The 57671-nt window shown below is 37.8% G+C and carries 66 protein-coding genes, 1 riboswitch and 1 other annotated feature (1 of these 68 running past the window's edge); of the genes, 47 read left to right on the forward strand and 19 right to left on the reverse strand.

Annotated elements, in window-relative coordinates; translation table 11 throughout:
- The first annotated feature begins 971 nt into the window (after positions 1-971).
- Positions 972-1721, forward strand: a complete 750-nt coding sequence (locus tag AC3II9_RS14955; RefSeq protein ID WP_489156691.1) for a hypothetical protein — start codon at positions 972-974, stop codon at positions 1719-1721.
- A 9-nt stretch (positions 1722-1730) separates the two neighbouring features.
- On the opposite strand, the gene AC3II9_RS14960 is transcribed toward AC3II9_RS14955, so the two are convergent.
- Entirely contained in the window at positions 1731-2162 is a 432-nt protein-coding gene (locus tag AC3II9_RS14960) for a YiaA/YiaB family inner membrane protein (RefSeq protein ID WP_489156693.1), read from the reverse strand.
- Between the two features lie 179 nt (positions 2163-2341).
- Between AC3II9_RS14960 and AC3II9_RS14965 the strand changes: the two genes are divergently transcribed.
- Positions 2342-2998: a hypothetical protein gene (locus AC3II9_RS14965; RefSeq protein WP_489156695.1), complete on the forward strand. Its 657-nt coding sequence runs from the start codon at positions 2342-2344 to the stop codon at positions 2996-2998.
- Between the two features lie 49 nt (positions 2999-3047).
- Here the strand turns inward: AC3II9_RS14965 and AC3II9_RS14970 are convergent, their stop codons facing one another.
- Together AC3II9_RS14970 and AC3II9_RS14975 are read right to left on the reverse strand one after the other, a co-directional pair.
- Positions 3048-3704, reverse strand: coding sequence for a hypothetical protein (locus tag AC3II9_RS14970; RefSeq protein WP_489156697.1), 657 nt, complete (start codon positions 3702-3704; stop codon positions 3048-3050).
- 189 nt (positions 3705-3893) lie between these two features.
- Positions 3894-4202, reverse strand: a complete 309-nt coding sequence (locus tag AC3II9_RS14975; RefSeq protein ID WP_489156698.1) for a hypothetical protein — start codon at positions 4200-4202, stop codon at positions 3894-3896.
- Positions 4203-4358: 156 nt separating this feature from the next.
- On the opposite strand from AC3II9_RS14975, the gene AC3II9_RS14980 reads away from it, so the two are divergent.
- The 4 genes from AC3II9_RS14980 to AC3II9_RS14995 are packed head-to-tail and all read left to right on the forward strand — an operon-like array spanning position 4359 to position 9379.
- Positions 4359-4550: a hypothetical protein gene (locus AC3II9_RS14980; protein ID WP_489156700.1), complete on the forward strand. Its 192-nt coding sequence runs from the start codon at positions 4359-4361 to the stop codon at positions 4548-4550.
- Positions 4516-6147, forward strand: coding sequence for a GGDEF domain-containing response regulator (locus AC3II9_RS14985; RefSeq protein WP_489156702.1), 1632 nt, complete (start codon positions 4516-4518; stop codon positions 6145-6147). Before AC3II9_RS14980 ends, AC3II9_RS14985 begins: the two co-directional genes overlap by 35 nt.
- A gap of 24 nt (positions 6148-6171) precedes the next feature.
- Positions 6172-6534: a response regulator transcription factor gene (locus AC3II9_RS14990; RefSeq protein ID WP_489156705.1), complete on the forward strand. Its 363-nt coding sequence runs from the start codon at positions 6172-6174 to the stop codon at positions 6532-6534.
- A complete protein-coding gene (locus tag AC3II9_RS14995) occupies positions 6527-9379 on the forward strand; it encodes an ATP-binding protein (RefSeq protein ID WP_489156707.1) in 2853 nt (950 codons plus the stop codon). The genes AC3II9_RS14990 and AC3II9_RS14995 overlap by 8 nt, the downstream gene beginning before the upstream one ends.
- A 92-nt stretch (positions 9380-9471) precedes the next feature.
- On the opposite strand, the gene AC3II9_RS15000 is transcribed toward AC3II9_RS14995, so the two are convergent.
- Together AC3II9_RS15000 and AC3II9_RS15005 are read right to left on the reverse strand one after the other, a co-directional pair.
- On the reverse strand, positions 9472-10329 hold the full coding sequence (locus AC3II9_RS15000) for a M15 family metallopeptidase (RefSeq protein ID WP_489156709.1): 858 nt from the start codon (positions 10327-10329) through the stop codon (positions 9472-9474).
- Positions 10330-10404: 75 nt separating this feature from the next.
- Positions 10405-11043 (reverse strand): NAD(P)-dependent oxidoreductase, encoded by a 639-nt coding sequence (locus tag AC3II9_RS15005; RefSeq protein WP_489156710.1) that lies wholly within the window; start codon positions 11041-11043, stop codon positions 10405-10407.
- Between the two features lie 293 nt (positions 11044-11336).
- Here AC3II9_RS15005 and AC3II9_RS15010 point away from each other — a divergent pair, with 293 nt between their 5' ends.
- The 8 genes from AC3II9_RS15010 to AC3II9_RS15045 all read left to right on the forward strand — a co-directional run bounded on the left by AC3II9_RS15010 (position 11337) and on the right by AC3II9_RS15045 (position 16287).
- Positions 11337-11924, forward strand: coding sequence for a dienelactone hydrolase family protein (locus AC3II9_RS15010; RefSeq protein WP_489156712.1), 588 nt, complete (start codon positions 11337-11339; stop codon positions 11922-11924).
- A 44-nt stretch (positions 11925-11968) separates the two neighbouring features.
- Positions 11969-12370 (forward strand): hypothetical protein, encoded by a 402-nt coding sequence (locus AC3II9_RS15015; RefSeq protein ID WP_489156714.1) that lies wholly within the window; start codon positions 11969-11971, stop codon positions 12368-12370.
- A gap of 37 nt (positions 12371-12407) precedes the next feature.
- Positions 12408-12692, forward strand: a complete 285-nt coding sequence (locus tag AC3II9_RS15020) for a hypothetical protein (protein WP_489156716.1) — start codon at positions 12408-12410, stop codon at positions 12690-12692.
- Positions 12693-12898: 206 nt separating this feature from the next.
- A complete protein-coding gene (locus AC3II9_RS15025) occupies positions 12899-13216 on the forward strand; it encodes a DUF3784 domain-containing protein (RefSeq protein WP_489156718.1) in 318 nt (105 codons plus the stop codon).
- 42 nt (positions 13217-13258) lie between these two features.
- Positions 13259-13591 carry a DUF2500 domain-containing protein gene (locus AC3II9_RS15030; protein ID WP_489156720.1) on the forward strand — a complete coding sequence of 111 codons (333 nt, stop codon included), beginning with the start codon at positions 13259-13261 and terminating at the stop codon, positions 13589-13591.
- 107 nt (positions 13592-13698) lie between these two features.
- The gene (locus AC3II9_RS15035) at positions 13699-14589 is read left to right on the forward strand and encodes an ABC transporter ATP-binding protein (protein WP_489156721.1); all 891 of its coding nucleotides are present in this window, start codon (positions 13699-13701) and stop codon (positions 14587-14589) included.
- A gap of 10 nt (positions 14590-14599) precedes the next feature.
- Positions 14600-15481: an ABC transporter ATP-binding protein gene (locus tag AC3II9_RS15040; protein ID WP_489156723.1), complete on the forward strand. Its 882-nt coding sequence runs from the start codon at positions 14600-14602 to the stop codon at positions 15479-15481.
- A complete protein-coding gene (locus AC3II9_RS15045) occupies positions 15478-16287 on the forward strand; it encodes an ABC transporter permease subunit (protein ID WP_489156724.1) in 810 nt (269 codons plus the stop codon). Before AC3II9_RS15040 ends, AC3II9_RS15045 begins: the two co-directional genes overlap by 4 nt.
- Before the next feature lie 50 nt (positions 16288-16337).
- Here AC3II9_RS15045 and AC3II9_RS15050 read toward each other — a convergent pair whose 3' ends face one another.
- Positions 16338-16892, reverse strand: a complete 555-nt coding sequence (locus AC3II9_RS15050; RefSeq protein WP_391369829.1) for a GNAT family N-acetyltransferase — start codon at positions 16890-16892, stop codon at positions 16338-16340.
- 161 nt (positions 16893-17053) lie between these two features.
- On the opposite strand from AC3II9_RS15050, the gene AC3II9_RS15055 reads away from it, so the two are divergent.
- On the forward strand, positions 17054-17596 hold the full coding sequence (locus AC3II9_RS15055) for a hypothetical protein (protein WP_489156726.1): 543 nt from the start codon (positions 17054-17056) through the stop codon (positions 17594-17596).
- A 352-nt stretch (positions 17597-17948) separates the two neighbouring features.
- Here the strand turns inward: AC3II9_RS15055 and AC3II9_RS15060 are convergent, their stop codons facing one another.
- From AC3II9_RS15060 to cydD, 3 genes are read right to left on the reverse strand one after another with little or no spacing between them, the layout of a single operon-like run.
- A complete protein-coding gene (locus AC3II9_RS15060; RefSeq protein ID WP_489156728.1) occupies positions 17949-18542 on the reverse strand; it encodes a class I SAM-dependent methyltransferase in 594 nt (197 codons plus the stop codon).
- A complete protein-coding gene (gene cydC, locus AC3II9_RS15065; RefSeq protein ID WP_489156730.1) occupies positions 18539-20224 on the reverse strand; it encodes a thiol reductant ABC exporter subunit CydC in 1686 nt (561 codons plus the stop codon). Before cydC ends, AC3II9_RS15060 begins: the two co-directional genes overlap by 4 nt.
- On the reverse strand, positions 20193-21923 hold the full coding sequence (cydD, locus tag AC3II9_RS15070; RefSeq protein WP_489156732.1) for a thiol reductant ABC exporter subunit CydD: 1731 nt from the start codon (positions 21921-21923) through the stop codon (positions 20193-20195). The genes cydC and cydD overlap by 32 nt, the downstream gene beginning before the upstream one ends.
- Positions 21924-22101: 178 nt before the next feature.
- Between cydD and AC3II9_RS15075 the strand changes: the two genes are divergently transcribed.
- The 24 genes from AC3II9_RS15075 to AC3II9_RS15190 all read left to right on the forward strand — a co-directional run bounded on the left by AC3II9_RS15075 (position 22102) and on the right by AC3II9_RS15190 (position 42455).
- A complete protein-coding gene (locus AC3II9_RS15075; protein WP_489156734.1) occupies positions 22102-23295 on the forward strand; it encodes an NAD(P)/FAD-dependent oxidoreductase in 1194 nt (397 codons plus the stop codon).
- A gap of 16 nt (positions 23296-23311) precedes the next feature.
- Positions 23312-23851: a helical membrane plugin domain-containing protein gene (locus AC3II9_RS15080; protein WP_489156735.1), complete on the forward strand. Its 540-nt coding sequence runs from the start codon at positions 23312-23314 to the stop codon at positions 23849-23851.
- 14 nt (positions 23852-23865) lie between these two features.
- A complete protein-coding gene (locus AC3II9_RS15085; protein ID WP_489156737.1) occupies positions 23866-25260 on the forward strand; it encodes an MBL fold metallo-hydrolase in 1395 nt (464 codons plus the stop codon).
- 54 nt (positions 25261-25314) lie between these two features.
- On the forward strand, positions 25315-25680 hold the full coding sequence (locus AC3II9_RS15090) for a sulfurtransferase (protein WP_489156739.1): 366 nt from the start codon (positions 25315-25317) through the stop codon (positions 25678-25680).
- Between the two features lie 3 nt (positions 25681-25683).
- Entirely contained in the window at positions 25684-26718 is a 1035-nt protein-coding gene (locus AC3II9_RS15095; protein WP_489156741.1) for an ATP-binding protein, read from the forward strand.
- A complete protein-coding gene (locus tag AC3II9_RS15100) occupies positions 26711-27346 on the forward strand; it encodes a response regulator (RefSeq protein ID WP_489156743.1) in 636 nt (211 codons plus the stop codon). The genes AC3II9_RS15095 and AC3II9_RS15100 overlap by 8 nt, the downstream gene beginning before the upstream one ends.
- A 995-nt stretch (positions 27347-28341) precedes the next feature.
- Positions 28342-29118 (forward strand): sulfite exporter TauE/SafE family protein, encoded by a 777-nt coding sequence (locus AC3II9_RS15105; RefSeq protein ID WP_489156745.1) that lies wholly within the window; start codon positions 28342-28344, stop codon positions 29116-29118.
- A gap of 115 nt (positions 29119-29233) precedes the next feature.
- Positions 29234-30574, forward strand: coding sequence for a cytochrome ubiquinol oxidase subunit I (locus AC3II9_RS15110; RefSeq protein ID WP_489156746.1), 1341 nt, complete (start codon positions 29234-29236; stop codon positions 30572-30574).
- Positions 30565-31593 carry a cytochrome d ubiquinol oxidase subunit II gene (locus tag AC3II9_RS15115; RefSeq protein ID WP_489156748.1) on the forward strand — a complete coding sequence of 343 codons (1029 nt, stop codon included), beginning with the start codon at positions 30565-30567 and terminating at the stop codon, positions 31591-31593. Before AC3II9_RS15110 ends, AC3II9_RS15115 begins: the two co-directional genes overlap by 10 nt.
- Before the next feature lie 13 nt (positions 31594-31606).
- A complete protein-coding gene (gene cydS / locus AC3II9_RS15120) occupies positions 31607-31702 on the forward strand; it encodes a cytochrome bd oxidase small subunit CydS family protein (protein ID WP_489156750.1) in 96 nt (31 codons plus the stop codon).
- Between the two features lie 208 nt (positions 31703-31910).
- Complete coding sequence (locus tag AC3II9_RS15125) at positions 31911-32627, forward strand: ATP-binding cassette domain-containing protein (protein WP_489156751.1); 717 nt, start codon at positions 31911-31913, stop codon at positions 32625-32627.
- Positions 32624-33379: an ABC transporter permease gene (locus tag AC3II9_RS15130; protein WP_489156753.1), complete on the forward strand. Its 756-nt coding sequence runs from the start codon at positions 32624-32626 to the stop codon at positions 33377-33379. The genes AC3II9_RS15125 and AC3II9_RS15130 overlap by 4 nt, the downstream gene beginning before the upstream one ends.
- Positions 33380-33769, forward strand: coding sequence for a group-specific protein (locus tag AC3II9_RS15135; protein ID WP_489156755.1), 390 nt, complete (start codon positions 33380-33382; stop codon positions 33767-33769).
- On the forward strand, positions 33747-34286 hold the full coding sequence (locus AC3II9_RS15140; protein ID WP_391369791.1) for an RNA polymerase sigma factor: 540 nt from the start codon (positions 33747-33749) through the stop codon (positions 34284-34286). Before AC3II9_RS15135 ends, AC3II9_RS15140 begins: the two co-directional genes overlap by 23 nt.
- The gene (locus AC3II9_RS15145; protein WP_489156757.1) at positions 34273-34521 is read left to right on the forward strand and encodes a hypothetical protein; all 249 of its coding nucleotides are present in this window, start codon (positions 34273-34275) and stop codon (positions 34519-34521) included. Before AC3II9_RS15140 ends, AC3II9_RS15145 begins: the two co-directional genes overlap by 14 nt.
- A 134-nt stretch (positions 34522-34655) precedes the next feature.
- Positions 34656-34702, forward strand: a riboswitch (PreQ1 riboswitch).
- Positions 34703-34823: 121 nt separating this feature from the next.
- Positions 34824-35324: a preQ(1) synthase gene (gene queF / locus AC3II9_RS15150; protein WP_489156759.1), complete on the forward strand. Its 501-nt coding sequence runs from the start codon at positions 34824-34826 to the stop codon at positions 35322-35324.
- A gap of 55 nt (positions 35325-35379) precedes the next feature.
- The gene (queC, locus tag AC3II9_RS15155; protein ID WP_489156835.1) at positions 35380-36093 is read left to right on the forward strand and encodes a 7-cyano-7-deazaguanine synthase QueC; all 714 of its coding nucleotides are present in this window, start codon (positions 35380-35382) and stop codon (positions 36091-36093) included.
- Between the two features lie 25 nt (positions 36094-36118).
- Positions 36119-36658 (forward strand): VUT family protein, encoded by a 540-nt coding sequence (locus tag AC3II9_RS15160; RefSeq protein ID WP_489156760.1) that lies wholly within the window; start codon positions 36119-36121, stop codon positions 36656-36658.
- 96 nt (positions 36659-36754) lie between these two features.
- Complete coding sequence (locus AC3II9_RS15165; protein WP_489156761.1) at positions 36755-37192, forward strand: hypothetical protein; 438 nt, start codon at positions 36755-36757, stop codon at positions 37190-37192.
- A gap of 167 nt (positions 37193-37359) precedes the next feature.
- Positions 37360-39276 (forward strand): GTP-binding protein, encoded by a 1917-nt coding sequence (locus AC3II9_RS15170; RefSeq protein ID WP_489156763.1) that lies wholly within the window; start codon positions 37360-37362, stop codon positions 39274-39276.
- Between the two features lie 142 nt (positions 39277-39418).
- Positions 39419-40282 (forward strand): AraC family transcriptional regulator, encoded by an 864-nt coding sequence (locus AC3II9_RS15175; protein WP_489156765.1) that lies wholly within the window; start codon positions 39419-39421, stop codon positions 40280-40282.
- Positions 40283-40576: 294 nt separating this feature from the next.
- Entirely contained in the window at positions 40577-41164 is a 588-nt protein-coding gene (locus tag AC3II9_RS15180) for a TetR/AcrR family transcriptional regulator (RefSeq protein ID WP_489156767.1), read from the forward strand.
- Positions 41164-41568, forward strand: coding sequence for a DUF5367 family protein (locus AC3II9_RS15185; protein ID WP_489156768.1), 405 nt, complete (start codon positions 41164-41166; stop codon positions 41566-41568). The genes AC3II9_RS15180 and AC3II9_RS15185 overlap by 1 nt, the downstream gene beginning before the upstream one ends.
- A gap of 110 nt (positions 41569-41678) precedes the next feature.
- Entirely contained in the window at positions 41679-42455 is a 777-nt protein-coding gene (locus AC3II9_RS15190; protein ID WP_489156770.1) for an SDR family NAD(P)-dependent oxidoreductase, read from the forward strand.
- Between the two features lie 113 nt (positions 42456-42568).
- On the opposite strand, the gene pdxT is transcribed toward AC3II9_RS15190, so the two are convergent.
- Together pdxT and pdxS are read right to left on the reverse strand one after the other, a co-directional pair.
- Positions 42569-43126 carry a pyridoxal 5'-phosphate synthase glutaminase subunit PdxT gene (gene pdxT, locus AC3II9_RS15195; RefSeq protein WP_489156771.1) on the reverse strand — a complete coding sequence of 186 codons (558 nt, stop codon included), beginning with the start codon at positions 43124-43126 and terminating at the stop codon, positions 42569-42571.
- Positions 43126-44013 carry a pyridoxal 5'-phosphate synthase lyase subunit PdxS gene (gene pdxS / locus AC3II9_RS15200; RefSeq protein ID WP_489156773.1) on the reverse strand — a complete coding sequence of 296 codons (888 nt, stop codon included), beginning with the start codon at positions 44011-44013 and terminating at the stop codon, positions 43126-43128. The genes pdxT and pdxS overlap by 1 nt, the downstream gene beginning before the upstream one ends.
- A gap of 869 nt (positions 44014-44882) precedes the next feature.
- On the opposite strand from pdxS, the gene AC3II9_RS15205 reads away from it, so the two are divergent.
- The 5 genes from AC3II9_RS15205 to AC3II9_RS15225 all read left to right on the forward strand — a co-directional run bounded on the left by AC3II9_RS15205 (position 44883) and on the right by AC3II9_RS15225 (position 49910).
- A complete protein-coding gene (locus AC3II9_RS15205; RefSeq protein ID WP_489156775.1) occupies positions 44883-46082 on the forward strand; it encodes a quaternary amine ABC transporter ATP-binding protein in 1200 nt (399 codons plus the stop codon).
- Positions 46075-46920: an ABC transporter permease gene (locus AC3II9_RS15210; RefSeq protein WP_489156777.1), complete on the forward strand. Its 846-nt coding sequence runs from the start codon at positions 46075-46077 to the stop codon at positions 46918-46920. The genes AC3II9_RS15205 and AC3II9_RS15210 overlap by 8 nt, the downstream gene beginning before the upstream one ends.
- A 14-nt stretch (positions 46921-46934) precedes the next feature.
- Entirely contained in the window at positions 46935-47801 is an 867-nt protein-coding gene (locus tag AC3II9_RS15215; protein WP_489156779.1) for a glycine betaine ABC transporter substrate-binding protein, read from the forward strand.
- A gap of 188 nt (positions 47802-47989) precedes the next feature.
- Positions 47990-48874, forward strand: coding sequence for a patatin-like phospholipase family protein (locus AC3II9_RS15220; RefSeq protein WP_489156781.1), 885 nt, complete (start codon positions 47990-47992; stop codon positions 48872-48874).
- 214 nt (positions 48875-49088) lie between these two features.
- Positions 49089-49910 carry a methyl-accepting chemotaxis protein gene (locus AC3II9_RS15225; protein ID WP_489156783.1) on the forward strand — a complete coding sequence of 274 codons (822 nt, stop codon included), beginning with the start codon at positions 49089-49091 and terminating at the stop codon, positions 49908-49910.
- Positions 49911-50273: 363 nt separating this feature from the next.
- Here AC3II9_RS15225 and AC3II9_RS15230 read toward each other — a convergent pair whose 3' ends face one another.
- From AC3II9_RS15230 to AC3II9_RS15260, 7 genes are all read right to left on the reverse strand, one after another.
- Positions 50274-50744: a DMP19 family protein gene (locus AC3II9_RS15230; protein WP_489156784.1), complete on the reverse strand. Its 471-nt coding sequence runs from the start codon at positions 50742-50744 to the stop codon at positions 50274-50276.
- 117 nt (positions 50745-50861) lie between these two features.
- Entirely contained in the window at positions 50862-51224 is a 363-nt protein-coding gene (locus tag AC3II9_RS15235; RefSeq protein WP_489156785.1) for a hypothetical protein, read from the reverse strand.
- Between the two features lie 374 nt (positions 51225-51598).
- Entirely contained in the window at positions 51599-52117 is a 519-nt protein-coding gene (locus AC3II9_RS15240; protein WP_489156787.1) for a hypothetical protein, read from the reverse strand.
- Positions 52114-52380, reverse strand: coding sequence for a hypothetical protein (locus tag AC3II9_RS15245; protein WP_489156789.1), 267 nt, complete (start codon positions 52378-52380; stop codon positions 52114-52116). Before AC3II9_RS15245 ends, AC3II9_RS15240 begins: the two co-directional genes overlap by 4 nt.
- Positions 52381-52686: 306 nt before the next feature.
- The gene (locus tag AC3II9_RS15250; RefSeq protein WP_489156791.1) at positions 52687-52959 is read right to left on the reverse strand and encodes a YesK family protein; all 273 of its coding nucleotides are present in this window, start codon (positions 52957-52959) and stop codon (positions 52687-52689) included.
- Between the two features lie 110 nt (positions 52960-53069).
- On the reverse strand, positions 53070-54059 hold the full coding sequence (locus AC3II9_RS15255; protein WP_489156793.1) for a DUF4179 domain-containing protein: 990 nt from the start codon (positions 54057-54059) through the stop codon (positions 53070-53072).
- The gene (locus tag AC3II9_RS15260; RefSeq protein WP_489156795.1) at positions 54056-54607 is read right to left on the reverse strand and encodes a sigma-70 family RNA polymerase sigma factor; all 552 of its coding nucleotides are present in this window, start codon (positions 54605-54607) and stop codon (positions 54056-54058) included. Before AC3II9_RS15260 ends, AC3II9_RS15255 begins: the two co-directional genes overlap by 4 nt.
- A 91-nt stretch (positions 54608-54698) precedes the next feature.
- Here AC3II9_RS15260 and AC3II9_RS15265 point away from each other — a divergent pair, with 91 nt between their 5' ends.
- The 3 genes from AC3II9_RS15265 to serS all read left to right on the forward strand — a co-directional run bounded on the left by AC3II9_RS15265 (position 54699) and on the right by serS (position 57162).
- Entirely contained in the window at positions 54699-55010 is a 312-nt protein-coding gene (locus AC3II9_RS15265) for an NUDIX hydrolase (protein ID WP_489156796.1), read from the forward strand.
- A 258-nt stretch (positions 55011-55268) separates the two neighbouring features.
- On the forward strand, positions 55269-55514 hold the full coding sequence (locus AC3II9_RS15270; protein WP_489156798.1) for a hypothetical protein: 246 nt from the start codon (positions 55269-55271) through the stop codon (positions 55512-55514).
- A 25-nt stretch (positions 55515-55539) separates the two neighbouring features.
- Positions 55540-55755, forward strand: a binding site (T-box leader).
- Between the two features lie 126 nt (positions 55756-55881).
- Complete coding sequence (serS, locus tag AC3II9_RS15275; RefSeq protein ID WP_489156800.1) at positions 55882-57162, forward strand: serine--tRNA ligase; 1281 nt, start codon at positions 55882-55884, stop codon at positions 57160-57162.
- 391 nt (positions 57163-57553) lie between these two features.
- Here the strand turns inward: serS and AC3II9_RS15280 are convergent, their stop codons facing one another.
- On the reverse strand, positions 57554-57671 hold the 3' portion of the coding sequence (locus AC3II9_RS15280; RefSeq protein WP_489156802.1) for an aminotransferase-like domain-containing protein. It continues 1319 nt past the right edge of the window; 118 of the gene's 1437 nt are visible here — the last part of the coding sequence; the start codon falls outside the window, past its right edge; the stop codon is at positions 57554-57556.

Here is a 57671-nt window from a genome sequence, read left to right on the forward strand (position 1 = left end):
TACCTCAACTAAAGCAGTGAAAACAGGTGATGCCGTCTACTGTGGAACGGTTGAAAAAGCTTAAGTTTACAGCTATGTGGCTTCAGCCTCCTCGTCGCTCGTACCTCACTCCTACGGGGTCTTCAGCTCATGCGATTCCCGTAGGAGTCTCGCCGATTCCGCTTCAATCAACTGGCAAGTCATTTTTGATCGCGTTTTTCTAAGAAATACTCCTATAAAAGGGATTTTTTTTACTGTAAATACACTTGATTGAGTACAATAATCAGTTGTTAAAAATAAAGAGAGATGCTAATCCATTTCGGTAGAGGCTAGGCAATTATACATGCAAACGGAAAGAAAATGATTTCTTTTAAAGAAGAGAAATGTTTTTCTAGTATATCGAGAAGTATTCACTTTTTGCCGTAGCGCGCCATCGCCACAGGAGCCAAGCGCTTTACTTTGCGACGAAAGCTTAGCGTCAGGAGCAGGAACAGGAGATCCAAACAAGCCACGCCTGTTTTAGCTCCTGTGTAGGCTGTGGCAAAGCGCGGAGGCTATGATATATGTCTTTTGCTATTCAATTGGTATTTTTGGGATTTATTTTTGCTCATTCAGAGTTGAAAGCTAAATGTATAATCGGCAGGGTGCACCATTTCTACTTTAGCATTTCCCCAATCAATGTCTCCTAAGATATTTTGTGCTTTTTGCACTTGTTTCATGTCAGTAATCTCTTTGAAGTCTTCATATTTAGTTTCATTCCCAATGCGTTTTTCACTTTTATAGTTTGTTCCTCATTGCCTATTGAATCCGAGTAACTTGCAATCAAAATTGAAATAATACCAATAAAAATAATGAAGTATTTAGAATGTTTCAACGTTCCTCCCCCTTAATAGAATAAGACGTTTTTTTACTGAGAGAAGTCATGAATATTGGGCATATTAGTTAATGTAGGGTTGTGTGCAATTCGGGCATTCTATAAAAGAGGTGACACAATGGCAATTACACAAACGGCAATGTTCCCGCAGTTTAAAGATCACATTAAAGCTTTACCAATTGATTATACGGATGACATGTTACTAAATGAAACGTTTTTGTTGGACAAAGATCAGGAGAAAGGGTTGGAAATTTACTATGCGCCATTTGAATATGTGAATCAACGAGCGAAAGTCATCATTGTTGGCATCACACCCGGTTTCCATCAAATGAAACGTTCCTACTCGACGGTGATTAAAACGACAGGAACAGACGAAGAAATCTTGAAGAAAGTAAAAGAAGAATCCAGTTTTCATGGATCGATGCGAAAAAACTTAGTGGAGATGCTAGACGAGCTGAAGCTAGCTCATTATTTAGGGATTGGGACGACTGAGCAACTATTTAACGTATATCATCATTATTTGCAAAGTACATCCGTTTTACCACATGCGGTCTTTTATAAACGAAAAAATTATAACGGTGCTACACCTAAAATTAGCTCAAACGAGTTGCTACGAAAATATGTACACACTTATTTTCCAAAGAATATCGAAGGAATAGAACATGCGCTACTTATCCCATTAGGTGTTAATGTACAGGCTGTTGTAGAAGAATTGATGAGGGCAGGGCATATAAAGCCGTATCCATTATTAAGGGGATTTCCTCATCCATCAGGCGGAAACGGCCACCGCTTGAAACAATTTACAACAAACAAAGAGCAAATGGCCGAAGTGATAAAGCGATTTTTCGAAACAGTTAAATATAGATAAAATGAAGTGCTATTCAGCAGAAGATGGAGATTCTTCTATATATTCTTCTTTATACGGCTTAGTATTGGATTGGCGATCTCGAATCTCTTTTGCTAATGTAAGTGTTGTGAACGTACAGAACAGTAGCCCCATCCAATAATATCCTTTTTCTAAAAGTACCCATGTTGTGTTATAGACGGCAATCATACCGATTAAAAACGCTGCAATGAAGGAAATCCACGTTAGAAAAACAAATTCGGTCCCAGTTTTTCCTCCTTCTCGTCTATTACGTAAGACGTTTACAAGTGCAAAGGATGAATAAGTAAGCCAGCCTAAGCAAATGGTATAAAATCCACGCTCTACAAGCATCCAATCATCATTATTCCAAATACTAATTAAGACAAAGCAAAACGAAACAAGAAACCCAGCCCAACTAAGAAAGAAAAATTCTTTTTGTTGCATCATGTACACTCCTTTGTTTTACAATATGTGGCCTTTGATTATGTAGTACCTTAACGAAACTAGTAGCTTTACTTCTAAAATAATGAATGAGAGATTACCGGTTGCAGCGAATCGTGCGTTCTATTCAAATAACTAAATCCGTAATATAAGGTAACATATTCGATGAAGGGGAGTAGCGAGTGAAGAGAAGATTACTAACTACATTCGGCACGTTCATTGTGCTAATAATTGTGTTCTTCTGGCTATTTGGAAATGATGAAACCAATCAACATACAGCGTCTAATCAACTAGAAGAATATGCACCGGGGGAAGATGAACAGCTAGGGGAGCTTGCTTTTACTGCTGCAAGTGAGGTGCTAAATAGGGAAGACTTTGGCAGGCTCGTGATGTTAATGAATCCCCGAAGTCCAGAGCCGTATCTTGAAATCATCTTGGCTGATCTAGATGAAATATCAAATGAAAAGGCACGGCAATTGCAGCAACTTGTAGCAGAAGCGGTTTATGCAGAAACGAATAAGGATTTTTCGATTACGATTCGCACGGAAAGTGGCGAAGAACGGCTAGACAAAGAATGGCAACCAATTTTTTCGATCATCGGAAACGAGACAGAGAAAAAATTTGAGGCCTATCGAGGTTTTGCACATTCCTTCTCCCCAGCACCACTCGAAATTATTATTAAAACGCATTTATCCAATTCATCACAACAGCAAGCAAAGGAAATAAAAGCATTTGTCGCTGCATTAATCGAAGAACATCGGCAAGCGCTATCGGTAGAAGATATTCCTTACGAAATTATTATCCGAGACAAAGATAATCAACCATTTCACGATATATAAAGAACGTTTTCGCCATTGCTCTCCTACAAGGTGCAATGGCTTTTAAACACTAGTAAACAGCTTCATATGTTTTCACAAACTTCGCTAGCTCGTTTTTGTCCGTAATGAGCGGAATTTGCTCCTCGAATACTTGAATCGCCACATCATAAAATCCCATATAAAACTCCGCCAATTTAAAGCCCTCTTGTTGCAAAGCTTGCAATATCGAAAATGCCTTTTCTATATCATTCTCCGTAAGCTCTTGTGCGATATGAATATTTACGTCCCACCATGTATAAGCTTTATGCTTCTCTAAAGGAAGGTTCACTGGTAATGTCTCATCAAATCGTAGTCCAATCGATAGACCATCAAACCCTTTGTAATATCGTTTAATAATAGGCGAGATAAGCTGGTCTCCGTGATGAGTCCAATATTCATCACCATACATATCTTCTACTATTCCATCACTAGATGTTTCCACATAAAAGGAAACCCCTGTTGTTTTAGCTGTCGCTGTTGTAAAATAACTGCCTCCATATAGCCAGTCAAAACGAATAGAACTAAGCTCAAATTCATCCTTATACCGCTCTTCTAAATAATGATCCATATGTTGTTTCATTTCATTATGTTTCCAAGGTAGCCCATATGCTAGATAGATATAACCGACAACACTTAACATAAAAAATAGTGAAATACCGATTCCTACGATACGAGAAAACCAATGCATGGTCATTACCTCCCGCTACTAAGAACGAGCTTGAAATAATGTATTTGAATTAGCTCTCTTCATCAATATATCATCATTGCTAATAAATGTAAAAATAATTCTAATTATTCGCTCATCTCGAAAGTGAACCCATAGAGATATACATATATTTGTAATGTTTTAGTGATAAGGCATACATACCGTATAAAATTATTCAGTCGTTGCTTTATGGATTCTTTTTAAAACAACCCATAGCAAAAGTAAATAGATAGGATATAAAGTAATGACCGAAATAATATTTAATAAAAGGGGTGTAGTTCCCATATCCGCAATTTTTGCCACCGTAGAGAACCAATCAACGATAAGAAATAGGAATAATCCACTCGCTACTAATGAAATGAAGAAGCCATATCCAAGATCTTTCGATTTTTTCGTAATAATATAGCCGATTATGGTAGAAAGAATGATGGAAACTAGAACCGAGATAGGGTATAACGTTGTAATTGTTTGAATAGGCATATGCTTTTCCTCCTCTTACGATTATTTCTAAATAATTTAAGTATATGAGACGACACCCCTTAATTATTATAATGAAATAAAAAAATACAAATATTAGAAAAAGGCGTCTTTGAGTTTAATGCTAACTTCTATTTACATTATGAGGAGAATAACATTATGACACACTATGGACGTTACCTATTCCATAAAAAACAAACTACTTTTCTATATAAAGTTGAACAGAATGTTGTTTTGACTAGTTTTATTCTAGATTTATTAGTGATTCAAGTTATACTAGATAGAGTGAAGAAAATTGTAACTGGAGAGATAAATAATGGAAATGGAAAAATATCAACGAATGATTTATAAGCGTATATATGATACCTTTCAATCATGGAATAAATCAGACTTTATAAGTGAACGGGAAATCTATAGCTTTCTTCATAGTTTAAAAGGAACGGCTGGGTCAATTGGATTACATGAATTATCGAGCATGGGTAGTGAAAAGCTAGAATCTTTAACAGAAATTAGCGAAAAGCAATGGAGTAGGAAGGAATGGAAAAACTATCTTTCACCCATCATTGAAGCAATATGCTTTTATCAAACTAATTATCCTATACAACCGTTAGACAATACACTCGTACAAGTGACGAGTTATGCTGCTAATCGAGAATTTATTTTAGTAGTTGACGATGATGTTATCTTTATTTCGTATATTAAAACAGTGTTAGAGGAACAAGGATATGCTGTGATTGTGGCCCATAATGGCAAGCGGGGGTTAGAGTTAATTTACGAGTTACGACCTTCCATTGTGTTTTTAGATATTATGCTACCGGATATCAATGGTTTTTCGATTTTACAAAATATAAAAAAAATAAATAAAGATCGTATGTTTGTCGCTGTGATGAGTGTAAATGATAACAAAGAAAATCGACTACGGGCATATGAGATGGGTGCTTTAGATTTTATCGCCAAGCCAATTGATCAAGAAATATTAATTGCTTATGTAAAAAATCGCTTAGCTTATAAAAAGGAATTAGAGCATTCGATTGTCATAGATGAATTAACACAAGTGTATAATCGTAAATTTATGGATTCCCAGCTTCAAAAGTTAATTCAGCTGTCTACTCGAAACAATGAGCCCTTTTCAGCTGTGATTGCTGATTTAGATTATTTTAAAAAAGTAAACGATACATATGGACATTTAGTAGGCGATGAAGTGTTAAAAGGGTTTGCCGCGTTAGTGAAGGACGCAAAGCGTGAGCAGGATATTTTTTGTCGCTACGGTGGTGAAGAATTTGTCTTTTTAATGCCACAAACATCTGGTGAAGAGGCATATCGGGTAATGGAAAGAATTCGAACACTGATGGAACAAAAATACTTTGATGGCAACGGTACAACCTTTCAGGTGACATTTTCAGCTGGAGTAGTAGAAGCGACTGCTGCTAATTTACATCCAAAAAAGTTGCTGGAAGAGGCCGATCAGGCGCTGTATCATGCCAAGCAATCTGGAAGAAACCAGACAATCGTGTTTAATCATATGACAAAAGGCATCAAGAAGAAAGTGAACATAAAAGTGATTGTCATTGATGATGTGTCCGTCATTCGAAGTCTCATCGTCAACTACTTCAAAAATTGGGAAGTAAGTGAGCAGTATGAGATTGAAGTCATGGATTTTAGTGATGGAGTCAGCTTCTTAAATGCCGATTGGTATAAAGAAAATAGTAAATATATTATTTTACTAGATGGGATCATGCCAAAAATGGATGGTATTGAAGTCCTGAAAAAAATAAGAGAAAAACATTCATCAAGTGATGTGATCGTTTCGATGTTAACAGGTCGAAAAGGTGAAGAGTATGTCCTACAGGCGCTAGAAAACGGTGCGGATGATTATATTGTCAAACCATTTAATATAGCCGATGTATCCAATCGAATCATCAGTTTAATTAATCGCTTATTTATGTAATGTAGAACAAAAGGGGATTTAGTAATGAAAAGAATATTAGTAGTGGATGATGAAGAAATTTTGCGTATGCTTATTTGCGATACGCTGGAAGATTTAGATTGTGAAATTGATGAAGCAGAAGACGGGTTAGAGGCACTGCAGAAAATCAATCAACAAACATATGATTTAATTGTGCTAGATTATATGATGCCAAATTTAACTGGGGTCGAAGTGATAGAGCGGCTGCCTCATCATATAAAAGAAATGACGCCCATTTTAATGCTCACGGCGAAAGCGCAAGAAGCAGATCGTCAAATCGTTTTAGAAAAAGGAGTGCATTATTTTATGTCCAAGCCATTTAGCCCAGTGGAACTAATGGGGCTAGTGGAGGAGATTTTACATGTATAAAAATTTTCCGTTACTTAAAAACAATATTCGTAATCAATTCTTTAAGATGTTATTTACTTTAATTATCGTTTTTATTGTGATGGTCATTATTTTTTTCCTCTATGTGAAATCTAGCAATGAGCGTTTAACAAACGAACGAGAGGAAGTTAGTGCAAAAGCGCAAATTGTGAGTGATTTAGCAGAAAGTTACAATGGTATATTTTTCCGAGCGAGAGGGTATTATGCATTTCAAGACGAGCAAGAGCTGGAATTATTATATGACAATTTAGAAAAATTCGAATTGCTTTTAGGTGAATTTGCTCAATTTCCGCTAACAAAGGAAGAAAAAGTGATTTATGCGGAGTTAATGGAGTTTCATCAAGAGTATAAGGAAGTCATTTTACCTAAAGCAATCAGCTATGTTGAAGTAAGTGATTATAAGTCGTTAAGAGAACTTTCTAGCAGTGGTACCAATGACCTTGTCAATAAATTTGTCGCTTATACAAAAGAATATAATAAGCAAACAGAGAATGATTTAAAACAACTATTTTCAAAAACATTGAAACAAGCGCAACAAATTACATTACTATCCTTACTTTTAGGTGGATTAGTATTGCTTTTTGTCGGAATGATTATGCGAAGAGTATTGTTAAACTTAATCCAACCGATTGAAAAACTAACAGCTGCGACGAATGCGATTGCTTCTGGGCGTTTCATTGACCTCGGTAACCTTGTCCAAAAAGAAGATGAGCTAGGGATTTTAGCTAATTCATTTTATAAAATGACGCTATCTATTCAAGAAAAGGAAGAAGTGCTCACAACTCAAAATGAAGAACTAATGGCACAGCAAGACGAATTACAAGGGAACCAAGATCAATTACAGCATTCTCTTGATCAATTGCAAAAGTTCAATCAATTAAATCACGTGTTGACCTTTACATTAGATAAACAAAAACTGCTAGCAGATTTGCATAAATATTTAAATGATATTTATGCATTTGATACGAGTATTTTGTATTTAGTAGAAGGTCAGTTATATGTATCGAAAGGATTAACAAAACAATCCGCCGATTTGCTTGTAGAAAATTTTAATCAGGATAAACAAGTTCGATTAGAACAAGAAAAGTCTTTTGTGATTACCCGTGAGGTAACGCTAACATCGCAAGACATTGCACAGCAGTCTTATTTTGCATATGACCTCTATTCCTCCGTCTTAAATTCTGAAGGACGCTTAGTGGCGGTGATGATGGCTACGCGGGAAGGGCATAAGTATTCAACGCAAGAAATCGAAGAGATAAACGGTTTAATGAATCGTGTTTCGATAGCGTTCGAACGTATTTTAATGTATGAAGAAGTTGAGCGATCTCGACAATTAAATCAAAATATTATTGATACAGTCAATGAAGGCATTCAATTTGTTTCGCCTACGGGAGATGTGGTCTTAATTAATGAGGCATTGTCTCGCATCATCCGCTACCACCATAAAATGGACAATCAACATGTTGCTCAATGGCAGTGGCTCAAGCATTTTGAAGCGATTACAGATCAGCCGGAAGAATTGACGTTCTTCTTCAAAAATGCTGTTGTAGAAGACTTTGAAGATACTCGAACGATTCGCTATTCCATTTTAGAAAATACACCTGTTTTTGTGGAAGTCTATGCAACAAGTGTATATGAAGGGCAAGAAAAAATAGGTACGATGTTTGTGCATCGGGATATTACAAGAGAATATGAAGTAGACCAAATGAAGTCAGAGCTTGTGAGTACGGTTAGCCATGAGCTACGTACACCGTTATCGAGTGTTTTAGGCTTTACAGAACTTCTATTGACAAAAGAATTGAAACCTGAGCGTCAAAAAAAATATATTGAAACGATTCATAAAGAAGCCATTCGTTTAACGAATCTTATCAATGATTTTTTAGACTTACAAAGAATGGAATCAGGCAGACAACAGTATAAGATGGAGCAGCTATATATAGATGAGCTGGCGATGGACATTGTGAATCGCTTTCGTCATGAAGAGCATCATCGTGTGCATTTAGTGGATAAGGCTAAGACGGTGAACATTATGGGCGATCAAGAAAGATTAGTACAACTATTAATCAATATTATCGGGAATGCCATTAAATTCTCTCCGAATGGAGGAGATGTGGCTATTACGCTTGAGAATGTCCCAAATCGTGTGCAAATTAGCGTAAAAGATCAAGGAATCGGTATTCCACAAAATGAAATATCAAAGCTATTCCAAAAATTTAAACGTATTGATAATAGTGCAAGGCGAAAAATTGGTGGTACAGGACTAGGTCTCGCAATTTGTAAAGAAATTGTCACGCAACATGGTGGCGATATATGGATTGAATCAGAAGAAGGGCAAGGGACAACGGTTTACTTTACATTACCAGTACATCATGCAAGTCAAACACTAGAGGAAATGAACGTAGCAATTGATGAAACAGGCTTAAATGTGATGATAGTGGAAGATGATTTAAGCTTAGCCTTACTCCTATCGGAAGAATTAAAGAGTAAAGGGTTTACAGTCATTTATCACGATAATCCGAGACGAGCATTTGAAGAAGCGTTGCATACACCACTCGTTGGGATTGTCATCGATTTAATGCTAGGGGACGATATAAAAGGTTGGGATTTAGTGCAATTATTAAAAGAGACAGCGCAAACAAGTACGATTCCAATTATTATTTCTTCCGCTTTAGACGAATCAAAAGAATATGTAGAAAAGTTTAAAGTTGAAAAGTATTTTACAAAACCATATCACCCAGAAGAACTTTCTAAAATACTCGTAGCATCCGTATCTGCTAGATTAAGTAACGAAAATATAGTAATAAACCATCATCCATCGAATGTCTAGTAAAACAATAGTTGCTTTTTTTAAACACATTGGGTACATCGCCCAATGTGTTTTTCATCTAGTAAAAATAATGGTTCCTACAAACACCCATCTTACTGCATAATCGTCACAATTAGCCCACCCCTATTATCACCTGAAACCTTATACGAATGTGTCGCCGGTACGGGAATTTGTAAAGATTCTTGTAAGTCATAGTAAAGCACTTTGTAGGTGTGACCTTGCATACGGCTTGTAATGGACTTTTCCTGCTGTAAATGACTTAAATATTCCTCCAAAGTCCAATCATTTTTGGTGATGATGTCGCTATGCGGCAAGCCAACATAACGAAAATGCCAAGGCTCATGCTGGATACCCGTAATATATGATTTGTTCGGCGGATAGCGTAAAATAAAGCCGTATTGTGCTGCATGTCGTTTTAGCCAGGTTGCTTCCTCTGACCCCTCCATTTTTCCTGTCGTGGAGCCGATATCAACAGATAGACCGACATTATGTTCGCTATAACCCGCAGGCAGTGCCAAATCAGCCCCCATTGTGTCAAAAAGCTGCTGCTGTACTGCATCACTACGATAGCTACTATTCACGATAAAATTCGTGACACCATCTTGATTAGCAGCCTCCAACATGGCTGAAAAAGGTTGTAAAATTTGTGTAGCCATTTCAATCGTAGGGTCGAAAGAAAAGCTCGTCGTATTTAATGTAGATAACGCTACTAAATCGTTCGGTATTGCGCGTTCACTCATAGGATACTCACTATTCACAAGCAATAAATCGCCAAAGTGAGTAGCCTCTTCGGTCACAGTCATTTCTGAAAATCCAATATCCTCAATCGAATCTGTTGAGGTGATTTGATCTATGCCGATATAACTAAATAAAATCAATAATATGAACAGGAATAATTTCTTCATCGGTCTATCTCCTAAATGTTTTAATACGAGCATATCGTAGGACATTTAAGAAGTAGTAACGGACTTTCTGAAGATTTTCTTAAGAATGGTTTAATAATTTTTGTATACTCAGTATTTACATTAATTAGCGATAAATGGCGCTTGATGTATATAGGTTTGATCTTTCACTTGCTTGATGATAAAGGCGGCTATGTCTTGGTTTGTTATTTTACTACCTGGCATATCTGTGAGGTGTTCTTTTATGGCATCCGTTGCTTCTTCATCAACGACAAAGGGAAGCCGGATTAATGTCCATTCAATGTGTTTATGGTCGACAAGAAAATGCCATTCTTTTTGCTTATCTGCTAGCAGTTTAGATAAGAAAATTTTAAACAGTGTAGCACCTATTTTATTTAGCAAGCTCTTTCTGTCTTGTTCAATCGTGAGCGATCCGCCTGTAACACCGATATAACGTTTAATTTGTAAATCATCCATGAGAGTAAACACGTTTTTAGTTACTTTACTATAGAGAGGATTTGCTTTAACGGGCTGACCAAATGCATTAATGACGATTTGAGTACCTGCTAATAACTTTTGGAGATCTTGTAAGTTATGTACGTCGCCTTTTATAATTTTGATGCCATTTTCTATAGGAGTTAAATTGCCTGGGTTTCTCACAAGCATTTTGACTTGATAACCACTTTGTACTGCTTTTGTCGCAATATAACGACCTACTTTCCCCGTTCCGCCAATAATCGCTATTGTATTTATTTTGTCCATAAAAGCACCTCCGATAGTTTACTTAGTTATACGGATAGAATTGGTTGTTAGTTTCAATTATTTGGAATAAATTAATAGGGGAGAAATGAGATTCATGTGATGACATATTCAATAAGATTTCGCGCGAGTGCATGAATTGTACAGAATGATACGATTTTGTTAGTCGAGTTCCAAAATGAAAATGGACTTCATTTAAATGAACTGTCGCAAGTAGTACTGTACCGGAAGAGAACGATTAAATTTATAGAAGAACAATAATCGAAAGAATATATGTAAGTAATGGAGGGAATCAAATGGAAAAGGCAGTCGTACTATTACACGAGATTTATGGGGTAAATGCCCATATGCAACAGTATGCAAATGAGTTTATCGCCTTAGGTTATGATGTGTATTGTCCCAATTTACTTCAAGTAGAGCAGCCTTTCTCTTATGAAGAGGAGCACCAAGCATATGCCTACTTTATGAACCAGATTGGTTTTGAACAAGGCTTTGCAGAAGTTGAAAAAGTAATCGTTCAATTAAAAGATACATATAAAGAAATCCATATTGTCGGCTTTAGCATCGGCGCTACGATTGCGTGGCTTTGTAGTGAGCTAACAGGAGTTACATCGATAGTAGGGTATTACGGCTCACGCATTCGAAACTATTTAGCCATAAATCCACTATGTCCGGTCTTACTTATTTACGGCGAATCGGAACAATCATTTGATGTAAAAACCTTGGTGGCGCAATTAATCACGAAAAACATACAAGTGCAAACGTGTGAAGGGCATCGCGGGTTTGCTGATCGATACTCGTCACACTTTAATGAACAATCGAGTGCTCAAGCATTGTCCGTGGTGAAGGAATTTGTAGTAGGAAATGGTGTAACTCTTTCTTGATAGTTGAGTCTAATTCTTAAATGACGTAAGGGGGGATGGTTTGGATGAAGAAATGCTTGCTTATTGTGCTTATGTTCGGCTGGTTAGTAACAGCCTGTAGTGAAAAAACACAATCGTTAGAAGCTTTTTACACAGAGGAAGGAATTGAAAGTGTAGATAAAGTTGTCATCTTGGATGGCAGTACCGGCTATACAAAAACGCTAACGGATATAGTCCAAATCAACGAATTTCTAGCCTCAGTAAAAGATATCGAATTTTCCCCTCAAGACAATCAAGAAAAGCGAGTAGGATTTTTGTATGCGATTACCTTTTATGATGGAGAGGTACAATTCAACTTCTCGTTAAATCAGATTGACGATACATACTATGATACGAACCCTGATATTTATCCAATCGTTGATGAATATTATAAACGGTTGGAAATAGAGGGAAAGGGGCTTTGGTAGAGGTGTGTTATTATTGTAAACTGAAGGGAGACAAGAAATGGCATTCTATTTTGTGATGTATTGGCATTATCTCGTCATGCTTATGCTAATTATGATTTTAGCTACAGTAATTAGCTTGCTTTTTCCACGTTTACCTTCGTATATTCTACTTATCGTAAGCGGTTTAATGGGATATGGCTATTCGATACTTACCTATTTAGAAGCCGGCATGTTGTTTATTATTGTGATGAATCTTTTCGTAGCATTAGTGCCTATTTTGCTGATTAAATACCTACAGTTCTTAAAAAGAAAAGCTATTGAAATGGAGCAACAAAATATTTAGCGATAAACTTATATAGTTGCAAAACACGGTCTAGCAGTATGAATTGTTAGGCTGTTTTTCTTTGAAATTCGTTCAAAATAGGAAGGGGTTTATTCATTTATCGTTTATATATTCTGCCTTTTTCCAATTCATGTATAATAGAAATAAGTTACATGATTCTTTTTCTACATATTAAAGGTAGAGAAGAAGGAGGTCAGAGGTGTACGATGGGTGCTGCAATTATTTATATTATTATTTTAATTTTGTTTCTAATATTTGCGATTTTCTTATCGAAAGGAAAGGGAGCCTTTTTAATCGCAGGCTATAATACGTTACCAGAAAGTGAAAAAGCTAAGTATGATGAAGTGGCACTTGCCAAATTTATGGGTAAGGTAATGTACGGTTATTGCTTCAGCATCATGTTATGGGGATTGAGTGAGCTCATTAATCAGCAGTGGCTTTTTATCGTTGGGCTTGTGTTATTTATCGTATTAACGATTTTTACCATTGTATATGTCAATACGGGCAACCGGTTTAAGAAATAACGGAAGTTTTAACGCGCAGTAAAGAGAGAAGGGGACGTGTATATGTTTTTTGGGGATATGATGTTTAATATTGTGCCAATTTTTATGATTATTGTATTTGGGTTCATATTGTATACGATTTTTTCGAATGTAAAACAGGGGGTTAAAAATAATCAGTCTCCTTTACTAACTGTACCAGCAAAGGTCGTTTCGAAACGTACGCAGGTTCAAGGGGATCACTCGTATACAACGTATTACGTAACATTTGAAGTACAAAGCGGAGACCGTGTGGAGCTGAAAGTAGATGGTAGCGAATACGGGATGTTAGTGGAGCAAGATCTTGGTTTATTGTCCTTCCAAGGAACACGTTATGTATCGTTTGAGCGCCAAAAGTAAGTATAGAGAGCGCTTGTTCTCTATGCTTTTCTTTTGGAATAAACTAGCGTAATGAATATGTACTAATTGCTACATAGGTTGAAATTGTATCGTAGGAGGGGATGGCAGTGGGGGTCATTTCACTAAAGGATGTAACGAAAGATTACGGGCATGGACGTGGCATTTTTCATGTGTCCTTTGATGTACAGGAGGGCAGTGTGTTTGGCTTTTTAGGACCGAATGGCGCAGGGAAGACGACGGCCATTCGGCATATTATGGGTTTTTCGAAACCGCAAAAAGGGGCGGTTTATGTAAATCAACTAGATAGTTGGACATATGCCAGTCAAATTCAGCAAAACTTAGGCTATTTGCCGGGCGAAATTGCTTTACCAGAGCATTTAACGGGAACAGCGTTTATTCAAATGATGAAAAAATTGCGCGGCATGGAGACAGAGGATTATTTACATGAGCTACTGGATTATTTCGACTTGGATTGTCAGGGCGCTATTAAACGGATGTCGTTAGGGGTAAAGCGTAAATTAGCGATAGTAGTAGCTTTTATGCATGACCCCGACATTTTAGTGTTGGATGAGCCAACGAGTGGGCTAGATCCGATTATGCAAAAGCGCTTTATACAGTTTATCCAAAAGGAAAAGGCGCGCGGAAAAACGATTTTACTGTCTAGTCATATGTTCTCTGAGGTGGAGGCAACTTGTGATCATATTGCCATTATTAAAGACGGCGTTGTGGTAGCTACGTTTGATGTCGCGCAATTAAAAGAGACATTGCCCAAGAAATTTCAACTACAAATGCAAAATCAAGAAGCGTTAGTACAGTTGCAAAATCACCTAAAAGAAGTGGCTTCCATTGAGGAAATAAACGGAACAGAAATGCTGGTTTCTGTGCCTCGCCAGCATCTAACATCATTTATCCAGCGGCTCGCTTCATATCAAATTGAGAAATTTCATGAAATACCTTTCCACCTAGAAAGCTATTTTATGAAGTTTTATGAACGCTAGGGGGATTCAAATGATTAAGGTGAATCAGTTGACAAAAGATTATGGTGGTACAGGAATTTTTGATCTCTCGTTTGATATTCAAGAAGGGGAAGTTTTTGGCTTTGTCGGGACAAATGGTGCAGGGAAAACAACGACGATTCGTCATTTAATGGGCTTTTTAAAACCGCAAAAAGGTCATTGTGAAATTAACGGTCTGAACTGTTGGCATGAGGCAGCTGCGGTGAAGCAATTGGTCGGTTATATTCCCGGGGAAATAGCCTTTCCAGATGCCAAAACGGGCTGGGCATTTTTGCAGCAACAGGCGGAGCTAGTAGGACTCACGAATTTAGACTATGCCAAGCAGTTAATAGAAACATTACAGCTAGATCCTTCTGCTAATTTAAAGCGAATGTCAAAGGGTATGAAGCAAAAAACAGCGATTGTCGCGAGCTTAATGCATAATCCAGCGGTTTTACTGTTGGATGAGCCGACAACAGGACTAGATCCACTGATGAGAGCGGCATTTTTAGACATCATTAAAATGGAAAAAGCAAAAGGAAAGACCATTTTTATGTCGACGCACCTGTTTAATGAGGTGGAGGAGGTTTGTGATAGGGTCGCGATGATTAAACAAGGACGCATTACGGAAATTGTCAATACAGCACAAATTCTTCATCAGCAAAAGCAGCAGTTTACCATTCAATTTACAAATGTCTCAGATGCAGAAAAACTTCAAACAGAACAATTCAACGTGATAGCGTCAGAAGCGTCTAGCGTAACGGTGGAAGTGGCCGCGCAGGAGCTGAATCCGTTTTTACAATATTTAGGTAATTGTGAAATAGCTGATGTAACAGAACAAAGACCGACACTTGAAGCCTATTTTGAGCAGCACTATAAGGAGGGAGCGAAATGATCAATTCAACGATTTTTAAACAAACAATGAAAAGTAATCGAAAGCTATGGCTTATTTTTACAATTGTGCTTTGTGCGTTACAGCTAATATTTGTCACTTTTTTTGATAGTAGCACGTTAACAGGTATGGAGAATTTAGTGAAAGGAACCCCGTTAGAGAACATGTTAACGCAAACCTCCTTCCTTGGTATGCTTGCTCAAACGTATTATTCGATTCACGGTGTTATTTTTCCGCTTATTTTTGTTATTATGACGGCCAATAGCTTAATTGCTGCGCAAGTGGATCGAGGTTCAATGGCGTATTTATTGTCTACGCCGACAAAACGTAGCACGATCGTACTAACACAGGCAACCTATCTTGTCGTCGCATTATTTATGATGATTTTGTGGGAAACAATCGTTGGCGTATGCGCAATCCAACTTTTTCAGACAGAGGCGGATGTGGTGATTAGTGACTTTTTACTACTGAATGTCGGTTTATTTTTACTACTGAATGTCGGTTTATTTTTACTGATGTTTGCAACGAGTGGGATTTCTTTCTTCTTTTCGAGTTTATTTAACTTATCGAAAAATTCACTGGCATTTGGTGCAGGCATTCCACTGGCGTTTTTCTTATGTCAAATCGTGAGTACAGTGGATGCAAGTCTTGAAAATGTAAAGTATGTTACGATCAATGCGCTATTTGATACAAAGTCTATTGTGGCGGGTAACCCAGAATGGTGGAAGTTCGGTATTTTAGCGGTAGTCGGGATTGTTTTATTTAGTGCGAGTGTAGAAGTATTTAAGCGAAAGGATTTACCTTTATAGAAGAAAGGAGAAAACTCGAGTTTGACATGTGCTTTCTCCTTTTTAAAAGTTTATAACGTAAACGTCACAGGAGTATAGTTTGTTTGAATAATCCAAACCATATGATGCGCCTCTTCCCCCCAGTAATGCTCAAATAAATACGTAGGCTGACCGAATTTTTTTAGCCATACTGCTTGTGCAGTCGCAAAGCCACTATCCAAACAAAATTGCGTAATACCGTTCGCCTTTAAAGTAAGTATCATTGCCTTAATAAGGAGTGTGCTTAACCCTTTATTTTGATAGCTCGGTAAAATATAAATTGTCCCAACCTCATCCATGCCTTGCACGGCGCCTTTTGTTAGCTCTACGACAAAAGAATTTGCTTTATAAAGGCCAATTGTCCCGACGATTTTTCCTTCATGAATGGCTAATAAAAAATAGCGTTGTTGCCCATTTGTATATAAATCCTCTTGTAAATAGCGTTCCTTCGTATGCAATTCATCTTCTAAGTCGTCTGTTAAATGACTAATGCCATTTTTTTCGAATGTATCAATAGAGACGGTGCGGAAAAATGCCATTAATTCCTCCATATCATTTGCCCGCAATCGACGAATTTCAATTTGCATGCTGCTGTCCCCTTTATACTAAAATACTATTGTTTGTTGGGATATAGTCTATCATTTTTTATGTTAAAAATTCAACAATTGTTAGGAGATTATTAAGCCTACAAGGACTCTGTAACGTATTTCTTTTTCATTCGTCTAATCTCGAAACGGAGGTGTACGAAATGAAATGGTTATATAGTATTTTATTACTAATATTGCTAACGGCATGTGGAACGGAATCGATGAATAGGGAAAAAGTAGAGAATGTGACAACACAGGAGGTCAAAGAAGCACCGTTTACGCTACGGCTAGTGAGTGAAAAGGCACAGTATCAAGTAGGGGAGAAGGTAGATGTGCGGGCTGAATTAGTATATGAAGGAGAGGAAGAGGCCATCCAGATTGGTCATGGTGGGTCTTGGATTTGGCTTGAAACGACAAATTTGACAAAGGATTATCAATTTGGCGCGGCGATGAATGAGCCGTATATTATTACGCCGATGCGAAAGGCCGAGGTGTTAATGGAGCCTTACTATTTCTCAGGTGGGTCATATCATGAGGGGATGGAAGGCAATGTATATACCGAAGATGTGCTAGAGCAAATGAGTACGTTGGCGTTTCCCGTAGGCCAATATGAAATTAACGGACGAACGGACTTTGTCATTGAAGGGGAGCAAGGTGAAAAATACCAGCTAGAGGCAAAGATCATTTTTGAAGTGGTGGAATGATAGACTATCTAGATTGAGCAAAATGCGATTATTAGTAGTCAAAAGACGGGTAACCGAGCAAAACCTTGTCGTATCCGAGCAAAAGTATTTGGTGAACGAGCAAAATGCCCTTGTATCCGAGCAAAATACACAGCTATCCGGTCAAAAGACGGGCAACCGGGCAAAACCAGTTTCCAAGCGGTCAAAAATACATGGCGAACGAGCAAAACGATCCCGTATCCGAGCAAAACGCAAGGCTATCCGGGCAAAACCCCAAGCTCTGTTGTCAAAACCAACAAACCGAAGTAACCCCATCATGTAAACCACAAAAAAAGGATGAGCAGATGTCTCATCCTTTTAGTATAAAGGCGTCTCATTTTTGCACCACGACTTGCACAACATAGCATTTGCCCGTATGTAGTTGACCTTCATGGCGTGTAGTTTCGCCTATAAAGAAGTGTACTAAGTTAAATGGTTGTGCCCAGGCGAATACATCGCGTCCATTATACAGCCAGTCCACATCTTTTGGTCCACCTGTACCGTAAGCGAGTTGTTGATCTTCATATACTTCGAACATAAAGATGCCTCCTGGTTTTAAGGAGGTCATTATTTTATCGAGTACAGCATATTGCTTTTCTTTTGGAAAATGCCCGAAAACCATAAAGGCCCCGTCATATTGTGCTGTTAATAATGGTTCTTCGATTAAATCGACTAGCTTCGTTTGCACATGTACATTTCGTTCTTTTGCTAATCCTTTTGTTTTATCTAATCCTGATTGTGCATAGTCATAAGCTGTAACATTGTGCCCAAGCGAAGCTACATATACCGCGTTACGTCCTTCTCCTTCTGCATATGCTGCGACAGTAGAGCCCATTGGAAAACGGGAAGCGTGTTCTCGTATAAATTCATTTGCTTCTGTTCCGTATATATATTCCTGTTGTTTAAAGCGTTGATCCCACGTATTCATTTTTTATCACCTCGTATTTGTTGCGTGTACATCGTATAAAAAAGACCGCGCTGTGTAAGCAATTGTTCAAATGTACCGCTTTCTGCTAGTGTACCGTGGTCCATAACGAAGATGCGGTCCATTTTTGCTAAATCGGTCAGCTTATGTGTAATGAGCACAATTGTTTTATCTTTTCCTTTTGTCAGTAAAGTGTGAAATAAATGCCCCTCGGTTTGAGCATCTATACTTGTAAATGGTTCATCTAACAGCCATAGGTCACTATTTTTTAATAATACACGCGCAAAGGCAAGGCGTTGTTTTTCGCCACCCGATAAATTGCCGCCTTTTTCATATACAATAGCAGATAATGGTTTTGTTATAAATACTTGGTCAAGCACTTGCTGTAGTTCCTCGTCTGTGGCGGTTGGTTTTGCGAGCAATAAATTTTCTCGAATGGTGCCAGAGAAAAAGTGATTATGCTGTAATTGAATACTCATTTGTGCCCACAGTTCCTGCTTATCAATAGATTGCATCGGCTGTTCATTGATAAAAATCTCGCCACTGATCGGCTTGAGCTCATGAATTAGCAGTTGAAATAACGTCGATTTGCCCGAGCCACTTGGGCCCACAATTGCTACTTTTTCACCAGCAGCAATCGTACAATTAACATGTAAGATAGCTGAATGTAACGTATTGTGATACGAATAAGATACATTGTCACAGGTAATGTTTAGTGGCTTTTGCTTTATTAATGGCACGCGCTCCGTAGGCGAAGCAGGTGGCGCAATGGCATCTAATCGCGCGGTCGCTTCTTGTGCATTTTTATAATGACTAGGTAACATTGCAAGTGGGATGGCTGATTCAAATACCGTTAATGCTACTAGTATTAACATCGCGAGGTATAAGCCTTCTAAAGCACCGATTGACACAAAATAAGCTCCTATACTTACAATGAAAAATGCCGTTAATAAAGCAATAAACTGATTCCAAAAATGAGCGCTTTGTTCGTGATTAAGCTCTTGCTTTCTTAGTCGTGAATAATCGGTGCTGATGGTTTGTAATGACTGTTCCTTCGTTGCTAATTGGTGATGTAGCTGTAAATCACGATAGCCGTATAAATATTCTGTTGCTTCATTTGTAAAGGCATTTTTGACCGGCACAGCTGTATTCGATTTTTGGTAAATCAAGATGGCTGGCACGACTGTACTGGTGAATATAAAGCCAATCATCAAAATCAGTGCTAGCCAAGGTGAAAACAACAGTGTAAAAACAATCGTTGCGAAAAAAACAAATAGTGCAATAAACGGCGGATAGACGACGCGTAAGAAAAAATGTTGCAATAGATCCACGTCACTCGTAATCCGATTTAATAAATCCCCACTTTTATATGCATGCAATAAGTTTGTTTGGGGTAAAAGTTTTTTAAAAAAGCGCATGCGTACAGCACTCATAAAGCGAAATGTCACACGGTGTGAAATATAGCGTTCGGCATATTTACTCGCTGATTTGGCCACGCCGAAAAGCTTTAAAAAGGCCGTCAAAATTAAAATGCTATAAAAAGGAGGCATGAGTGCCGCTTTTGAAATGAGAAAGCCACTTTGTGCAAATAATGCCACTGCTGTAAGACCACTAATTGTACCAGCAGTCATCGCAAGTAGTACATCTTTTTTATCATGTAAAATCATCTGAATCAGTGCTTTCATCATACGTACCTCTTTTCTTCATATATTCGTAAAACGGGTGAGATGCCAGTTGTGCATGAGTGCCGCTCGCGCTAACTTGACCATGTTCAATAATATATAATGTATCGGCGTGCTGAATGCTCTCGAATCGGTGTGCGACCGTGATGACGGTTGCATGTTGACTAAATGTATACATCGCTTCTGTTAACAGTTGTTCTGTTAACACATCAAGCCCTGCCGTTGGTTCATCGAAAAATAAAATGGATGGGTTTTTTAAAAAAGCACGGGCAATCGCAACACGTTGTTTTTCGCCACCCGATAACCCTCGTCCACCTTCACCGATGTTTGTGTCTAACTGTTCAGGCAATGTGTCCAGCCAAGATGTGAGTTGTGCTTTACGCAATGCTTCATAAATCTCCTCATCAGTAGCAGAAAGCCCCATTCGAATATTATCTCGAAGCGTACCCGCAAATACATATGGATGTTGGGAAATATAGCTCATTTGACGGTACCAATCCTGCTCTGACAGTTGTGTGCGCGGCTTTCCGCCGAGTAAAGCCACACCGCTAGATAATTCCACCATACTGGAGAGCATATTTAAAATCGTTGTTTTACCATGACCAGTAGGACCGATCAAAGCAATCATTTCGCCCGGTTTTACATTAAGAGAAATGGGTCCAATGAGCGGCCCATTTTCATATTGGTACGTTGCGTTTTGTAAGGACAGCTGTGGTTGATCGTCAATCGGCTCCTTGCCCCAACGGACGGGTGTTGCGGTCGTTTGCATCGCCTCTTCAATAATAGAAACCGCGCCTAAACTTCCTCGACCTGTATGAAAGGCTGCGCCGAGTTCTTTTAAGGAATTGTAGTACTCAGGTGCTAACGTTAAAACAAAAAATGCAGGGGCAAACGTGAGCGACTGAAAGACAATCATTTGAAAGCCAATTTCGAGCGCGACTAATCCGACCCCTAATGTCGTAATCAATTCAATAAATAAGGTAGAAGCAAAAGCAATTTTTAAAACGGATAATGTACGTTCCATAAACCCTTTATTGCTTTCTGCTAGCACTTGCTCTTGTTTCTCGCTTTGTCCAAAAAGGCGAATTGTTTGAAGTCCTTGTAGTAAATCCAGGAACTTTCCAGAAAATCGATTCATCGCCACTAATTGTTCTTCTGATTTTGCCTTTGTTTGCAGCCCGATGATGATATACGTCAATGGAATAAAAGGGGCTGTAATGATCATAATCCAGCCACTTGCTGCATGTGTCATAAACACAGTAATTAGTACCATGAGTGGTATAACGGTTGTTTTGATGACTTGCGGGATATATTCTCGGTAGTAACTTTCTAATTGGTCTACTGTATCAATTAACAATGTCACCTTTTCACCTGTTTGTGTCGTCATTTGCGCTTCCATTGCATTTTGTGTCCAATGCTGAAGCAATGTTTGACGAAGCGAATTTTTGACCCGTTCAGCCAATGAACCACCTATTCTATTCAGCCAAAACTGTGTAAATAAGCGTAACAGGATGGCAAGAAATAATAAAAGTAAAAAATGAAATGTAGAGGGAAAAGGGCTTTGTTTTATAAATACAAGGTCGACAATTTGTACAATACTATAGCCTTGTAGGACGATACTACCACCTAAAAATACCGATAGAACAAAGAGGAGAAGTAGCTTCCCTTTATATGCTAGTGCCCATGTTTGTAAAGAATGCATCGTATCAGCTCCTTTCTTCTTATATTAATATAGACAAAACTAAATAAAATTAGGGGTTTTCCACTAAAAAAATTAAGTCAGTGTTTAGGGGGAAACCCCTATATTTTTGATATATGGATTTCACTATGATGAGAGTGTAAAGTTTCAAAATATAAAAAAGCAGAAAGAAGGAAGAAGTATGAAAAGTTCTTTCAAAGTCGTCATTGTTGGTGGGGGAACAGCGGGTATTTCTGTGGCAGCTCGTCTATTAAGAAAATCACAAAGCCTCATCCATGAAGTAGCGATTATAGATCCAGCATCAAAGCATTATTATCAACCGCTATGGACGCTAGTCGGTGGAGGGGCTGCTAAAAAAGAAGATTCTGAACGTTCAATGGAATCTGTCATCCCAGAAGGAGCCGTATGGATTCAACAACCTGTGCTTGAATTTAAACCGGAACAAAATGAAGTCATCCTAGGAGACAAAACGGCTCTTACGTATGATTACTTAGTTGTAGCAGCCGGTATTGAAATTAACTGGGGCGCTATTAAAGGATTAAAAGAAGCACTTGGTACAAAATCCGTTTGCAGTAACTATTCATTTGAACATGTGGATTATACATGGGAAACGATTCGTAATTTAAAATCGGGTACAGCCTTATTTACGCATCCGAATTCACCTGTAAAATGCGGTGGTGCACCACAGAAAATTATGCATATCGCTGAAGACTATTTCCGTAAAGCGGGTGTTCGTCAAAATATAAAGGTTGTGTTCGGTTCAGCAAATCCAGCCATTTTTGATGTCCTGAAATACCGCGAGGCACTAGAAAAGGTAGTGGAACGAAAACAAATTGATGCACGATTCCGCCGTAACTTAATCGAAATTAAAGCGGATGAAAAAATTGCCATCTTTGAACATCTAGATACAGGTGCAAAAGAGGAAGTGAAGTATGACATGATTCACGTCACACCTTATATGAATGCACCGAAATTTATCGCCAATAGTCCATTAGCTGACCAAAATGGTTGGGTAGATGTAGATATGTATACATTACAACATAAAAAATATGCAAACGTATTTGGCATTGGCGACTGTGCCAACTTACCTACATCGAAAACAGGGGCAGCCATCCGTAAGCAAGCGCCTGTCGTAGCGGAAAATGTAATCGCATGTATGCGTAACCAAACGATGGATAAAACGTATGACGGTTACTCATCTTGCCCAATCGTCACAGGTTACAACAAGCTCATTTTAGCAGAGTTCGACTATACAAAAGAGCCTGCTGAATCGATGCCATTTAACCAAGCCGTTGAACGTACGAGCATGTATATGATGAAAAAGGATTTACTACCGATCATGTACTGGGACGGCATGCTCAAAGGAACGATGTAGAAAGGGGGCATATGTGATGGAAACGAATCCGTTACTAGAGCAACTAAAGCAGCCAGATGTGCAAGCCGCTCTCGTATCATTACTACAGCAATTGCCGACCTATGAAAAAAACGTACAAGCAATCGGCAATGTAGTGAGTTTTGGCCAAGCGGTACTAAAAGACGAGCAAGCGATTCAAAAATACGATGAACTCGTACGAAGCTACAATGTCAATTTTGAAACAGTAGAAGCATTAGTTGGCTTACTAGAAAAGTTGCCGAAACTTTTACAAATAATCAATCAGCTAGAGGATGTACTCGATTTTGCAACCGCTGTGTTAGCGGATCAACAAACAATGGATTATGCAACAGCCAGTATCCAATCCTACACAGAACCTGTTGTAGCAAAAGGAAAGCAAGGGCTATCCCTAGTAAAAGAAATTCAACAACAAGCAGAAGCAACAACAGAACCAGTTAAACTCTTTACGATTATGAAATGGTTAAAAGACCCAAGTGTTCAAAAGTCACTGAAATATGTACAAGCAACACTACAGGTTTTAAATAAAAAATCACATTAAAAGGAGAGAATTTTATGTTATTACGTTATTTCTATGATGAAAAATTAGCACACGCTTCTTACATGGTAGGTTGTCAACGAAAAGGGGAGGCAGTAATTGTTGACCCAATGCGCAATATTGAGCCATATATTCAAGTAGCTGAAAAAGAAAATATGAAAATCGTTGGGGCATTAGAAACACACATTCATGCCGATTTTGTAGCAGGTTCTCGTGAATTAGCTGACCGCTTTGGTGCAACAATGTATATTTCAGATGAAGGCGATGAAAACTGGAAATATCAAAATTTAGAAGGCATCAACCATGTGTTATTAAAAGATGGTGACAAATTTGAACTTGGTAAACTTACTTTTGAAGTAATGCATACACCAGGTCATACACCAGAATCGATTTCATTCCTGTTAACAGATGGTGCAGCAGCAGATAAACCGATTGGGATTTTTACAGGTGACTTTGTGTTTGCTGGGGATATTGGTCGACCAGACTTACTTGAAAAAGCAGCAGGTATTCAAGGTACAGCGGATGCAGGGGCAAAAGTGATGTACAACTCTGTGGAACGCTTTAAGCAATTGCCAGACTATTTACAAGTATGGCCAGCACACGGAGCAGGTAGTGCGTGTGGGAAAGCGCTTGGGGCAGTACCTTCCACAACAGTTGGTTATGAAAAACAATTCAACTGGGCAATGCAATTTGACAACGAGCCAGACTTTGTTACAGCATTATTAGACGGTCAACCAGAACCACCTTATTACTTTGCGGTGATGAAATCGGTCAATAAAATTGGGATTGAGTTAATTAAAAATTTACCAGAGCTACAAGTCATTACGTCTGTTGAAGAAATTGAAGGATTGATTGCAGCAGGACAGCAAGTAGTAGATACTCGTGATGCACAAAGCTTCTCACAAGGACATATTAAGGGAACAATGAACGTGCCATTCAATAACTCATTCACAAACTGGATGGGCTGGATTGTGAACTACAAGGAACCATTATATTTACTAGTTGATCCTGCGCAGATGAATGATATGCTGATCGCACTTCGTTCAATCGGTATTGACCAAGTAGTAGGTTATGCTGACGTAGAAGCGATGACCCAGCAAGCGAATGTACTAGATTCATATGAAAATGTTACACCTTTAGAGGCGAAAGCAATGATGGACGCAGAAGACGTGGCAGTAGTAGATGTGCGTAATCTGACAGAATACAATGAAGGCCATATTGAAGGGGCACAACATATTATGGTTGGTACATTAAAAAATCGTTTAGATGAAGTACCAAATAAAAAGCTTATTGTTCAATGTCAAGCAGGTGGCCGTTCTGCGATTGCGGCGAGCGTATTAAAAGCAAATGGCTTCCACAATTTAGTCAATATGACTGGCGGCTATGGCCAATGGGTAAAAGAAGTAAAATAATGAATGATGATAAAGAGTGCCTTCTATCGTGAGGCACTCTTTTGGAGGTTTTATATGAAAATGTTACTAATCGCTGTAGTTGGTATTGTGTTGGCGCGTACTTTATATATCCGTCTTGTCCCTGTTAAACAGGTAAAGGCTATTCCGTATCGTCAAGTAGATGACGCATATCAAATATTGGATGTGCGTGATTACAATACAGCAGGCTGTTTAGTTCAAGATAGTAAGCATATCCCGTATGGCTATTTGCCACGTTTTTATACAGAAATCGAACATCGCCCTATCCATCTGCTTGTAGAAAGTCACATGGATTTAAACATGGCGAGCCGCTTTTTACGAAAAAAAGGGTATAGTGTAAATAGTTATACGATGATGAAAAAACCGTGTAAAGTAAAAGGGATGATTTATAAGGAGGCGTAAAGTATGCAATCCCGCCTACAAAATGAGTATTTACAGCAAATTTATGAGCATATTCAAGATGGCATTATTATTATGAAGGAAAGCAGAGAAATCATTATGATGAATCCTGCTGCACAGCGATTAACGGGCTGGCAAGTTGGCGATTTCGTACCATACTGTTCCTATTGTATGACCCGAAAAAAGGAGCAGGGCGAGCCTACTTGCTATTTAATTGCGAACAATGAAGTGCCTTCATTTTTATCAGAAATGCCGACATATCATGGTAGAAAAATTGATGTCGAAATGAGCACAGCCGCCATTTATGCCAATGAAAATACAGGGGAAACGGAATATTTGCTTGTGTTACGTGATCAAGAAACATTTAAAAAAGCACAAGAGGCGGCCATCAACAAAAAAATGATTCGAGCACTAATTGAAGCAAAAGAATCGGAACATAAAAGGTTAGCGCAAGAACTACATGACGGTGTCGGCCAATCTTTATTTTCGGTATCTGTTGCGCTGCAAGCCATTGAATCATTTGTTCAAGATAATGCACAGTTGAATGAGTACATTTCCGAAGTACGTGCAGAACTCCAAAAGGTCATGAATGACATTAATGCGTACTCTCATCAATTACGACCGCACAGTTTAGACCAATTAGGACTAGAGCCAACTATTCAAGCGACAATTGATGCGATTAAAAAAAATAGACCAGATTTGGATATTCAATTAACGACACGTGGACTTGACCGATGTGACCCGGCAGTCGAGATTAATTTGTATCGCATTACACAAGAAGCTTTGCATAATATTATTAAATATGCAAAAGCAACTCAAGTGCATATCCATATTAAAAAAGACAACACGCATATTTATATGACCATTCAAGATAACGGGGTTGGCTTTGAGCGAGAGAAAATTCAAAATGCAGGGCTTGGTCTTAAGCATATAGAAGAAAGGGTCGATCAATTGGGCGGTACTTGTACGATTATGTCCAAATTAGGACAAGGTACATGTATTGATATTGTCATTCCAAGATGGAGGCCACAACATGATTAAAATATTGCTTGTCGATGACCATGTATTAATACGAAAGGGCATTGCGCTTCTGTTAGGAAATTATCCAGATATTACAGTTGTAGGGGAGGCAAGTGACGGGGAAGAGGCGATTCAGCTTGCCTACCAAACAGAGCCGCATGTCATTTTAATGGATATTTCCATTCCCAATGGTTTAGACGGTTTTACTGCTACGAAGGAAATTAAAAAGAATTTACCTGAAACGAAAGTCGTTATGCTGACGATGCATAACGAAATCGCCTATATTCAACAGGCGATGGAAGTTGGGGCAGATGGCTATATTTTAAAAAATAGCCAAGGTGGCGAAATGTATGAAGCGATTCAAAGCGTGTATACAGGCCGCCGCTACTATGAAGTCGGGTTGCCACAAGAACAAATCGAAAAATTATTTAAGAAAAAAGGAAAAAACAATCCGGATGTATTATCAACACGTGAACAAGAAATCGTTCGCTTAACGATTTTAGGATTTACGAATATGCAAATTGCAGACAAGCTATTTATTAGTGCTAAAACGGTAGAAAACCATAAAGCTAATATTATGCAAAAGCTACATTTAAAAAGTAAGGCAGAGCTCATTCAATATGGTATTACGAATAAATATATTACGTAGTATGCGGGAGCTGTCTAAGGAAATCTGCTCACCTTCAAAATAGGTGGGCAGGTTTTTTTATATTGGTTAGTGGTTGAAAAGGTGTGATTAGACGGTTTTGTACCTTTATTGGTTGTGTTTGGTGACGGCATAAAATTTAAACAAGTGAAACGTGTTCAATTTAGTGATATTTGTGAAGAGGACTTTAAAATGTTGCACAATCCGGAATGCTGCTTTTTACGAATCGTCAAGGAATAATACTATTTTCGAATAATGCGAGAAGATAAGGGAAAACCCCTATATTTATAAAGTCTCTTAAGAATGATAATAGGAGCGTAAACATTTTGTAAACGACATACAGTTTATAACCCATTCTTACCCTTTTCTTGAGCGATAAAGCACTCGGCTTTATCGCTTTTTTACATTTTAGATTATATAAATCAACTTAAAATTGTCGACATTTGTAGCGTTCATATTGTAACCTCCGTGCTTCGCAACCACCTACTATAAAGGAAGAGTAAATATTTTTTACCTCGACTAATTAAAATTAATTCTGTGGATGTATGAATTGTGTCACATAACGAAATCGACCACTAGCCCCGAGTAAACCGTCAAAAAGCGACGGTATGCGGTCAAAACATCGCTGTATCCGGTCAAAATCATCTGGTACGAGCAAACCCTTGCCGTATCCGAGCAAAAGCCCCGAGTATCCGGTCAAAAAGCGACGGTATCCGAGCAAAACGTCGCTGTATCCGGTCAAAATCATCTGGCCCGAGCAAAACCTTGCCGTATCCAAGCAAAAGCCCCGAGTATCCGGTCAAAAAGCGACGGTATCCGAGCAAAACATCGTTGCATCCGGTCAAAAATTTTTAAAGTCAATCATTCCCCTCGTTTCATTAATTCCCCGAACACACAAATCCGCCTTTTTCTTCAGCATTATAGGGGCTTCCCCCTATACTTTAGCAACCGCGCACTCTCTATACTTAAAGTAAATAAAGGAGAAGGAAGGTGGTACGATGGATTTTGCATTCATCGTCGTCATATTTTTAATTGGTTTTATTGGATCATTCGTATCAGGGATGGTTGGTGTAGGGGGATCCATTATTAAATACCCGATGCTCCTGTATATTCCTCCGTTATTTGGGTTAGCAGCTTTCACCGCACATGAAGTGTCCGGGATTAGTGCTATTCAAGTATTCTTTGCATCGATTGCAGGTGTATGGGCATATCGTAAAAGTGGATATTTAAACAAAACACTTATTCTTTATATGGGTACAGCTATTTTAGTAGGTAGCTTTATCGGTAGCTTTGGTTCCAGCATGTTATCAGAAGCAGCAGTGAATATTGTATACGGTGTTTTAGCATTGATCGCCGCTGTAATGATGTTTATTCCGAAAAAGCAAATTGATGATAAACCGTTAGATCAACTTACATTTAGTAAACCGCTAGCAGCTAGCTTAGCGTTTATCGTAGGGATTGGCTCAGGGATTGTGGGAGCCGCGGGTGGCTTTTTATTAGTACCGATTTTACTTGTTGTATTGAAAATTCCAACACGTATGACGATTGCAACGAGCTTAGCAATTACGTTTATTTCATCGATTGGTGGAACAGTCGGCAAAATTATGACAGGGCAAATCGACTATGGACCAGCAGCGGTCATGATCGTGGCAAGTATTATTGCAGCTCCACTTGGCGCAAAGATTGGCGGCAAGCTCAACACAAAAGCATTACAAGCCATTTTAGCACTATTAATTTTAGGTACAGCCATTAAAACATGGTTAGACATTTTATAAGAGGTGATTGGTGATGGAAAAATCGAAAGGGTTTATGATTACAAGCTTTACCATTTCAGCTGTTTTTTTAGTAGCAGTGATTACAACAATATTTGGCGTTTAGGAGTGAATCCAGATGGAACAGGGAACTGTCTTTTGGAGTAGGGCATTAACCGAATTAACATTATCTTTCCATATTATTTTTGCAACACTCGGTGTGGGTGTGCCGTTAATGATTTTAATTGCTCAATATGTCGGCTATAAGAAAAATGATATGCACTATACGATGATGGCAAGACGTTGGGCACGTGGCTTTACGATTACAGTCGCAGTTGGTGTCGTAACAGGGACAGTCATCGGTTTACAGCTATCGCTGCTGTGGCCAGAGTTTATGGAATTAGCAGGGCAGGTAATAGCCTTACCGCTATTCATGGAAACATTCGCATTCTTCTTTGAGGCGATTTTCTTAGGAATTTATTTATATACATGGGACCGATTTAAGAATCCGAAACATCATATGTTACTACTTATTCCTGTAGCGATAGGGGCATCGATGTCAGCCGTTTTTATTACGATTGTTAATGCCTTTATGAATGCGCCGCAAGGGTTTGATATCGTCGGTGGCGAGCTCATCAATATACAACCGATTTTAGCGATGTTCACGCCAGCTATGCCGACTAAAATCGGGCATGTCCTCGTAACAAGTTATATGACGGTCGCCTTTATTTTAGCAGCGATTGCAGCGTATAAACTATTACGCGGTGAAGACCATATGTATCACAAAAAAGCGTTATTTATGATGATGAAATTAGGTGTTATTTTCTCTATTGCCTCTACACTGGTTGGTGACTTTTCAGCAAAATATTTAGCGGAATATCAGCCTGAAAAACTAGCCGCAGCAGAATGGCATTTTGAAACAGAAGAAGGGGCAGATTTAATCCTCTTTGGTGTACTAGATGAAGGGGAAATCAAGTATGAAATTCGCATCCCTAAAATGTTAAGCTTTTTGGCGAGTAATGATTTCAATGCAGAAGTGATTGGGTTAGATCAATATCCAGAAGACGAGCATCCACCACTTATTACTCACTATCTCTTTGATGTCATGGTGGTAATTGGTATGCTCATGATTTTCCTTTCAGTTGCGTATCTAGTAGGGAAATGGAGAAAGTGGCAGTGGGTTGAATCAAGATGGTTCCGAGTATTAATTGTTTTAAGTGGTCCATTATCACTTGTAGCGATTGAAGCGGGCTGGTGGTTAGCAGAGTTAGGACGCCAACCATGGATATTATATGGCATTATGCGAACAGAAGACGGTGCAACAAGTGCTACCGGCGTAGAATATTTATTTGTCGCCTTTGCGATTGTGTACTTTGTGTTAGCGATTGGTAGTTTAGTCGTATTGCATCGCATGTTTAAAAACAACCCGGTTGAAAAAGAATTAGCGGCACGACAAGGCGGTGATGCTGTATGGCATTAGAAATACTAGGTATTTCGGTACTTTGGCTCTTCTTATTTGGTTATGTGATTGTCGCATCGATTGATTTTGGCGCAGGATTTTTTAATGCCTATAGCTTAATGCGCGGCAATGATCATATTCTTTCAAACATTATTAAGCGGTATTTATCTCCGGTATGGGAAATTACGAACGTCTTTTTAGTCTTTTTCTTTGTCGGGATTGTCGGATTCTTCCCACAAACCGCTTATTACTATGGTACGATTTTATTAGTACCGGCTTCCGTTGCGCTGATTTTACTAGCGATTCGTGGTAGTTACTATGCCTTTGAATCTTATAGCGGTATGAGTGGACATAAAGGCTATGCACTTGCTTATGGCGTGTCAGGGCTTTTTATTCCAGCTTCATTTTCCGTCATCTTAACGATTTCTGAAGGTGGCTTTGTGACGATGCAAGCGGGTCAGCCCATTTTAGACTATAAAGCATTGCTGACAAGTCCATTATCTTGGTCCATTGTTGTATTAAGTGTTATTGCCGTACTGTATATCTCCGCTGTCTTTTTAACATGGTACGCACAAAAAGCAGGGGATCATAAAGCAAGTGAATTGATGCGTAAATACGCGCTTATTTGGGCAATCCCGCTTATCGTGAGTGCACTTGGTATCATTATCGAGTTAAAGGCACTTGGGAATTGGCATTATGCCCAAATGGTTGATTTATCTTGGTTGTTTGCACTATCCGGCATTGTGTTTTTAGCGACAGTTTGGTTATTATGGGCGAAAATAAAATATGGATTAGCCGTCATTTTATTAATCGTCCAGTTTGCGATCGCCTTCTTTGCCTATGGGATTTCACACTATCCATATTTACTCTATCCGTATTTAACGATTCATGATAGTTTTACGAATGAAGCGATGGCCATTGCACTCGTTGTGGCATTTGTCGCAGGCCTAGTGTTGCTTGTACCTTCTTTATATTTAGTCTTTAAGCTATTTGTCTTTAACAAAGACTATGTATCTGGTAAAGAAGAAACACATGTATAAGGAGTGTCAGATGATGCACGATTTTTTAATCTTTTATGCACCGATTTTAGTAGTAGTTGTATCCATTGTCGCAGCATTTATGGCTGCATTGAATACGAAGTTTTTGTAAGTGACTCTTTAGCCGAAATAAGGCGTACAAAATCTTCATAAATAAAACATAAACATTAGTAGTACAAATCAAATGTCTGATTTGTGCTACTTTTTTTGTGGAGAAAAGGGGATTTTGGTTATTTGTAAAAAAATTTCCAAAATTAAAATGAACTTTTATCTTTTCCTATTTGTATAGTAAGTGAATATACAATTGAGGAGGCATAAAAATGGAGCTAATATTGAAAGATATTGTAAAAAAATATGATGGAAAAACGATATTAAATAGTATTTCAGCTACATTTAAACCTGGGTGCTGTTATTTGCTGTTAGGTGAAAATGGTGCAGGTAAATCGACGTTAGCAAAATGTATCGTAGGAGACGAGGACTATGATAGCGGAACAATCCAGTTTAACAATTTAACGCAAAGTGTAGCAGACAATGCAGCCCTGCAATACCAGTCATTCGATAGCTATCAACATTTAAGAATTCGTGAAGTCGTTCGATTATTTGAAAAATTAACAAATCATGATTTAGAAGAATTGTATGAAATATTGGGTCTGCAAACATTCGACCATATTTTGCTGAAAAATGCTTCTGGTGGTCAGCGAAAGGCAGTATCCATATTTCTTGCTTTTTTACTGAACAAACAAATTGTAATACTGGATGAACCATTTGCTGATTTAGATTTAATGAAGAAAAAGCAGCTCATGCATTTTTTGCAAAATGAACTGCATAAACAGGGTAAAATAATTATGATTATTAGCCATGAAGTAGCTGGGTTTGAGCCATTATTTGATTATGTATATATTTTGAAAGATGGCAAGTTCGTTGAAAACGGCACAAGACAAGAGCTAGATAATAAATACAAAAATACTGTACTGGCAGGTATTGAAGGAATTTATTTTGAGGTTACTGGAACTGTGTTAGGGGGCAGAGCAGGATGATTACACAAATTTCACGTATGTATATGCTTGAAAGTTTACGCAATTCTGGAGTGACTTTAGGCAATATACTCCCAGCATTTAGTTTTTTTATTTGCTCATGGATTAGTAAAATAGCAATGAAGGAGAATGAAGAAGTAGTAAGCTTTTTAATTAAAGGACAGTTCCTCCCGATTTCAATATTGCTTTTACTTTTCTCATTCGCATTTTCGAGTGCTACGATTTATTTAGCAGATATGAAAGCGAATAAGACTTTTAACTGGGTGAAGCGAACAGGTGTGACACCATTCACGTATTATGTCGGCATGGGCACTGGTGTTTTTACGTTAGTAAATGTTTTTTTAGTACTGCTACTTGTTTGCTATTCTTTTTTAATAGATGTTTCACTAGTATCTTTTCTGAAAATGGTGTTCATTAGTAATTTTGTCTTGCTGGCTTTGTACCCTCTTAGCTTTATACTGGCAGGGTTATTTAAAAATGGGAAAGTGGCTCAAAGCATGCTAATGCCAATTATGATATTGTTTATGTTTTCCATTACAATGTCGTCGATGTTTTTAACTCTTGCAGGAAAAGATCCACAAAATTATTATATTTTCTTACTTTGGAATCCAATGCTTTATCTGAATGACAGTTTGCAATTACATTTAAATATGGTAAATGAAACATGGCTTCCTGAGTATCAATATTTTATCATTTTAACTGTATTTAGTATTTTATTGGCGTTTATTGCTAGAAAAGTTTATAGCTTTAGGTAGGTGATACAATTGGATATTGGTTGGATAATTTCACTCATCATTATGGGGATATGGATTATACTTATATTAGCGATAATGATTCCTTATGATAGGAAATATATAGTACGTGAAAATAAAAAAATAAATTACAAGAAAACAACTATTTACTTACGTTGGAATATGTTTGATACACTAACAATTATTTTAGCGATTTATACAATTATTTGCGTGCAAGCATTAAATTTCTTAATTACAGCTGGTCAAACAATTTACAATCCATATGTGCAATTTTTTACAAATCAGTCTCAGGCATGGGTGATTGTCATAGTTGGGTATTTTGTGACGCGCGTTTCTGTTACATTAAAGTCGATAAAAGCTCATTGGGGGGATGGGCTTGATGAAAAGCAATGAAGAATGGATAGAAGCATACAAACAAGGTGATATAGAAGCCTTTAATATGCTGTATCATAATTTATATGAAACGCTTTATTGCTTCCTTTTTCGTTACACCCAAGAAGAACAGCTTAGTATGGATATTGTTCATGATACGTTTGAAAGATTGCAAAAAACATTACATAGCTATGATGTAGAAAAGGGAACTGTAAAGTCTTACTTGTTTCAAATTGCTTACCGGCTACTTGTAAACAAATTAAATAGACGAAAAAAGTGGCAAACATTTTTTCCGTTTTTAGTACCAGCAGCTACTAGCCAATTTTCAGCAGATGAAAAGTTAGCAGTGCAAGAAGCAATCGCAAAGTTACCGGAAAAACAACGAGGAGTCATTTTACTAACGTACTATCACGATTTACCGCAAGAAGAAGTTGCACAAATTTTATCAATCCCAATTGGTACGGTAAAATCAAGATTGCATAACGCAATTAAGTTTTTAAAAGATGAACTAAAGGAGGATTTCCATGCTGAAGGATGAATTTGACAAGGAACCGTCACTACGAAAAAGATTGGATGAATATAAAGTGGAAGTACCGCAATCATTGGCACAATTCAAAGTGAGTCGGTGGCAACGCTTTATTGAGTTTCTTGCATCACCTGCAAAAGATCCACTAGAGCAAATACATGCCTCCTCATCTGGCTATAATGCGATGAAGCTAGTGCCGCTTGCAAGTGCAGTTTTAATCACTATATTGCAGTTGTTTATTTTATAAAGAATGAACGGACAATATCTTGAGGCAGGAGTCTTCTATCGGATAACAATAAAGCTTTAATTCTCAAAATATATTTGACGTATTCCTTTGTTTTATGTATTATATCAAAAGAAACGAATATTCCCGACATTTGAACGGGAGAGGTTCATAGCTGATACCCTCTATAAAAAACTATGGAAGCATGCTTATTACGCCATGTCCATATCGGACGTGGCTTTTTTATTTGTTCGCTTTAGTTTATATGGATGAATGCCGCCTCTCTTGTGATGTGTTTTGGGAAACATATACAGGGAGGTTTTTTTATGTCTGGCCGTAGCCACGAGGAAGGATTAAAAGATTTAACACTATTAGGAAATAAAAATACGAAATATTCATTTGATTATGCCCCAGAAGTATTAGAGTCGGTGGATAATTTACATTCAAACCGCGATTATTTTGTGAAGTTTAATTGTCCAGAGTTTACAAGCTTATGTCCGATTACAAGTCAGCCTGATTTTGCAACAATGTACATTTCGTACATTCCAGATCAAAAAATTGTGGAAAGTAAATCATTAAAATTATATTTATTTAGCTTCCGCAACCATGGCGATTTCCATGAGGATTGTGTGAATATCATTATGGATGATTTAATTAAACTGCTAAACCCACGCTATATCGAAGTATGGGGGAAATTCACACCGCGCGGAGGCATTTCGATCGACCCTTGGTGTAACTACGGTAGACCGGGTACGAAATATGAGGAAATGGCGCACTATCGTTTAATGAACCACGATTTAAATCCAGAAAAAATCGATAATCGATAATGAAATAGAAGAGGTTTTTAGCCCCCCCTCGTTAAAAAAACTAAGAAGAGACAGCATTTTCTTAGGATGCTGTCTTTTCGTTTATAAGGGAGTTTTTAATATGAAACAGGAAAAAGCAGTTGTTGTGTTTAGCGGTGGGCAAGATAGTACGACTTGTCTATTTTGGGCAATGGAGCGCTTTGCACAGGTAGAGGCGGTAACATTTGATTATGGGCAACGACATGCACTTGAAATCGAATGTGCAAAAGAAATCGCACAGGAACTAGGCGTGAAACATCACATACTGGATATGTCGCTCCTTAATCAGCTTGCGCCGAGTGCATTAACACGACAGGAAATCGAAGTGGAGGAAGGGGAAGAGGGAGAGCTACCATCTTCTTTTGTACCAGGACGCAATCTTCTTTTTCTCTCTTTTGCAGGGGTGTTAGCGAGCCAAGTGGGAGCGAAGTATATCGTCACAGGTGTATGCGAAACAGATTTTAGTGGTTATCCGGATTGCCGCGATGTGTTTATCAAATCATTGAATGTCACATTAAATTTATCGATGGACGCTACATTTGTCATTGAGACACCGCTGATGTGGTTAGATAAGGCGCAAACATGGGCACTTGCAGATGAGTTGGGCGCACTACAATTTGTTCGTACTAAAACGTTAACGTGCTATAACGGCATCCAAGCAGATGGTTGCGGGGAATGTCCGGCATGTAAGCTACGAAACAGAGGGCTTACTACGTATTTAAATTGGAAAGAAGCAGAACAGAATAACTAGATTGTAAAGGAATGAATATAGAGAAATGCGAATCTTATTTTATTTATTATCCATTGTCATTGCGAACGTAGTAACGGCAAAGTTTGCACCGTTGCAATTCGGCATGTTTATTGTCCCAATGGGCACGCTTTTTGTAGGGGCAACTTTTATTTTCCGAGATTTAGTTCAAAATAAATACGGCAGAGCTAAAACATATGCCTTTATTTGTCTAGCGCTTGTCATCTCAGCAGTTGTGTCCTTTTTATTAGGTGATACATTGATGATTGTTGCAGCGTCGGCCATTTCGTTTGTCATTGCTGAAACAGCGGATACAGAAATTTATTCACGTTTAAAGCTACCAATGGCGTGGCGTGTGTTCTATAGCGGGATTGTTGGTGGATTCCTTGATTCGGTTGTGTTTGTGATCGTTGGCTTAAGTCCGCTAGGTGCTAACTTTTTACCGTGGGAGGCTGTTCCGGCAGCGATTGTAGGGCAAGTGATTGTGAAAACAGTCATTCAAACGCTTGGCGCCATCGTACTAAATCAAGTAATAGTAATAAAGAAAAAGCAATTAATTGTAGAGTAAGGATAGAAGGGAATTGGCGGTTGCCAGTTCTCTTTTTTTATAGATAAAAGGTTTTGTAGAATATTTGTATAATAATAAAGGAAGGGGTGATAAACATTGAAATACAAAGCAACTACACAACGTCAAATTATTTTACCAATGGCATTTTTATCGTTAGCTGCAAGTATTACTTCTTGGGATCATACTTGGATAAAGTGGAGTAGTGTAACCATCTTCGCATTGATTTTTTTAACAGCATTTATTAAATACACATTGATGATTAATGAAAATTATATCGTGTACACCATTCACTTTTTAGGTATGCTTATTTACAAAAAACAAGTGCAACAATCACATATTAAAAAGATTATTTTCAAACGAGCAAATTGGCAATCAAAAATAGCTATTATTAAGGTACAGAGCGGATTTCCTATTCGTGTAACATTGTTTAAACCAGAAAGTGTATTTCATGATTTAATGGCATTTTGTGATAGAAACCATGTTCATTATGAAAAAACAAAAGACTACAAAATAATTGAAAAAATGGCATCGTAGGGTGATCGTTCATCAGACGAAAAATTTAGGAGCTATCCATAAATGGGGTGGCTCCTGTTTTGTTTATTAAAAGCTGTTTTACACTATTTAGTTCGACTTTGCTTTGAAGAATCCATCATCTTAGCATGTAAAAAACATGCTACAATACAGCAAAAGGAGTGATTTTTTTGTTTAAAACGATTGGTGTGCTAGCACATGTGGACGCGGGGAAGACAACCTTTTCCGAGCAATTGCTATTTCATACAAAGAGTATCATGGCAGTGGGGCGAGTAGACCATCAAGCAGCATTTTTAGATTATCATACGTTAGAGCGCGCACGTGGAATTACTATTTTTGCTGAGCATGGACATTTTCAAATCGAAGGGGATACATATACATTAATTGATACGCCAGGTCACGTCGATTTTTCGGCGGAGATGGAGCGAGCGATACGAGCGATGGATTATGCAGTACTAATTGTGAGTGCGGTGGAAGGCATTCAAGGACATACAGAAACCGTGTGGCAATTGCTACGTACACATCATGTGCCGACGTATGTATTTATTAATAAGATGGACCGGGAAGGGGCAGATGTTTTACGTGTCATGCAAGAGCTGAAGCAGCAATTTTCGCCTCATATTGTGCTGTATGAAGAGGCGGCAGAATTCGTAGCAGAGCGAGACGAAGCGTTATTGGCACAATTTATGGAGGATTCATTATCGGAGGAGGCGGTGTTCGCAAGCTTACGTCAGTTCATACAGCAAGAGGAAGTATTTCTTGCAATGAGTGGTGCAGCTTTAAAGGGACACGGCATTCAAGCATTTCTGGATGTGCTACACAACACTACGGTCACGAATTATGATGTAGCGTTACCGTTTCAAGCAGAGGTCATGAAAATTCGTCATGAAGGAGAGCAGCGTGTAACCTTTTGTAAGGCGTTACAGGGAGAGTTAACAGTACGAACGGATTTAGCATTTGGTGAATCACGAGAAAAGGTGACAGAAATTCGTCTTTATAATGGCAATAGTTATCAAGCTGTCCAGCGTGTAATAGCTGGTGAAATTTTTGCAGTTAAAGGGCTTTCTGTTCCGCAAATTGGCGATTACATTGGGGCAACATTTGACAAGGGGAAGCCTTATACGCTTGTTCCAACGATGCAAGCCAAGGTTGTTTATAATGGCACCGAGCATATTAAAGAGGTATTGCGGTTATTTCGGTTAGTGGAAGCAGAGGAGCCTACATTAAAGGTCCAGTGGCAAGAAACGTTTCAAACGATTTATGTACATATGATGGGCGTTATTCAGTTAGAGGTGCTGAAGGAGCTGTTATATAGTCGTTTTCAGCTATCAGTTCAATTTGAAGACCCTGAAATTTTATATGAAGAGACAATTCGTACGACGGTGACAGGGTACGGTCATTTCGAGCCACTGAAACATTATGCCGAGGTACACTTACAGCTTGAGCCAAATGAGCGAGGCGCGGGGATTACGTTCTCCAATGCATGTCATGTGGATGATTTAACGATAGGACACCAGCGTTTAATTGAGCAGCATGTATTGGAGCGAGCACATCACGGTTTGCTGACAGGCTCTGCTGTAACGGATGTCCATGTGACATTACTGACAGGGGCTGCACATAACAAGCATACAGATGGCGGTGATTTCCGCGAGGCAACATATCGAGCGCTTCGTCAAGGGTTAGAGCAGGCGGAAAACGTGCTACTGGAGCCGTACTATGCGTTTAAATTAAAAGCAGCTAGCGAGCATATTGGGCGTATGATGACCGATATTCAGCAAGCATTTGGTACATTTGATGCACCGATTATAACGGAAACGGATGCCATTCTCACAGGGCAAGTACCTGTTGCAACCTTTATGAATTATCCTACTACTTTTCTCGCCTATACAAATGGCAAGGGGGCTATTTCTCTCACATTTGCGGGTTACGATGTATGTCACAATACAGCGGAAGTGATGGAGCGTATCGGCTATAACAAAGATGCCGACCCGGAATACACATCCTCTAGCATTTTCTGCTCAAAAGGGAAAGGGTATTCCGTTCCATGGTATGAAGTGAAGGCACATATGCATAAGGAAACGATTTGATGAGGCTCTTAACAGCATTCATTGGTGAATATCAGCACACTGTAACAAGGCGATTGTAAAACATACCTGTCCAAAGATAGCTTAAAATGACAGGATGAATAACGAGAGATTATATAAGCTTATAAGTAAGGGAGTGAGGACATTGAGTTGGATTGAGTCGATTCAAAAAGCAATTTATTTTATAGAAGAACATTTACTAGATGACGTAACATTGGAGCGGATAGCACAAGAAGCAAACTCCTCTGTGTTTCATTTTCAGCGCGTCTTCTATATTTTAACCGAGATGTCTATTACGGATTACATTAGACGGAGAAGGTTAACGTTAGCTGCGCAAGAAATTATGAATACAGGCATAAAAGTAATCGATCTCGCCTACAAATATGGCTATGACTCTCCTGAAGCATTTACGAAGGCATTCCGAAAGCAACATAATGTAACGCCAAGTGAAGCCAGAAAAATGCAAAAACCATTACAATCATACAATCGCCTCGTTATTCAGGTGAGCTTGAAGGGAGCAGAACCAATGAAGTATAAAGTTGTAGAAAAAGAAAAGTTTCAAGTAGTTGGTGTAAAAAGGACATACAATTGTAAAAACGGAGAGAATACACGTGAAATTCCTTTATTCTGGGATGAAATGAATAAAAAAGGCATGGATGAAACATTGATCAAATTAAACAATGGAGACATCAAAGGGATACTAGGTGTTTGTCTAGCAGATAAACATCATAAGGAAAATAGTTTGATGGATTATTGGATTGCAACTGATTATGTAGGGACTGCACCTGAAAATCTTTTCACAATGGAAATACCCGCCGCGAAATGGGTGGTTTTTGAAGTACACGGGCCAATGCCAGATGTGATGCAAAATACATGGAAGCAAATTTATTCCGAGTGGTTTCCATCCAACCCGTATAAGCCTACAGGAGCGGCAGAGTTAGAGGTGTATACGGAGGCAGATCCACATGATCCAAACTTATATTCTGAAATTTGGATTCCAATTCAATAAAAATACTCTTTAGGGCTATTAAATAAAAATAGTGATTACTCCATATCAGCTGAGCAAAATATCAAATGGAATTTAAAAGCCATAAGCTTTGATGGTGGCTCTGTTGAACTAGTGTATTGTTTTACAAGCGTATTCGTGAATTCGAATACGCTTGTTTTCGAGTAGGGACTAAATAAGAATATTAAGATTCGTTGCGTTCACAATAAAGGCATAACTTTAAAATTGCTAATAAATGGATTATGCTATACACTGGTATTAAGTTAGTTAGTTGAATAACTAAAAAGGAGGAGGAAGATGGCAAAACCAAATGTGATCAGTAAAGGTGAGTTAATTCATTTTGCGAAAGCATGTTTAGTGGAAAAGGGGATAGAGAAATTTACGTTGAGAGCTGTTGCAGAAGTAGCTGGCGTAACACAAGGAACGATTTATTACCATTTTAAAACGAAGGAGCAGCTATTATTAGATGTAGTCCAGGATATTTGTGAAAAATCTTGGACTGAAATTTCACAACAACAAAATCAATCTATTTTAAGTCAAGCGATACAATCAGCGCAAAGTCGTTGCTCGCATGATTCTTTTTATCACAAACTATTTTTGACCTTAATTGTTTCAAGTTTTCATAATGAGAAAATAAGAGATTCATTAGCGGAAATGATGCTATTAGAAAATAAAGCGATGAGTGAAAATATATCTAAATTATGGGCAAATTCACCTATACAGGGGATCACCTTGGAAACATGGGGAATTTTATTGAATGCTCTTGTGGATGGATTGGCATTACAAGCATTAGTGCAAAAGGATTTCCCTGTAGAAAACATATATAAAGATGTTGAAAAGTTATTTCATCGTTTAAGTCAGTTAATTGAGGAGGAGGGAAAATAGTGAAAGGATATGTACTCCCGATATTCGCAGGTTTATTCGTGTGGGCTTTTGCCACTATGTTTTTCGTTCTTTTTGGAGATAAAGTACTGTATGGCCCTGGAACGGAGAACTATGTAATGAGCATGTTCTTTTTACTAGTTGGAACAGGGTTTTTGTTATGGGGAACTACACATTTCTATTTATTTTTTGATCAGTCTAACAATGCCTCTTTAAAATTTGGTATAGTTGGAACAATTATAGGCTTAGCACTGGATACATTTTCTTTATCAAACCATCGTTTCTTTTTCCCTAAATTAGATCATGCCCAAGTCATCGCATTTACGGCGTGGATGTCATTTGCATACGCTTTATATTTATTCATACCCGCAATTATAAATAAAAAACGAAGTAGTATTGAGAAATAGACACAATAGATATCTTCTCATAGATTTATATATCAGAAAATTAAGTCAATTTATTAAAGTAAATGTATCATAGTAATGGAGCTTTAATGATTTTTAGGAGGGCTAGTAATTTGGAAAATAGAACAGTTTTAATTACAGGTGCGAGTGAGGGGATTGGATTTGAAATAGCAAAACAATTTGCAATGAATAAATATTCCCTGATCCTTGTAGCCCGAAATGAAGAAAAGTTAGCGAATGTGTATAATCAACTCAAAGCATATACTACGGTCACTACAATTTCTCAAGATTTATCGGAACCGGGGGCAGCTAAGAAAATCTATGATTTTATTTGTTCTACTCATCGAACGGTTGATATTCTTGTAAATAATGTGGGCATTGGTTTAGAAGGTCCTTTTCAAGAGCTACCGATTGAAAAACAACAACATATGATTCAGTTAAATATTGCAGCTTTGACGGAAATGACATACTACTTTGTACAGGAAATGATCAAACAACAGTATGGTCGAATAGTGAATATATCTTCTATTTCTGGTCCAATTCCAACACCACAAATGGCGATTTATAGTGGAACAAAAGCGTTTGTATTGAATTTTTCTCAAGCTTTACATACAGAGTTAAACAAACAGGGAGATATTATTGTGACGGCAGTGTGTCCTGGTCCGACAAAAACAGCGTTTGCACATACAAATTCGATGACAGGCCTTAATAACTTGGTCAATATAATGGGGGTTCCTGCTGAAAGTATAGCCATTGCTATATTTAAAGGAATACATGCTAAAAAGAGCATGATCGTTCCGAATATTAGATATAAACTATTGCTATTATTTGCAAAGTTGTTACCTCAAAGTTTGATGCAAACCATCATGTACAAACTAATCAAAAGATGAAGTCCATTGTTTCGTATAAATATGTTAACTATATTCCATCACATGCACAAACCCGTATTTTGAGATTACTTTCATCAAAATACGGGTTTTATCATTGGTAGCTTATAAAGTTTTTACTTACACATATTAATAAAATAGTTCATTAACGAAAGGTCGTTTGTTAGTTCGGGATGGAACGAACAAGCGAGGAGGTGACGGTCACGAGCGCAGACGATATCACCGTCTAATACAGCAAGCACTTCCACCTGTTCTTCGACAGCAGCAATTTTAGGTGCGCGAATAAAGACAGCAGGGAAATGGTCGCTTACCCCTTGAATTGCTATAGGTGTCTCAAAGCTATCAATTTGACGACCGAATGCGTTGCGACGAGCCGTGATGCGCATCTGCCCAATGTGTGCTTCTTCACCTTCTACAGAAGAAGCGAGTAGAATAAGTCCAGCACATGTGCCAAATACAGGCTTGTTTTTGGCAAAGTGTTGAAGTGCAGGGAGCATATTCGCATAGTCAATTAAGCGGCGCATCGCTGTACTTTCGCCACCTGGCAATAACAGTCCATCGATGTCCTGTAATTGCGCGGCTGTTTTAATCGGTACAGCCTCACTACCGCAAGCTTCAATTGCTTTTATATGCTCTGTCACGGCACCTTGTAAAGCAAGTACGCCGATTTTCATTACCAGCCACGCTCCTGCATACGCTCGCTTTGTGCTAACTGGCGGATTTCAATCCCTTTCATTGGTACGCCAATTTCCTTTGAAACTTCTGCAATTAGCTTGTAATCTTGGTAGTGTGTTGTTGCTTGGACAATGGCACGAGCGAATTTTTCAGGATTTTCTGCTTTGAAAATACCTGAGCCGACAAACACACCATCTGCTCCTAGTTCCATCATAAGCGCGGCATCGGCTGGCGTCGCAACCCCACCTGCTGCAAAGTTCACGACCGGTAAGCGACCTGCTTGTTTAATAGCCAGTAGTACTTCAAATGGAGCACCTAGATTTTTCGCTTCTGTCATTAATTCGTCCTCATTCATCGCAACGACAGCACGTACTTGTGCATTTACTTTACGTAAATGTCGAACTGCCTCCACGATATTACCTGTACCTGGCTCTCCTTTTGTTCGAAGCATTGCCGCTCCTTCTCCGATGCGTCGTGCTGCTTCGCCTAAATCACGGCAACCACACACAAATGGCACTGTGTATTGACTTTTTAGTAAATGGAATTCCTCATCGGCTGGTGTCAATACTTCACTTTCATCAATATAATCCACACCCATTGCCTCTAATACACGTGCTTCTACAATATGACCGATACGTGCTTTTGCCATAACCGGAATGGACACAGCGCTCATCACTTCCTCTACAATGCGTGGATCTGCCATACGTGCAACCCCACCAGCCGCGCGTATATCAGAAGGCACACGCTCCAATGCCATAACGGCTACCGCACCAGCTGCTTCAGCAATTTTAGCTTGCTCTGCATTCACGACATCCATAATGACACCGCCTTTTTGCATTAATGCCATCCCACGTTTTACAACCTCTGACCCTGTTAAAATAGACATTTTTGTAACACTCCTTAATGTTAGTATGAGCTTATTATAAAATTATCTGAACTTTTTGAAATAGTCAGTTTTATAGAAAGTGAAAGGGTCAGTTGAGGTAAGGGAAAGAAAAAGTGAAATAATTAGAATATTATGTAATATTTTATAGATTTTTAAAATGAGTCATTACCGTAACTTAGGGTTGATGTTTTGTAAATAAATTATGTTTAGTACACGGAACAGAGAGGGGGATTGTAGTTGTAGTTTTATATATATAAATCATCTTAAAACTGTCGACATTGAACGGTCAAAAAGCTGCGGTATCCGAGCAAAAAGTCGCTGCATCCGGTCAAAATAAACCTGTGCGAGCAAAACACTACCGTATCCGAGCAAAAGCCCGCGCTGAACGGTCAAAAAGCTAAGTTATCCGAGCAAAAAGTTGCTGCATCCGGTCAAAACCATCCGGAGCGATCAAAACCTTGCCGTATCCAGGCAAAATCCTACAGTGAACCGTTAAAAGACATTTATTTTAGTGAAAATGCAAGCAAATGAGAAGGTAAGCTTGCAACATGGAGGCTGATTTTTAAAGTTAGTCATTATGCTGGAACATTAAAATGCACAATATATAAATATTAACCTCGACTTTTGGTGATGGACCTAAATATGGAAATCATTACAGTTCTGTTACATGCTCATCACTTTTTTATCTAAAAAATTGAAATGTTGATAGGTCCGTATTTTGCTTGATTATGAAAACCTTTTCATCGATTAAGTTAGTTTTTATGTAAGAAAGTTATATTGACATAAGTAACAACTTTACGTTAACATTAAGTTGTTACTATGAGTCGGAGTACTTATAGAGAATTTTTATAGAAATTGGAAGTGAAAAAATGGGAAAAATTCGAGTTGAGCATGTCACCAAAATCTTTGGGAAGCATACTTCTCAAGCTCTTAAACTTGTAGAGCAAGGAAAGGGTAAAACAGAAATACTCGAAAAAACAGGTGCTACAGTTGGTGTTTATGATGCAAACTTTACTGTTAATGAAGGTGAAATTTTTGTCATCATGGGGTTGTCTGGTAGTGGGAAATCGACGTTAATTCGTTTATTAAACCGTTTAATAGAACCGACAAGTGGTGATATTTTCATAGATAACGAGAATATTTCGACAATGAATAAAAAGCAATTACAAGCGGTACGCCGTGAAAAGATGAGTATGGTATTCCAAAATTTCGGGTTATTTCCGCACCGTACGATTCTTGAAAACACAGAGTATGGGTTAGAAGTACGTGGATTGGCTAAGGAAGAAAGAAGATTGAAAGCAGAAAAAGCTTTACAAAATGCGGGGTTATTAGCGTTTAAAGACCAATACCCAAGTCAATTGTCTGGTGGAATGCAGCAACGTGTAGGACTAGCGCGAGCACTTGCGAATGATCCAGAGATTTTATTAATGGATGAAGCTTTTTCTGCCCTCGATCCGTTAATTCGAAAAGATATGCAAGACGAATTATTAGAGCTTCAAGCAAGAGTACAGAAAACGATTATATTTATTACACATGATTTAAACGAAGCACTTCGTATTGGTGACCGTATTGCCATTATGAAAGACGGGAAAATCATGCAAATAGGGACAGGGGAAGAAATTTTAACAAACCCTGCCAATAACTATGTTCGTACATTCTTAGAGGATGTTGACCGTTCGAAAGTATTAACAGTTGAAAGTGTTATGGTGCGTCCAATGACCGTGAATATTGAAAGTGATGGACCTAAAGTAGCGCTTCAACGTATGCGTGAAGAGGAGATTAGTGTGCTAATTGCAGTCGACAAGAAACGTCAATTCAAAGGGTATATTACCGCAAGTGATGCACTTGAGGCTGCGAAAAAAGGGGAGAAATCGGTTCTACCTTTTGTAAAAGAGGATATGCCTTGTGTGGAGCCAACAACGTTAATTCAAGAAGTGCTGCCGATTATTTCCGACAGTCCTACACCAATCGCGGTTGTCGATCAAGGAAAGTTACGAGGGGTTTTAATTCGAGGCGTTATTATCGAATCACTTGCTTCATCAAGTGAGGAGGTGACGTCTAATGCTTAATCAAATTCCAGCAATCCCAGTAGCAGATACAGTAGAAACAATGATGGACGTGTTAACGGACACATTTGCAAGTTTCTTTAAGTCTCTTCAATCTAGTGGCACATTTTTAATGGAAGGACTTACAGGCTTACTTACTGCTATCCCACCGATTTTATTTATATTACTCATTGCATTATTAGCTTATATTGCAACACGTAAACTTTTCGGTTTGCCGTTATTTTCTGTCATTGGTTTGCTATTTATTTATAACCAAGATTTATGGAATCAATTGATGAATACGATTACGCTCGTTTTATTTGCGAGTATTATCGCCATTATTCTAGGTGTTCCAATTGGGATACTTATGTCTAAAAGTAAAGTGGCTGAAGGCATCATTAAGCCAATTCTTGATTTTATGCAAACAATGCCAGGATTTGTGTATTTAATTCCGGCAGTTGCGTTTTTTGGAATCGGCGTTGTACCGGGTGTGTTTGCATCGGTTATTTTTGCTTTACCACCAACTGTACGTTTTACGAATTTAGGGATTCGTCAAGTACCAAAAGAGCTTGTTGAAGCAGCAGATTCTTATGGTAGTACAGGGAAGCAGAAGCTTTTCAAAGTAGAGCTCCCTCTAGCGAAGTCTACTATTATGGCAGGGATTAACCAGACGGTATTACTGTCTCTATCAATGGTTGTTATTGCTTCTATGATTGGTGCGCCGGGGCTTGGGCGTGAAGTGTTATCAGCACTTCAACGAGCACAGGTCGGGAATGGATTTGTCGCAGGATTAAGCTTAGTTATTTTTGCGATTATTGCAGACCGACTAACACAAAGTTTTAACAAGAAAAAATCGTTTTAAAGGGGATTAGAAAAATGAAAAAGAAATTACCATTTGCAGTAGCAGCTTTAGGGGTAAGCATGGTACTTGGAGCATGTGCAGAAGATGAAGCAACAACAGAGGAAAAGCTTGGAGAAGTTAATTTAGCGTATGTAGAATGGGATACAGAAATTGCGTCAACGCATGTGATTGGGCAAGTGCTTGAAAATATTGGGTATGATGTAACACTAACACCATTAGATAATGCCATTATGTGGGAAGCTGTTTCAAAAGGAGAGGCCGATGCAATGGTAGCTGGTTGGTTACCGGCAACACATGCGGCTCAATTAGATAAATATGGAGAAAATTTAGTGCACTTAGGTGAAAACTTAACAGGCGCAAAAATTGGATTAGTTGTGCCAAGCTATATGGATGTCAACTCCATTGAAGATTTAACGACTGAGGCTGGTTCAACGATTACAGGAATTGAAGCAGGTGCGGGTGTCATGAGTGCAACAGAGGCAGCGATTGGAAACTATCCGAACCTTGCAAATTGGGAGCTTCTACCTTCTTCATCGGGTGCCATGACAGTGGCACTCGATCAAGCGATTGCAAATGAAGAGGAAATTATTGTAACAGGCTGGTCTCCACACTGGAAATTCGCTTCATACGACCTGAAATATTTAGAAGATCCACAAGGCGTATTCGGTGGAGAAGAAACAATCAATACATTTGTACGTCAAGGCTTAGAGGAAGATGCACCTGAGGCATATAAAGTGTTAGATGCGTTTAACTGGACGGCTGAAGATATTGAAGAAGTCATGTTAGCCATTAACGGTGGTAAGAATCCTGAAGAAGCAGCAAAAGATTGGATCGATGCCAATGCAGAAAAAGTGAAAGAATGGACACAAGGCATTGAGTAATAAGAAATAAAGTGAAACAGCTTGCAAACTTTGTAAGCTGTTTTTTCTATTTAGCCCCAGATGGTAGGTGTTTTGTTCAGTATAGAAAGCATTTAATCAGCAACGTAACGACTCTCATAACACAATAGGTGGAACATATAGCATGTAGCGTTCTTATACTAGAAAAAAGAACGGAGAGGGAGACGTAAATGATTGTTGATGGTGTGTTCTCCGGAGGCGGTATTAAAGGGTTTGCTTATGTAGGGGCTCTTCAAGTGTTAGAAGAGCATGGTATACAATTTCAGCGAGTGGCAGGTACAAGTGCAGGTGCGATTTTAGCGAGCTTCATTGCAGCTGGTTTTAGTGTAAAAGAAATTGAAGCGATTCTAGATGAACTAGATGTAAGTACATTACTTGATCCACCTAAATTATTTTTCAACATTCCTTTTTTTAAGTGGATTAACTTATATAGGCGATTAGGGCTGTATCGCGGCAAGACATTAGAAAAGTGGTTTTATCAAAAACTGGCGACAAAAGGTGTGTATACATTTGGAGATTTACAACGTGGTGCTTTAAAGCTTGTAGCTTCTGATTTAACAAATGGACGTATGATTGTGTTGCCAGATGACTTAAAGAAATACGGTATTGATAGTAAGAAATTCCCTATTTCTCGTGCGTTACGTATGAGCTGTGGCATTCCTTTTTTCTTTGAGCCTGTGTATTTAAAAAATGGCAAGGGGGATTCGGTCATTGTAGATGGAGGAGTACTAAGTAATTTTCCAATGTGGATTTATGATAATGGCCATAAAGAGCGCCCTGTACTTGGCATGAAGTTAAGCCATAATAGCGAAGAAATGCCACCACAAACAATTGACAACGCGATTCAATTATTTGAAGGACTTTTTGCGACGATGAAAGATGCACATGATAAACGCTATATTTCACGAAAGCATGAAAAAAATATTATCTTTATTCCAGTTGAAAACTATAGTGCGACACAGTTTGATCTGGATGAAGAAACGAAGCAACAATTAATTAGCATTGGCAGGGAACGAACAACACAATTTTTAACAACTTGGTCACCTGTTTGGTAGTCGTAGTCAAAATGAGTACCGGGAGAGCGTTCTTTCGATACTCATTTTTTCATTAACTTTTACGCCTAACATAACGATTAAGTTGCTATCTATGGACCAAATATCCCTTGAGTTAAGTACAAAAATGTAACATATATCCAAAAGTTATTTTATTCATCTGTGAAATTAGGTAAAATAAAAATTCTAAATAATAAAATTATTCGGAGGATTTACGATGGATAAAGTACAAGCGTTAGCGATAGCGTTGCCATATTTACATGAAGCAATGAAGGGTGAGGCGACAATGGTTGTCGTAGATCGAGACGAAATTGTGCAAGCATATTTACCTGGTGGGAAAATCAATGTAGGTTATCAGGCAGGGCAAAAAATGAACGTGGATGATCAAATTTTAGTGTTAGCACTACGCGGTCAAAAGCCGGATTTTATCGTTGGTAAAGAAGTATACGGTGTAGAGTTTAATGCCTATGCGTTTCCGATTAAAGAAGGCACAAAAGTTATAGGGGCAGTTGGCTTTGGTGTACCAATTGAAAATAAGTTAAAGCTTGAAGGTTACATGCAGTCTATGAACGGGATTATTAATAATTTACACGATAAAGTGCATACCATTGCATCGCATTCTCAGCAGTTAGCTGCCACAACACATGAAATCAATATACAGGCGGAGCAAGTACGAGAAGATGCAGAACGCTCTAACGGTATTACAGATTTAATTAAAAATATTTCCAATCAAACGAATTTACTTGGACTAAATGCTTCTATTGAAGCAGCGCGTGCAGGGGTACACGGTGCCGGATTCAATATTGTGGCGCAAGAGGTTCGGAAGCTGTCTTCTCAAACGTCATCAGCGACTCAAAATATTGAAGATGCACTGAAAAATATTAATTCGAACTTACATACATTACGTGAGAATTTATCCCAAATTAACCAAGCGACATCTGAACAAGCAACACTTGTCCAAGATTTCAGCACGATTATTGAGCAGTTAAATGAATTAAGCGTAGAGATGCGCGATTTTATGGGGACGGCAGCACGATAATTGTAGAGTGTTAGGTGCTTTTACAGATTTCCGAACGAGAAAGCCCAATCCTTTAGTTAAATAGACTAAACAAATAAGAGGATATTATGTTCAATATATGAGCATACAGTTATTCAATAAATAAGCGGATGTAACATTACTCAAAATGGTTATCAATCGTTGCCATGATTGATTTTTGTCGATTGTGCATAAAAAGTTGTATAAATGATGTTCATAGGAACGGCCATGAAACGTTGAATTAATAGCGTTTCATGGCTCTTTTTGTACTCCCTAAATTTGATTTGGGAATGTTTATTAAGTTTATTTATGTATACGTTATAAATCCTTGTTTCATTAAAGCCTTCGATAGTTGAACAAGAATGATTAATCTTCAACTACTTCAATCAAATCAGTATAGATAGTAACAAAATATGTGTTTAATAACTCTGTCAACTCATTATTAAGCTTGTAATACTCATCGGTCGCTTTTTTAATAACATTATAAAATTCATCTTCATGAATTTCATTATTTGCTAGAGCAATGTACAAGTTCCACATCTCTTTAAAATACTTTTTCTCAATCAATGCATAATTGTGAGCACCTATTTCCTCAAGGGTTCCGATTAGTTTATTCAAGTAATTATCTATTCCCATCTCCTTAATATGCTGCCCAAACCACCTAAATAAGCTTTCGTGACCTCCACTTTCAAGTTCAGAATAGTAATGATAGACAATAATTGCTTTATTTAAGATGTTATCTTCGGATGATAAATCATGCTCACTTAAAACATCCATAACAGCGTTTGAGATATCTGTTTTGCTCATTAAATCTTTTCTTTTCATTTTTGGTTTCACAGAGTTCCCTCCAATTCATCTTTCCCTCTTGTTTAACTAAACTGTTCCGTTAGTTCAAGAAGCGATTGTTTTAATTGAACAATCACCTCTTAAGCTCACGTGTATGTATTGACAAAATTAAACGCCATAATGAATCAACCATCTATCTTCTTTTATTGCTTCAGCTATTTTTTTTATCAATTCTTCAAGTTCTTCTGATCTGTATTCGTCGTTTGCTTCACTAACAATATCTAAAAATTGTTTATGAGAACTCGGTGGTATCAATGTTATTCCAAAATAGGCGAGATTTTTATAAGGTCTATTTGTGTTATGTGCGAATGTATCTAGGAGGTGCATTTTTTTACCAAAATCCTTAGACATAAGTTCATCAAAACGGTCACCATCTACACCTATGCAATTATATTTTTCAGGTTCATAACCAATATAATCTTTATCTTTTTCAATACATTCAATTATTCCAAAATCGTGAATGTAAGCCAAATTAACACATCTCCTAAGTCTTCAATTTGTATCGGCTATTTTTCATACAACTTTCTTTATGAGCCTCTATTATACATAACGTTTCTCACATTATTTAAAATACTTTCTTGTTCATTATTCAACTAACCTGGTTACGTTAGTTGAATAAAAAAGCACCCAAAGCATATTTAGGGAATTTTACAAAGTTTGTTGTAATAACCTGTTACTTTATTTTTAGTGTAACATTGCATATGATTTGGCTAAGATCAACTTGATGTTTTGAGGTTTGTTTATTTAATCACTTCTTAAAAAGAGGTTATGCCCACTTCAGCAATCCTAAAAATACTATATTCTTAACAGAACAAGGAATTTCAAGCAATTTAAATTAGATATTCCTACTTAATAGTTAGGTCCTTAATCGTTACATTCAGCAACTTCGCACTATACATGATTGTAGACCTAATTGTTTGTATATCATCAAAACTAGATATCTTTATTTGAAGTACTGCTCCACCTTTTAAACTCCTCATATTTTCTACTTCTATATTAAAATGTTCAGCAAGTTTATTTATAAAAGAGGTTATTTTATCGCCGTTTCTTTTTCCAACATATAATAAAATTTTGATCTTATAATTTTTATTTTTAATCGAAATTAAATACTGATTCAATGCCCAAATATAAGTGTTTTTTTCAGCGTCATAATGGCTCGGATCGCCAAATTGTTTCGCTTGCCCACAATGCTGACAAATTGCTATATAACGAACATGACGTACACCGATACCTGGCTGTTCAACATTTACATACACTTCATAAGGAATAAATACATCATGTGTACAAAAACTACAAATAATAGGCTCATCAAAAATCGTGATGCGACTTTTTTGGGGGCGTAAATGTTCATCTGTACCACTCATTCTTTTATCACTTCCATATATTCAATAATCGATACATGTTTTTGTAACGTATGGTCGAAGCGATTCTTTTCTTCAAACATTCGGATATCGCCACATGACGTACAGGAAAATGATTGCAATGTAAGTTGCTCCGTTACTGTTTCACCTAAAGGACTTAAATCCATATAAACCTCACGATGCTGAAATTCATCATTCTGACAAAATATACAAATAAGCTGCTTGTCACGAATTTTCATTTGATACGTTCCTCTTCTTCTAACCATCCATTCATCCCCTAATTAAAAATACTAACTTTACTTTAATACGTTTGAAATACACGGAAGTTCCAGTATCAAATAAATGCCACATTACTAAATAATTGTAATTCATTTGAAATTAACTATATTAATTGAATTATAAACCTCTCCCAAATCCTCGTTTGGACATAAAACGAGCACATATGCACTGGATACGGAGTGGTGATGGAACACCGCAACCTTACACGTCAGCCATAGTAGAAATGTACTTGGCCTTTGGTAGCAAGCCCACCACTAGTGTCAGCCAGATTACATAGTTTCCTTAGATGAAATTTAAGTTGTTTTAAAAAGTTGCAGCAAGCTTGTTAAAACAATGCCAATAATAGTACCAATAAAAATAGAGAGACCCATCAATCCAATCCCCATACCACTCCAACCACCAATAAAAAAGCTGATGATTACGATAGTTACGCTAATTAAAAGGAAAGACAGGAATATTGTACCGATGAATTGATTGTTCTTTTTCCTTTTTAGAAGCATCGCAACAATAAAGAATGCAATTGCAGTTACTAAACAAATATAAATGAAGATTTCAAACCCCTCCAAATTGAATGAGCCTCCTTATAGTACATGTTGTAACGTTCCAATAGTATTCCATTATATTTAATCCTTCGACAAAGATGCAGAAAACGATAGTGCTAATACATGCATAGCTTCTATTTTAATGGAACCTCTACTGTTTCAAGAGTCTCTTCTTTTGTTAAGGGCTTATTTTCCGTCATTGTGTAAATGGTCGGTGTCACAAGTAGGGAAGAGGCGTTTTGATCTAAGCCAAAAATCGGTACGGTTCCAGTAAGAAAATCATTCGTAACCCTTTTTCCATGGGTAGGCGCAAATTGATAATCATTTCCTAAATTATCTTTCACATTTAAGAAAATGAATTCAGTCATAAAATCTATGTCACCGCTAAAATAGATAATGGTTGTATAGCCTGTAGAAGCAATGCGATCAATGACAATATCTCGCGTGCCACTTGTAATTGTTTTATCGACGATTGTTTCCTGTAAATCGAGTTTGTTCAGCTCGAAAGAAAATGTCCAGTCACCAGAAATGACGGATTTGTAATGGCTATCGTAAAAGCCTTTCGGCGACCAAGTTAATTCGATAGATGAGTTTTGTGCTGCGGAATCTGCTACCTCATAGGTTAAAAAGCCAATATACGTATTTTCATCTACCTTTTGCATATGTTTTTCCGCTTTATATAACTCATGACCAGTGATGTTGGGTATACTTTCCACGAATTGTAAGTCATCTAAAGGTTTTTCAGATTCGATAGAAAAGGCGATGGAAACTAAATAACCGTCGTAAACAGCATCTTCTATTTTCATTGTCATGCCGTTGCTTTCGGCGGTTTGTCCGACTGCCGTTGCATAGTCGTTAAAGAGAACGAGTTTTTTGTCTTCTGAAAAGTACGATAAAAGCTGTTCAATGATGGGCAGTTTTGATGCGATAGTAGGTATCGATAATATACTAATAGAGCCAATGCCAATCGCTAGTACAGCCGCCGCCACCCATTTAGATATACGGTAGACCTTTTTAGGTTCTCGTAAAACATGTTGAATGACGGTTTTTACCTCGTTATTTGACACGTCAAAAGGTTCAATTTCATCAATATCGATACGCAAAAAATCTTTTTCGCTTTTCAAGATAAACACTCCTTTAACTTTGGATTTTTCGCTAGCTTTTTCTTTCCACGATAAAGCCGGTTTTCAACTGCGGCTTTGGAAATATGTAAAATGTCAGCGATTTCGCCATTTGTGTAATCCAAATAATATTTCATTAAAAATAATTCCCGCTCTGAAGGGGGCAAATGCAGTACTTCAATTAGCAATATTTCTTTTTCAAATGATTTTTCCAAATGTATTTCAATATTATCTTGTGAAATTTGTGGAGGTGCCTGCTCGATTGAAACAGTATCTTGATATTTTTGCTGTTTTCGATAGAGTTCGATTGCTTTATATTTTGCGATTATACCAAGCCACTTTTTAAAATCTGTTTCATCTCCCTCAAATTGATGACACTTTTGCCAAATGAGCAAAAATACATCATTTACACACTCTTCAACTAGCATATGTCCGAAACTGTCGCCTAAAATTTTATGCGCAATTGCTTTGACATACCCTAAATATTGTTGGACTACATAACGAAGTGCTTTTTCTTCGTGTTGTTGTAGTCGTTGGATAAAATCAACCATGTTTTTCCTCCTTTTCATTCTTCTATCTACTATAACGAAATATTTTCCAAACACTCTCGCTAAAAATGAAAAATGTCCTTTATGATAGAAAGTGTTTGATGAAACGGTAGAAGATCGGGTAAGAGAATTGCATAAAGAGCTTGGCATTGAAGTGAAATTCCAAGATTTCCTTTCATTAGGTGTAATCCCATCTTATATGAAAAAGGCGAACTTTATCGACAATGAGTTTGTGAATGTATTTCTGTATATGCGGAATTGGGCATTTGAGCAGTTTAACGTGCAATTAGAGGGAGTATGGGGGATTGTAAAAGTGCCGTTTGCTAATTTTCAAGCGCTTTGGCAAGATAAGCTATTATCAACTGAGGTAACACGGTTTGAAGTAGAGCGTGCTAGTAAAATATAATGACTAAAATAATAGAAAAAAAGCATTTTACCGCATCCTGTCTCCTATTATATAACCGTGATTGAACGAATGGAGCAATGAAGCGATTATTAAAGGGCGGTGATAGCATTTACCTCGGAAATTTTCTAAAAGTATATCGGTCGCCTATTATCTGAGGCTCAAAAGAAAAAGCTATAGTTTTTTTGAAAAGATTAATAATTTATAACAAAGTTCGATTATTTAAAATAAAGATTCATTAAAAATCCTGTGATATTCTAAATGAAATATAACTTTATTGAAAACATTCAATCGTTTTATTCTGACCTTTCCATTGAAGACTTCGGGCTCCTCATATTAAAGCAGTTAGTAAAAATGTTGAAATTCGCGAAATATGAGGGGAAAATTATCGTAGTGCGAAATGGTCATTTATTGGGTTGTGCATTTCATTCGGAATTAACCGTGATTCAAGAATTATGTAATATTTTGTATACCATGTTATTACTTGCTAAATCTATTTTCGTATAGTACAGTATGGTTAAAATTTAAATAACTGAACACGATGATGGGAAGTAGTAGCAAGCACGTTTCTTTTAGAGAGTCAGCGGTTGGTGGAAGCTGATAGAAGCACTTGTGAATCCGTCCCGGAGTTGCACAGTCGAAGTAATGTAAGTAGGCTGTAGCCGGCTGAAATGCCGTTATGAAATAAGTGGATTAGGTATATGCCTGATCAATTAGGGTGGCAACGCGGGTAGCTCTCGTCCCTTTTTAGGGATGGGGGCTTTTTTGTGTTTATTTTGATTCAAAGAAAGTGGAGCTATTCGAGTTTAGCTTGCAACGCAATTACACCAAGACTTAATGGATGCAATGTCATGAAACTACTGGAGGTATGACTATGTTAGATATTAAACGCGTACGCGATAATTTCGCGGAAATTAAAGAAATGCTATTAACACGTAATGAAGATTTAGGCAACTTAGATGACTTTGAGGATTTAGATGCAAAGCGTCGTGAGCTAATTGCTAAAACAGAAGAATTAAAAGCAGAACGAAACAAAGTATCTGAACAAATTTCAATTATGAAACGCAACAAGGAAAATACAGATGAAGTTATTGCTCGTATGCGTCAAGTAGGCGATGAAATTAAAGAGCTAAATGTTCAACTAAATGATGTTGAAGAGCGCTTTAAAGATATGATGATGCGCTTGCCAAACATTCCACACGAATCTGTACCAGTAGGGACAACAGAAGACGACAATGTAGAAGAATATACTTGGGGTCAAATTCCAACATTTGATTTTGACATTAAAGCACACTGGGATCTTGCTACAGATTTGAAGATTGTTGACTTTGAACGAGGTACAAAAGTAACAGGTAGCCGTTTCTTATTCTATCGCGGGCTTGGAGCTCGTTTAGAACGTGCATTAATGACATTTATGATGGATTTACATGCAGAGGAGCATGGTTATGAGGAAATGCTACCACCTGTCATTGTTAATCGTGATAGCTTGACGGGTACTGGAAATCTTCCTAAATTTGAAGAAGATGTATTTAAATTAGAGGAAACAGATTATTTCATGATTCCAACGGCAGAGGTACCTGTAACAAACTTCTATCGTGATGAAATTTTACTGGCTGAGGCTTTACCACAAGGCTTTGCTTCCTATAGTGCGTGCTTCCGTTCAGAAGCAGGCTCTGCGGGTCGTGATACACGTGGTTTAATCCGTCAACATCAGTTCAACAAAGTAGAACTAGTTCGCTTTGTAAAACCAGAGGAATCATACGAACAATTAGAGCTATTAACAAATCATGCGGAAAAAGTATTGCAATTACTAGACTTACCATATCGTAAGCTAAAAATGTGTACAGCTGATTTAGGTTTTACTTCAGCGAAGAAATATGATTTAGAAGTTTGGATCCCTGCACAAAACATGTACCGTGAAATTTCTTCTTGCTCTAACTTTGAGGATTTCCAAGCAAGACGAGCGAATATCCGCTTCCGTCGTGAGCCAAATGCAAAACCAGAATATGTTCATACATTAAACGGTTCAGCTCTTGCCATTGGTCGTACAGTTGCCGCTATCCTAGAAAACTATCAACAAGCTGATGGAAGCGTAGTAATTCCTGAAGTTTTAAGACCATACATGGGTGGTAAAGAAATAATTGCACCAAAATAAATAACGGGTAAAAGCTATTTTAGATATCCTTTAACAAGTAACTGTCTTGCCTTTTTATCGATTTACAGATGCTTTTAATAGTATCATGTGCTGATAAAGAATCCATTTTGATTAATCTTTTTTCAAACTGGATTCTTTATATTTATTGTAAAATGCTAGTTTGTGGGGTTTTTTTGATCAAACTTTATTTCAAAGAAACAAAAGCGAAACAAACTGCGTTTTTTTTATGGAATAGCTTACAATATAAGTACATTAAAAATGCGTGCATATCTTCAGTAGTATGAGGTATACACGCATTTTATTATTTCATGACAACAAATCGTAGACAATCATATTTACGTTTTGCATGTTAAAGAGAATAGGATATCAAGTACTTTCACTAAAATAGTACCTAACACTCTTTTATTTTACGCACCGCGGCTTCATATAGAATGTGAAGTCCTGACTGTAATTCATTATCGGAGGCGTAAGCATAGGAGAGGCGAATATGATACATATCTTTTGGTTCA

The sequence above is a fragment of the Lysinibacillus sp. RU7 genome (assembly GCF_057837305.1).

Coding starts and splice junctions, on each gene's coding strand:
- AC3II9_RS15105 (WP_489156745.1), top strand. CDS start 28,342: ATGGATTTTGCATTCATCGTCGTCATATTTTTAATTGGTTTTATTGGA.
- AC3II9_RS15075 (WP_489156734.1), top strand. CDS start 22,102: ATGAAAAGTTCTTTCAAAGTCGTCATTGTTGGTGGGGGAACAGCGGGT.
- AC3II9_RS15060 (WP_489156728.1), bottom strand. CDS start 18,542: ATGAATACGTGGGATCAACGCTTTAAACAACAGGAATATATATACGGA.
- AC3II9_RS15225 (WP_489156783.1), top strand. CDS start 49,089: ATGGATAAAGTACAAGCGTTAGCGATAGCGTTGCCATATTTACATGAA.
- AC3II9_RS15020 (WP_489156716.1), top strand. CDS start 12,408: ATGGCATTCTATTTTGTGATGTATTGGCATTATCTCGTCATGCTTATG.
- cydD (WP_489156732.1), bottom strand. CDS start 21,923: ATGCATTCTTTACAAACATGGGCACTAGCATATAAAGGGAAGCTACTT.
- AC3II9_RS15145 (WP_489156757.1), top strand. CDS start 34,273: ATGCTGAAGGATGAATTTGACAAGGAACCGTCACTACGAAAAAGATTG.
- AC3II9_RS15130 (WP_489156753.1), top strand. CDS start 32,624: ATGATTACACAAATTTCACGTATGTATATGCTTGAAAGTTTACGCAAT.
- AC3II9_RS15045 (WP_489156724.1), top strand. CDS start 15,478: ATGATCAATTCAACGATTTTTAAACAAACAATGAAAAGTAATCGAAAG.
- pdxT (WP_489156771.1), bottom strand. CDS start 43,126: ATGAAAATCGGCGTACTTGCTTTACAAGGTGCCGTGACAGAGCATATA.
- AC3II9_RS14980 (WP_489156700.1), top strand. CDS start 4,359: ATGACACACTATGGACGTTACCTATTCCATAAAAAACAAACTACTTTT.
- AC3II9_RS14985 (WP_489156702.1), top strand. CDS start 4,516: ATGGAAATGGAAAAATATCAACGAATGATTTATAAGCGTATATATGAT.
- AC3II9_RS15220 (WP_489156781.1), top strand. CDS start 47,990: ATGATTGTTGATGGTGTGTTCTCCGGAGGCGGTATTAAAGGGTTTGCT.
- AC3II9_RS15015 (WP_489156714.1), top strand. CDS start 11,969: ATGAAGAAATGCTTGCTTATTGTGCTTATGTTCGGCTGGTTAGTAACA.
- AC3II9_RS14970 (WP_489156697.1), bottom strand. CDS start 3,704: ATGCATTGGTTTTCTCGTATCGTAGGAATCGGTATTTCACTATTTTTT.
- AC3II9_RS15100 (WP_489156743.1), top strand. CDS start 26,711: ATGATTAAAATATTGCTTGTCGATGACCATGTATTAATACGAAAGGGC.
- AC3II9_RS15245 (WP_489156789.1), bottom strand. CDS start 52,380: ATGGTTAGAAGAAGAGGAACGTATCAAATGAAAATTCGTGACAAGCAG.
- AC3II9_RS15090 (WP_489156739.1), top strand. CDS start 25,315: ATGAAAATGTTACTAATCGCTGTAGTTGGTATTGTGTTGGCGCGTACT.
- AC3II9_RS15030 (WP_489156720.1), top strand. CDS start 13,259: ATGTTTTTTGGGGATATGATGTTTAATATTGTGCCAATTTTTATGATT.
- AC3II9_RS15050 (WP_391369829.1), bottom strand. CDS start 16,892: ATGCAAATTGAAATTCGTCGATTGCGGGCAAATGATATGGAGGAATTA.
- AC3II9_RS15055 (WP_489156726.1), top strand. CDS start 17,054: ATGAAATGGTTATATAGTATTTTATTACTAATATTGCTAACGGCATGT.
- AC3II9_RS15010 (WP_489156712.1), top strand. CDS start 11,337: ATGGAAAAGGCAGTCGTACTATTACACGAGATTTATGGGGTAAATGCC.
- AC3II9_RS15025 (WP_489156718.1), top strand. CDS start 12,899: ATGGGTGCTGCAATTATTTATATTATTATTTTAATTTTGTTTCTAATA.
- AC3II9_RS15115 (WP_489156748.1), top strand. CDS start 30,565: ATGGCATTAGAAATACTAGGTATTTCGGTACTTTGGCTCTTCTTATTT.
- AC3II9_RS14960 (WP_489156693.1), bottom strand. CDS start 2,162: ATGCAACAAAAAGAATTTTTCTTTCTTAGTTGGGCTGGGTTTCTTGTT.
- AC3II9_RS15080 (WP_489156735.1), top strand. CDS start 23,312: ATGGAAACGAATCCGTTACTAGAGCAACTAAAGCAGCCAGATGTGCAA.
- AC3II9_RS15140 (WP_391369791.1), top strand. CDS start 33,747: ATGGGCTTGATGAAAAGCAATGAAGAATGGATAGAAGCATACAAACAA.
- AC3II9_RS15210 (WP_489156777.1), top strand. CDS start 46,075: ATGCTTAATCAAATTCCAGCAATCCCAGTAGCAGATACAGTAGAAACA.
- AC3II9_RS15110 (WP_489156746.1), top strand. CDS start 29,234: ATGGAACAGGGAACTGTCTTTTGGAGTAGGGCATTAACCGAATTAACA.
- AC3II9_RS14955 (WP_489156691.1), top strand. CDS start 972: ATGGCAATTACACAAACGGCAATGTTCCCGCAGTTTAAAGATCACATT.
- AC3II9_RS15040 (WP_489156723.1), top strand. CDS start 14,600: ATGATTAAGGTGAATCAGTTGACAAAAGATTATGGTGGTACAGGAATT.
- AC3II9_RS15095 (WP_489156741.1), top strand. CDS start 25,684: ATGCAATCCCGCCTACAAAATGAGTATTTACAGCAAATTTATGAGCAT.
- AC3II9_RS15270 (WP_489156798.1), top strand. CDS start 55,269: ATGAAATATAACTTTATTGAAAACATTCAATCGTTTTATTCTGACCTT.
- AC3II9_RS15085 (WP_489156737.1), top strand. CDS start 23,866: ATGTTATTACGTTATTTCTATGATGAAAAATTAGCACACGCTTCTTAC.
- AC3II9_RS14975 (WP_489156698.1), bottom strand. CDS start 4,202: ATGCCTATTCAAACAATTACAACGTTATACCCTATCTCGGTTCTAGTT.
- AC3II9_RS15180 (WP_489156767.1), top strand. CDS start 40,577: ATGGCAAAACCAAATGTGATCAGTAAAGGTGAGTTAATTCATTTTGCG.
- serS (WP_489156800.1), top strand. CDS start 55,882: ATGTTAGATATTAAACGCGTACGCGATAATTTCGCGGAAATTAAAGAA.
- AC3II9_RS15215 (WP_489156779.1), top strand. CDS start 46,935: ATGAAAAAGAAATTACCATTTGCAGTAGCAGCTTTAGGGGTAAGCATG.
- AC3II9_RS15240 (WP_489156787.1), bottom strand. CDS start 52,117: ATGAGTGGTACAGATGAACATTTACGCCCCCAAAAAAGTCGCATCACG.
- AC3II9_RS14990 (WP_489156705.1), top strand. CDS start 6,172: ATGAAAAGAATATTAGTAGTGGATGATGAAGAAATTTTGCGTATGCTT.
- AC3II9_RS15160 (WP_489156760.1), top strand. CDS start 36,119: ATGCGAATCTTATTTTATTTATTATCCATTGTCATTGCGAACGTAGTA.
- cydC (WP_489156730.1), bottom strand. CDS start 20,224: ATGAAAGCACTGATTCAGATGATTTTACATGATAAAAAAGATGTACTA.
- AC3II9_RS15000 (WP_489156709.1), bottom strand. CDS start 10,329: ATGTCCTACGATATGCTCGTATTAAAACATTTAGGAGATAGACCGATG.
- cydS (WP_489156750.1), top strand. CDS start 31,607: ATGCACGATTTTTTAATCTTTTATGCACCGATTTTAGTAGTAGTTGTA.
- AC3II9_RS15260 (WP_489156795.1), bottom strand. CDS start 54,607: ATGGTTGATTTTATCCAACGACTACAACAACACGAAGAAAAAGCACTT.
- AC3II9_RS14995 (WP_489156707.1), top strand. CDS start 6,527: ATGTATAAAAATTTTCCGTTACTTAAAAACAATATTCGTAATCAATTC.
- pdxS (WP_489156773.1), bottom strand. CDS start 44,013: ATGTCTATTTTAACAGGGTCAGAGGTTGTAAAACGTGGGATGGCATTA.
- queF (WP_489156759.1), top strand. CDS start 34,824: ATGTCTGGCCGTAGCCACGAGGAAGGATTAAAAGATTTAACACTATTA.
- AC3II9_RS15125 (WP_489156751.1), top strand. CDS start 31,911: ATGGAGCTAATATTGAAAGATATTGTAAAAAAATATGATGGAAAAACG.
- AC3II9_RS15005 (WP_489156710.1), bottom strand. CDS start 11,043: ATGGACAAAATAAATACAATAGCGATTATTGGCGGAACGGGGAAAGTA.
- AC3II9_RS15205 (WP_489156775.1), top strand. CDS start 44,883: ATGGGAAAAATTCGAGTTGAGCATGTCACCAAAATCTTTGGGAAGCAT.